The 50,273-nt window shown below is 37.6% G+C and carries 52 protein-coding genes, 1 pseudogene and 1 other annotated feature; of the genes and pseudogenes, 50 read left to right on the plus strand and 3 right to left on the minus strand.

What is annotated here, in order from left to right:
• The first annotated feature begins 70 nt into the window (after positions 1-70).
• The 40 genes and pseudogenes from BFA01S_RS07530 to BFA01S_RS07725 all read left to right on the plus strand — a co-directional run bounded on the left by BFA01S_RS07530 (position 71) and on the right by BFA01S_RS07725 (position 34,677).
• Positions 71-799: a DUF881 domain-containing protein gene (locus BFA01S_RS07530; RefSeq protein ID WP_066227981.1), complete on the plus strand. Its 729-nt coding sequence runs from the start codon at positions 71-73 to the stop codon at positions 797-799.
• A gap of 1 nt (position 800) precedes the next feature.
• Positions 801-1,163 carry a small basic family protein gene (locus BFA01S_RS07535; RefSeq protein WP_066227838.1) on the plus strand — a complete coding sequence of 121 codons (363 nt, stop codon included), beginning with the start codon at positions 801-803 and terminating at the stop codon, positions 1,161-1,163.
• A gap of 227 nt (positions 1,164-1,390) precedes the next feature.
• Positions 1,391-2,683, plus strand: coding sequence for a cell division protein FtsA (gene ftsA, locus BFA01S_RS07540; RefSeq protein WP_066227841.1), 1,293 nt, complete (start codon positions 1,391-1,393; stop codon positions 2,681-2,683).
• A 43-nt stretch (positions 2,684-2,726) separates the two neighbouring features.
• The gene (gene ftsZ, locus BFA01S_RS07545) at positions 2,727-3,881 is read left to right on the plus strand and encodes a cell division protein FtsZ (protein ID WP_066227843.1); all 1,155 of its coding nucleotides are present in this window, start codon (positions 2,727-2,729) and stop codon (positions 3,879-3,881) included.
• A 187-nt stretch (positions 3,882-4,068) separates the two neighbouring features.
• Positions 4,069-5,241, plus strand: a complete 1,173-nt coding sequence (locus BFA01S_RS07550; RefSeq protein ID WP_066227845.1) for an MFS transporter — start codon at positions 4,069-4,071, stop codon at positions 5,239-5,241.
• 582 nt (positions 5,242-5,823) lie between these two features.
• Complete coding sequence (gene spoIIGA, locus BFA01S_RS07555; RefSeq protein ID WP_066227848.1) at positions 5,824-6,750, plus strand: sigma-E processing peptidase SpoIIGA; 927 nt, start codon at positions 5,824-5,826, stop codon at positions 6,748-6,750.
• A gap of 51 nt (positions 6,751-6,801) precedes the next feature.
• Positions 6,802-7,521, plus strand: a complete 720-nt coding sequence (gene sigE, locus BFA01S_RS07560; RefSeq protein WP_066227851.1) for an RNA polymerase sporulation sigma factor SigE — start codon at positions 6,802-6,804, stop codon at positions 7,519-7,521.
• A gap of 99 nt (positions 7,522-7,620) precedes the next feature.
• Positions 7,621-8,442 (plus strand): RNA polymerase sporulation sigma factor SigG, encoded by an 822-nt coding sequence (sigG, locus tag BFA01S_RS07565; RefSeq protein ID WP_218011634.1) that lies wholly within the window; start codon positions 7,621-7,623, stop codon positions 8,440-8,442.
• Between the two features lie 490 nt (positions 8,443-8,932).
• The gene (locus BFA01S_RS07570) at positions 8,933-9,322 is read left to right on the plus strand and encodes a hypothetical protein (protein WP_066227857.1); all 390 of its coding nucleotides are present in this window, start codon (positions 8,933-8,935) and stop codon (positions 9,320-9,322) included.
• 95 nt (positions 9,323-9,417) lie between these two features.
• Complete coding sequence (locus tag BFA01S_RS07575) at positions 9,418-9,951, plus strand: YflT domain-containing protein (RefSeq protein ID WP_066227859.1); 534 nt, start codon at positions 9,418-9,420, stop codon at positions 9,949-9,951.
• 153 nt (positions 9,952-10,104) lie between these two features.
• On the plus strand, positions 10,105-10,365 hold the full coding sequence (locus BFA01S_RS07580) for a YlmC/YmxH family sporulation protein (RefSeq protein ID WP_066227862.1): 261 nt from the start codon (positions 10,105-10,107) through the stop codon (positions 10,363-10,365).
• Positions 10,366-10,457: 92 nt separating this feature from the next.
• Positions 10,458-11,279: a peptidoglycan editing factor PgeF gene (gene pgeF, locus BFA01S_RS07585; RefSeq protein ID WP_066227865.1), complete on the plus strand. Its 822-nt coding sequence runs from the start codon at positions 10,458-10,460 to the stop codon at positions 11,277-11,279.
• A complete protein-coding gene (locus tag BFA01S_RS07590) occupies positions 11,276-11,968 on the plus strand; it encodes a YggS family pyridoxal phosphate-dependent enzyme (RefSeq protein WP_066227867.1) in 693 nt (230 codons plus the stop codon). The genes pgeF and BFA01S_RS07590 overlap by 4 nt, the downstream gene beginning before the upstream one ends.
• A gap of 2 nt (positions 11,969-11,970) precedes the next feature.
• Positions 11,971-12,408, plus strand: coding sequence for a cell division protein SepF (locus BFA01S_RS07595; protein ID WP_066227870.1), 438 nt, complete (start codon positions 11,971-11,973; stop codon positions 12,406-12,408).
• Positions 12,409-12,413: 5 nt separating this feature from the next.
• Positions 12,414-12,677: a YggT family protein gene (locus BFA01S_RS07600; RefSeq protein WP_066227872.1), complete on the plus strand. Its 264-nt coding sequence runs from the start codon at positions 12,414-12,416 to the stop codon at positions 12,675-12,677.
• 58 nt (positions 12,678-12,735) lie between these two features.
• Positions 12,736-13,512: a YlmH family RNA-binding protein gene (locus BFA01S_RS07605; RefSeq protein ID WP_235842987.1), complete on the plus strand. Its 777-nt coding sequence runs from the start codon at positions 12,736-12,738 to the stop codon at positions 13,510-13,512.
• Positions 13,513-13,656: 144 nt separating this feature from the next.
• A complete protein-coding gene (locus tag BFA01S_RS07610; protein WP_066227877.1) occupies positions 13,657-14,163 on the plus strand; it encodes a DivIVA domain-containing protein in 507 nt (168 codons plus the stop codon).
• A gap of 52 nt (positions 14,164-14,215) precedes the next feature.
• Positions 14,216-14,438: a binding site (T-box leader), on the plus strand.
• A 183-nt stretch (positions 14,439-14,621) separates the two neighbouring features.
• Entirely contained in the window at positions 14,622-17,393 is a 2,772-nt protein-coding gene (gene ileS, locus BFA01S_RS07615) for an isoleucine--tRNA ligase (RefSeq protein WP_066227879.1), read from the plus strand.
• 124 nt (positions 17,394-17,517) lie between these two features.
• On the plus strand, positions 17,518-17,880 hold the full coding sequence (locus tag BFA01S_RS07620) for a TraR/DksA family transcriptional regulator (protein ID WP_066227882.1): 363 nt from the start codon (positions 17,518-17,520) through the stop codon (positions 17,878-17,880).
• A 49-nt stretch (positions 17,881-17,929) separates the two neighbouring features.
• Positions 17,930-18,439, plus strand: coding sequence for a signal peptidase II (gene lspA / locus BFA01S_RS07625; protein ID WP_268874829.1), 510 nt, complete (start codon positions 17,930-17,932; stop codon positions 18,437-18,439).
• Positions 18,439-19,353 (plus strand): RluA family pseudouridine synthase, encoded by a 915-nt coding sequence (locus BFA01S_RS07630; protein WP_066227885.1) that lies wholly within the window; start codon positions 18,439-18,441, stop codon positions 19,351-19,353. The genes lspA and BFA01S_RS07630 overlap by 1 nt, the downstream gene beginning before the upstream one ends.
• 184 nt (positions 19,354-19,537) lie before the next feature.
• Positions 19,538-20,074 carry a bifunctional pyr operon transcriptional regulator/uracil phosphoribosyltransferase PyrR gene (gene pyrR / locus BFA01S_RS07635; RefSeq protein ID WP_156483563.1) on the plus strand — a complete coding sequence of 179 codons (537 nt, stop codon included), beginning with the start codon at positions 19,538-19,540 and terminating at the stop codon, positions 20,072-20,074.
• Positions 20,075-20,304: 230 nt separating this feature from the next.
• A pseudogene (locus tag BFA01S_RS07640) lies at positions 20,305-20,616 on the plus strand (solute carrier family 23 protein); the annotation flags it as partial.
• Positions 20,617-20,663: 47 nt separating this feature from the next.
• Entirely contained in the window at positions 20,664-21,581 is a 918-nt protein-coding gene (locus BFA01S_RS07645; protein WP_066227894.1) for an aspartate carbamoyltransferase catalytic subunit, read from the plus strand.
• The gene (locus BFA01S_RS07650) at positions 21,565-22,851 is read left to right on the plus strand and encodes a dihydroorotase (protein WP_066227898.1); all 1,287 of its coding nucleotides are present in this window, start codon (positions 21,565-21,567) and stop codon (positions 22,849-22,851) included. The genes BFA01S_RS07645 and BFA01S_RS07650 overlap by 17 nt, the downstream gene beginning before the upstream one ends.
• A 20-nt stretch (positions 22,852-22,871) precedes the next feature.
• Entirely contained in the window at positions 22,872-23,591 is a 720-nt protein-coding gene (gene pyrF, locus BFA01S_RS07655) for an orotidine-5'-phosphate decarboxylase (RefSeq protein ID WP_066227901.1), read from the plus strand.
• Positions 23,591-24,226: an orotate phosphoribosyltransferase gene (pyrE, locus tag BFA01S_RS07660; RefSeq protein WP_066227904.1), complete on the plus strand. Its 636-nt coding sequence runs from the start codon at positions 23,591-23,593 to the stop codon at positions 24,224-24,226. Before pyrF ends, pyrE begins: the two co-directional genes overlap by 1 nt.
• Before the next feature lie 67 nt (positions 24,227-24,293).
• Positions 24,294-25,247, plus strand: coding sequence for a carbamate kinase (arcC, locus tag BFA01S_RS07665; protein ID WP_066227906.1), 954 nt, complete (start codon positions 24,294-24,296; stop codon positions 25,245-25,247).
• A gap of 88 nt (positions 25,248-25,335) precedes the next feature.
• Entirely contained in the window at positions 25,336-26,574 is a 1,239-nt protein-coding gene (locus BFA01S_RS07670; protein WP_066227908.1) for a M20 family metallo-hydrolase, read from the plus strand.
• A gap of 346 nt (positions 26,575-26,920) precedes the next feature.
• A complete protein-coding gene (locus BFA01S_RS07675) occupies positions 26,921-27,622 on the plus strand; it encodes a phosphoadenylyl-sulfate reductase (protein WP_066227913.1) in 702 nt (233 codons plus the stop codon).
• Between the two features lie 11 nt (positions 27,623-27,633).
• Positions 27,634-28,701 (plus strand): sulfate permease, encoded by a 1,068-nt coding sequence (gene cysP / locus BFA01S_RS07680; RefSeq protein ID WP_066227917.1) that lies wholly within the window; start codon positions 27,634-27,636, stop codon positions 28,699-28,701.
• A gap of 41 nt (positions 28,702-28,742) precedes the next feature.
• Entirely contained in the window at positions 28,743-29,885 is a 1,143-nt protein-coding gene (sat, locus tag BFA01S_RS07685) for a sulfate adenylyltransferase (protein WP_066227920.1), read from the plus strand.
• A 12-nt stretch (positions 29,886-29,897) separates the two neighbouring features.
• Complete coding sequence (gene cysC, locus BFA01S_RS07690) at positions 29,898-30,515, plus strand: adenylyl-sulfate kinase (protein ID WP_066227923.1); 618 nt, start codon at positions 29,898-29,900, stop codon at positions 30,513-30,515.
• 132 nt (positions 30,516-30,647) lie between these two features.
• On the plus strand, positions 30,648-31,421 hold the full coding sequence (gene cobA / locus BFA01S_RS07695) for a uroporphyrinogen-III C-methyltransferase (protein WP_066227926.1): 774 nt from the start codon (positions 30,648-30,650) through the stop codon (positions 31,419-31,421).
• Positions 31,421-32,209 (plus strand): sirohydrochlorin chelatase, encoded by a 789-nt coding sequence (locus BFA01S_RS07700; protein ID WP_066227929.1) that lies wholly within the window; start codon positions 31,421-31,423, stop codon positions 32,207-32,209. The genes cobA and BFA01S_RS07700 overlap by 1 nt, the downstream gene beginning before the upstream one ends.
• Complete coding sequence (locus BFA01S_RS07705; protein WP_235842988.1) at positions 32,178-32,690, plus strand: NAD(P)-dependent oxidoreductase; 513 nt, start codon at positions 32,178-32,180, stop codon at positions 32,688-32,690. The genes BFA01S_RS07700 and BFA01S_RS07705 overlap by 32 nt, the downstream gene beginning before the upstream one ends.
• A gap of 181 nt (positions 32,691-32,871) precedes the next feature.
• A complete protein-coding gene (locus tag BFA01S_RS07710; protein ID WP_066227934.1) occupies positions 32,872-33,243 on the plus strand; it encodes a group-specific protein in 372 nt (123 codons plus the stop codon).
• Between the two features lie 16 nt (positions 33,244-33,259).
• Complete coding sequence (locus BFA01S_RS07715) at positions 33,260-33,775, plus strand: RNA polymerase sigma factor (protein WP_066227987.1); 516 nt, start codon at positions 33,260-33,262, stop codon at positions 33,773-33,775.
• Positions 33,756-33,998, plus strand: a complete 243-nt coding sequence (locus BFA01S_RS07720) for a hypothetical protein (protein WP_066227936.1) — start codon at positions 33,756-33,758, stop codon at positions 33,996-33,998. Before BFA01S_RS07715 ends, BFA01S_RS07720 begins: the two co-directional genes overlap by 20 nt.
• A gap of 10 nt (positions 33,999-34,008) precedes the next feature.
• Positions 34,009-34,677, plus strand: coding sequence for an alpha/beta fold hydrolase (locus tag BFA01S_RS07725; protein WP_066227942.1), 669 nt, complete (start codon positions 34,009-34,011; stop codon positions 34,675-34,677).
• A 75-nt stretch (positions 34,678-34,752) separates the two neighbouring features.
• On the opposite strand, the gene BFA01S_RS07730 is transcribed toward BFA01S_RS07725, so the two are convergent.
• Positions 34,753-35,154 carry a VOC family protein gene (locus BFA01S_RS07730; protein WP_066227947.1) on the minus strand — a complete coding sequence of 134 codons (402 nt, stop codon included), beginning with the start codon at positions 35,152-35,154 and terminating at the stop codon, positions 34,753-34,755.
• 72 nt (positions 35,155-35,226) lie between these two features.
• Positions 35,227-36,315, minus strand: coding sequence for a histidinol-phosphate transaminase (hisC, locus tag BFA01S_RS07735; protein WP_066227949.1), 1,089 nt, complete (start codon positions 36,313-36,315; stop codon positions 35,227-35,229).
• A gap of 133 nt (positions 36,316-36,448) precedes the next feature.
• On the opposite strand from hisC, the gene pdxR reads away from it, so the two are divergent.
• The 3 genes from pdxR (at position 36,449) to BFA01S_RS07750 (ending at position 39,005) form a co-directional block, all read left to right on the plus strand.
• Complete coding sequence (pdxR, locus tag BFA01S_RS07740) at positions 36,449-37,885, plus strand: MocR-like pyridoxine biosynthesis transcription factor PdxR (protein WP_066227951.1); 1,437 nt, start codon at positions 36,449-36,451, stop codon at positions 37,883-37,885.
• A gap of 96 nt (positions 37,886-37,981) precedes the next feature.
• Positions 37,982-38,287, plus strand: a complete 306-nt coding sequence (locus tag BFA01S_RS07745) for a hypothetical protein (RefSeq protein ID WP_066227955.1) — start codon at positions 37,982-37,984, stop codon at positions 38,285-38,287.
• Between the two features lie 295 nt (positions 38,288-38,582).
• Positions 38,583-39,005: a YvaD family protein gene (locus BFA01S_RS07750; RefSeq protein ID WP_066227958.1), complete on the plus strand. Its 423-nt coding sequence runs from the start codon at positions 38,583-38,585 to the stop codon at positions 39,003-39,005.
• A gap of 57 nt (positions 39,006-39,062) precedes the next feature.
• On the opposite strand, the gene BFA01S_RS07755 is transcribed toward BFA01S_RS07750, so the two are convergent.
• A complete protein-coding gene (locus BFA01S_RS07755) occupies positions 39,063-40,781 on the minus strand; it encodes an Rqc2 family fibronectin-binding protein (protein ID WP_066227961.1) in 1,719 nt (572 codons plus the stop codon).
• Between the two features lie 288 nt (positions 40,782-41,069).
• Here BFA01S_RS07755 and BFA01S_RS07760 point away from each other — a divergent pair, with 288 nt between their 5' ends.
• From BFA01S_RS07760 to priA, 7 genes are all read left to right on the plus strand, one after another.
• The gene (locus BFA01S_RS07760) at positions 41,070-43,751 is read left to right on the plus strand and encodes a calcium-translocating P-type ATPase, SERCA-type (protein ID WP_066227964.1); all 2,682 of its coding nucleotides are present in this window, start codon (positions 41,070-41,072) and stop codon (positions 43,749-43,751) included.
• 121 nt (positions 43,752-43,872) lie between these two features.
• The gene (locus BFA01S_RS07765) at positions 43,873-44,736 is read left to right on the plus strand and encodes a YicC/YloC family endoribonuclease (RefSeq protein ID WP_235842989.1); all 864 of its coding nucleotides are present in this window, start codon (positions 43,873-43,875) and stop codon (positions 44,734-44,736) included.
• Positions 44,737-44,806: 70 nt separating this feature from the next.
• Entirely contained in the window at positions 44,807-45,073 is a 267-nt protein-coding gene (gene remA, locus BFA01S_RS07770) for an extracellular matrix/biofilm regulator RemA (protein WP_066227969.1), read from the plus strand.
• A 9-nt stretch (positions 45,074-45,082) separates the two neighbouring features.
• Positions 45,083-45,697 (plus strand): guanylate kinase, encoded by a 615-nt coding sequence (gene gmk / locus BFA01S_RS07775; protein ID WP_066227972.1) that lies wholly within the window; start codon positions 45,083-45,085, stop codon positions 45,695-45,697.
• A gap of 2 nt (positions 45,698-45,699) precedes the next feature.
• Complete coding sequence (gene rpoZ, locus BFA01S_RS07780; RefSeq protein WP_066227975.1) at positions 45,700-45,906, plus strand: DNA-directed RNA polymerase subunit omega; 207 nt, start codon at positions 45,700-45,702, stop codon at positions 45,904-45,906.
• Between the two features lie 300 nt (positions 45,907-46,206).
• A complete protein-coding gene (coaBC, locus tag BFA01S_RS07785) occupies positions 46,207-47,415 on the plus strand; it encodes a bifunctional phosphopantothenoylcysteine decarboxylase/phosphopantothenate--cysteine ligase CoaBC (RefSeq protein WP_066227990.1) in 1,209 nt (402 codons plus the stop codon).
• Positions 47,412-49,829, plus strand: a complete 2,418-nt coding sequence (gene priA / locus BFA01S_RS07790; protein WP_066227978.1) for a primosomal protein N' — start codon at positions 47,412-47,414, stop codon at positions 49,827-49,829. Before coaBC ends, priA begins: the two co-directional genes overlap by 4 nt.
• Positions 49,830-50,273: the final 444 nt, after the last annotated feature.

Below are 50,273 nucleotides of genomic sequence, written 5' to 3' on the forward strand. Positions count from 1 at the left end.
ACTGATGGAAGTTTCACTTTATTTTAAACAAAGCGGGGATGTTCTAACTCCATAGGAGTTGTTAATGAGTATGAATAAATCAAATTGGAAACAAGGAATGAGCTTTTCATTTATCACACTAATTTTCGGCTTAATGTTGGCGATTCAGTTTCGCACCATTCAGGAACCTATTGAAAGGGATACTCGTGATATGTGGCAATTGCGGGAGGATTTAAAGAGGGAGCAGCAGCTGCAGGTTGATTTATTATCTGAGATTAGAAAGTATGAAGAATTGATCGATACTTATAAAGAAAAAGAAAATCAAAATCCAGAAACGGCTTTAAACAATACCCTTCAAAATTTAAAGAGGGAAGCCGGGTTAACGGATATTACTGGTCCAGGTATTATTATTACGATCGATCAGCTGTTTGATGATGAATTACTAGGTACAGAGGTTGCCCATATTTCACCAGAGTTATTAAGAAGGCTTATTAATGAGCTTAACTCTTATGATGCTGACTACATTTCTATTAATAATCATCGCATTCTTCATACGACAGTTATTAGAGATATTAATGGGGAAACAAAGATCGACAATTTTAGTCTGAAAGACCTACCTGTTGAGGTAAAAATTATCTCTTATAATACCGATAAACTATATAGTAGGATAAATGCATCAGCTACAGATGAAGATTTTGCTATTGATAATTTAAGCCTCTCTATTTCCGAACCAATTAAAAATATTACAGTACCTGCTTATGAAAATCCGATTCGTGTGAAAAATATGAAGCCGTTGAATCCGAAAAAAGGAGAAAGTTAACATGTGGCTTCCATTACTTGGACTAGTATTAGGCATTGTGTTAGGATTATTTACCGAATTCCGTATCCCGACTGAATATTCGAACTATCTGTCGATAGCCATTCTTGCCGCTCTTGATACATTATTTGGTGGAATTAGAGCGCAGCTGCAAAATATTTATGATGAATTGGTATTCGTTTCCGGCTTTTTCTTTAACATTCTACTTGCAGCAAGTTTGGCTTTTCTAGGTGTACATCTTGGTGTAGACTTGTATTTAGTTGCAATGTTTGCGTTCGGTGTTCGACTTTTTCAAAATATTGCAGTTATTCGCAGAATCTTAATTTCAAAATGGAGTTTATCAAGGGAAAAACTGAAAAAAAATTGATTTATTAAAAGGGAATAGAAAGGATTTGACGAATAAAAACTATATATCGTATGAGTTCAAGCAAATGTACACATATAAATGTAAGCGGCACCTACTGCCTTGCATTTAGATGAAGTACTATAATCTCAGTAAACATATTGTCATAAATATGTAATCACAGTTTCGTTGTATTGTCGTTCTATAACGAATAGAATAGAAAATGATTGAAGATGAGGAGGTGCCATAGAATGAACAACAATGAAATATTCGTAAGTCTTGACATCGGTACATCCAGTGTTAAAGTAATTATTGGTGAAATGGCGAATGATTCTTTAAACATTATAGGTGTGGGTAATGTAAAGTCAGAAGGATTAAGAAAAGGTTCAATCGTTGATATAGATGAAACTGTTCATTCTATTAGAAAAGCAGTTGAGCAAGCTGAACGCATGGTCGGCATCCCGCTCAGACGTGTCGTTGTTGGGATCACTGGAAACCATGTTCATTTACAAGATTGCCACGGCGTTGTCGCTGTATCAAGCGAAAATCGTGAAATTTCAAATGAAGATGTAAGGCGAGTGATCGAAGCTGCACAAGTAATGTCTATACCTCCTGAAAGAGAAATAATAGATGTCATTCCGAAGCAATTTATTGTGGACGGTCTTGATGAAATCAATGATCCGAGAGGAATGCTAGGCGTTAGACTTGAAATGGAAGGTATTATTATTACTGGCTCAAAGACGATTTTACATAATTTATTACGTTGTGTTGAGCGTGCTGGCTTAGAAATAACAGATATATGTTTGCAGCCTTTAGCTGCTGGAGCGGTTGCATTATCAAAGGATGAAAGAAACCTTGGTGTTGCTTTAATTGATATTGGTGGCGGTTCAACGACAATTGCCGTTTTTGAACAAAATAATTTAGCGGCAACAACCGTTTTACCTATTGGGGGAGAACATATCACCAAAGACTTATCAATTGGGCTTCGCACTTCTACAGAGGAAGCTGAGCGGATTAAAATTAAGCATGGACATGCATACTATGATTTTGCATCTGGAGAAGAAGTATTTGAAGTATCAATCATTGGCTCAGACCAAAGACAGACATTTAGCCAGTTAGAAATATCCGATATTATCGAAGCAAGAATGGAAGAAATATTTGAATTAGTTCAACATGAGCTGCGAAGATTAGGTGTGCGGGACTTGCCCGGCGGGTTTGTCCTTACCGGAGGAACAGTTATTATGCCAGGTGTAAATGAATTGGCACAGGCTGTCCTTCAGAATAATGTTCGCATCGCAATTCCTGATTATATTGGAGTAAGAGAACCTCGATATATGACGGGTGTTGGTTTAATACAATTCGCACATAAAAATGCTAAAATACAAGGAAGAGAAATTAGTTCAAACGTTTCAATTGATGCGGTTGAAGTAGTTGCTACAAAAGAACCGCAACAAAAACGGATCAAGCAACAAAGTCAGCAAAGTCAGCAAAGTGAGAAAAAGGAAAGCAAGGTAAAACGATTTTTTGGCTACTTCTTTGAATAAAAGCATCAGTTAGAAGTCATTTGACGGATTAGGAGGATTTCGCATGTTGGAGTTTGATACAAATATAGATGGCACGGCAACCATCAAAGTAATTGGGGTTGGCGGTGGCGGGAATAATGCCGTAAACCGTATGATTGAGCACGGTGTTCAGGGAGTGCAATTCATTGCAGTGAACACAGATGCTCAAGCACTCGACTTGTCAAAAGCAGAAACAAAAATGCAAATTGGTTCAAAGCTTACTCGTGGATTAGGTGCTGGTGCTAATCCAGAGGTCGGTAAAAAAGCGGCTGAAGAGAGCAAAGAGCAAATTGAAGAAGCCTTAAGAGGAGCAGATATGGTATTCGTTACTGCTGGTATGGGCGGTGGTACAGGAACTGGTGCTGCACCTGTTATTGCACAAATTGCAAAAGATTTAGGTGCATTAACGGTCGGAATTGTAACACGTCCATTTACGTTTGAAGGACGTAAACGTGCGGGACAAGCTGCTGGCGGAATTACAGCAATGAAGGAATCTGTTGATACGCTGATTGTTATACCGAACGACCGTCTGCTTGAAATCGTTGATAAAAATACGCCGATGCTTGAAGCATTCCGTGAAGCGGATAATGTTTTAAGACAAGGTGTACAAGGTATTTCAGAGTTAATCGCAGTTCCAGGATTAATTAACTTAGACTTTGCAGACGTTAAAACAATTATGTCCAATAAAGGTTCTTCGTTAATGGGGATCGGTGTTGCAACTGGTGAAAACCGTGCTGCTGAAGCAGCAAAAAAGGCAATCTCAAGTCCATTGCTTGAAACAGCAATTGACGGTGCCCAAGGTGTCCTTATGAATATTACAGGCGGTTCAAATTTAAGTCTTTACGAAGTACAGGAAGCAGCGGATATCGTTGCATCAGCATCAGACCAAGATGTAAATATGATCTTCGGTTCTGTCATTAATGAAAATTTAAAAGATGAGATTGTTGTTACAGTTATCGCAACAGGATTTACAGAAATGGAACCGAGCCCGATGAAGCAGCAAACATCAAGACCATTTGGAAACAATCCTGTAAAGCAGCAGCCAAGCCAGCCGCAGCCGAAGCGTGAAATCAAACGTGAAGAGCCTTCGCATTATGATAACCGTGGAACACAGCATCAACAAGCAGAAGATACATTAGACATACCGACGTTTTTACGAAATCGTAATCGACGCGGTTAATAGAGTATAACGAGAAGATCAAAAGCATAGCTTTTGGTCTTTTTTTAAAGAAAACGAGGCAGTTGAGATAGCATTACCGGAGGAGAACATACCGAGTCTTCTGCGGGGAAATGATAAAATGAAAAATAAATGCTATGCTAGGAGATGATATAATAAATAGGATTTTAAAATAGGGTGGGGAAACATTTTGAAATTTGCATCATTTTTTATTGCAGTATTTTTCGTGTTAGCTTCTGTTTCTGCTGTACGGCCAATGACTTCATTGTTTGCGAAGGAATTGGATGCGTCGATGATTGAGATTGGAATTATTACGGTTTGTTATTCGGTTACACCTCTCTTTTTAGCGGTGTTTGCTGGACGTTATATAGATCAGTTTGGTGAAAAGCTTCCGATTATTGCCGGTTCAATCTGTATGTTCATTTCATTGGCTCTTCCTTTTTATTTTCCTTCCATTGCGACACTTTATATTTCTATGCTGCTGCTCGGAGGGGGTCAGCTCCTAGCGATATTGGCGATTCAAAATGGAGTGACAAAGTCTGCTTCCAATGAAACACGGGATAAAGCTGTCGGTACTCTTAGTTTATTTACTTCAACTGGATTACTGTTTGGACCTTTAATCGGTGGATATGTATCAGAGCATTTTGGATTCCAAACTTCTTATATACTGCTGGCTGTTATTCCGATTATCACCATAATTGTTTCCTTTTTTGTGGCAAAAACAGAAAAAGGAGCTTCGAAAGGGAAACAAGGAAAATCTGCAAATGTGAAGGAGTTATTACTTCTTCCAGGACTCGGTCGGTCTATTTTTGTAAGTATGCTCATTTTATCTTCACTTGACATTTATTCCGTTTATTTTCCTTTATATGGACAGTCAATTGGACTCAGTGTATCACAAATTGGCTGGGTGTTAGCGGTACAAGGAGCGGCAAGTGCACTTGTCCGGATTATTATGCCAAAACTAGTTGAAGCATATGGAAGGGTAACAATCTTATGGATATTTATGGGTATAGGTGCTTTAGCATATGGCTTTATTCCATTCCAAGATCAATTTAGTATCATTCTCATTGTATCCTTTATTATTGGAGCGGGACTTGGTATAACCTTGCCATTAACAATCATTCTGTCCTATAATGCTGCTCCGCCAGGTCGAAGCGGAGAAGTATTGGGGTTGCGATTAGCGTCTAATCGGCTCGCACAAACGATTGTCCCATTTCTATTAGCTTATGTTAGCAGTTTTGTAGGGCTAGGTATTATTTTCGTCATTAAATCAGTACTGCTCTTATCAGGTTCATTAACTGCACGAGGAATTTCAGATGATGTGCAAGAAGTTGAAGAGGATGAAAGAGAAAAGGCGATATAAAGTGAAACTTCCATAAGTGGGGGTTTTTTCTCATCCCCATTGATGGTTAGTTGAGGCCCAAAGTATGTGTTCTATTGTTCGGATCTTTACGGGCAGTGGATCTCCCACTTCACTTCTTTGAGTTTGTAGAATTTTGAAGTGGGAGTCTTACTGCCTGTTAAGGCTGGGATAAATATTTTGTAAGTAGAAGCTGAAATATTTTTTAAAACAATTTATAAATGAATATAGAAAACGTACAAACAATAATATTATTAAAGCATCCTTTTGGGTGCTTTTTTTAATCAGGTCATTGAAAAAGCTTCCTGAAAGGCACCTTTATGGGAATCCAGTAAAATCAAGGGTCTTGTGGGGGCTTTCAGCTTTTAAAATTTATTAGGAACTTGTCGGACAGCTCTTGTAAACAGAAAAATTTTTAGTTTTGTCTATATATTAGGTCCATACCCTCACCTCGACAAAATCTCCACAAAACTATCAAAACTTGTACTATTTGCTCGGCACTAAGTGACAACTTCCTTATAAAGGATGCTTTATACTTAATATTAACCAAGTTTTACACTAAATAACGATGGAAGGGAGTATGCCTTGTCTATTTATTTAGATGTTATTTGGTTTTTGAACTTTTCGTTTGATTTATTTCTACTGTTGCTGACAGCAATCATTTTAAAAAGAAAAATTAAAAAACTGAGGCTCTTATTAGGTGCTCTTATTGGTTCTGGCATCGTTATTCTTATGTTTACACCATTTTCATTCATAGCAGTTCATCCACTCGGAAAATTAGCTATTTCCGTACTCATGGTTCTCATTTCATTCGGATTTCAAAGATTCCGTTCCTTTTTTCAAAGTTTATTAACCTTTTATTTTGTTACATTTATGATTGGCGGTGGAATGCTCGGTACCCATTATTTCATGCAGGTGGAAATGGGGGTGTTAGATGGAGTAATGATGACAAGCTCAACAGGCTTCGGTGATCCAATCAGCTGGTTATTTGTTTTAATTGGTTTTCCACTCGCTTGGTATTTTTCCCGCAACAGGCTGGAAAGCTTGGAAACGAAGAAAATTAAGTTCGATCAACTGGTACAAGTATTAATTAAAGTTGATAGTAATGAACTGTTATTACGCGGCTTAATCGACAGTGGAAATCAGTTGTACGATCCAATTTCAAGAAGCCCTGTCATGATTATTGATGCTAGTAAGGCGAAGTCTTTCTTACCAGAAAAACTATTTGAACAAGCATTAAAAGATGATGTAATGGCGTCCGTTAGCCAGGATTCGGAAGAGGGTCATGAATGGGAACATAGGGTCCGTTTAATCCCATACCGGGTTGTTGGCCATGAAAATCAATTTCTGCTCGGATTTAAGCCAGATGAAATTTCTATTCAAACGAAGGAAGGAACGATCCATGTGAAAAAAGCAGTCATTGGTTTAAATCGAACGACATTATCAAGTGATGATGAGTACGACTGTATCATTCACCCGAAGATGATGCAGGGGATTCAAAATGTATCATAAAGTTATTAATATTCTACTCTTATACTTTTCATTTTAGAAGGAGGAGGAACAATGAAAAAGTTAAAATTGAGATTAACATATCTTTGGTATAAATTATTGATGAAGCTTGGGATAAAAACGGACGAGATTTATTACATAGGTGGAAGTGAAGCATTACCGCCTCCTCTTTCAAAGGATGAGGAAGAAGTACTGCTGAAAAAACTTCCGAATGGGGATCAAGCCGCCCGTTCCATCCTTATTGAAAGAAATTTACGTTTAGTCGTTTATATTGCTCGTAAATTTGAAAACACAGGTATCAATATTGAGGATTTAATAAGCATTGGGACGATAGGTTTAATTAAAGCTGTTAATACATTCAATCCGGAGAAAAAAATTAAGCTTGCGACATACGCCTCCCGTTGTATTGAAAATGAAATTTTAATGTATTTGCGGAGAAATAATAAGTTAAGGTCGGAAGTATCGTTCGATGAGCCTCTTAATATTGATTGGGATGGAAATGAATTATTGCTTTCAGATGTATTAGGAACAGAAGAAGATATCATTACGAAAGATCTTGAAGCGAATGTAGACAGAAAATTATTAATGAAAGCACTTCAACAATTGAATGACCGTGAAAAGCAAATTATGGAGCTTCGATTCGGTTTGCAGGGAGGAGAAGAGAAGACTCAAAAAGATGTTGCTGATATGCTGGGTATTTCCCAGTCCTATATTTCACGTCTTGAAAAGAGAATTATTAAAAGGCTTCAAAAGGAATTTAATAAAATGGTTTGAAATTTTTTTCATATTATTGAAAGCTTAATGTTATAAGTATTCAAGACCTTTTTCCCATTTTTTGAAAAAAGATTGTGCATATTTTTCCCACCTAAGGAGATACTTAACTTTGTACAGCAGCTCCTGTTAGGAGGGAAAGATGTGACAAGAAATAAAGTCGAAATTTGTGGGGTAGACACTTCTAAACTTCCCGTACTAAAAAATGAGGAAATGAGAGAACTGTTTAGACAATTACAAAGCGGAGACTTATCAGCACGAGAGAAGCTGGTTAATGGCAACTTGCGTTTAGTACTTAGTGTAATCCAGCGTTTTAACAACAGAGGAGAATTTGTTGATGATCTGTTTCAAGTCGGCTGTATTGGACTTATGAAATCAATTGATAATTTTGACCTCGGCCAAAATGTCAGATTTTCAACATATGCTGTACCAATGATTATCGGAGAAATCCGTCGTTATTTGCGTGATAACAATCCAATTCGTGTGTCCCGGTCACTGAGAGACATTGCGTACAAAGCACTTCAGGTGCGGGAGAAATTAATGAGTAAAACATCCAGAGAGCCAACAGCAGAAGAGATTTCAAAGGAACTGGATGTACCGCATGAAGAGATCGTTTTTGCGCTTGATGCGATCCAAGATCCTGTCTCCTTATTTGAGCCGATTTATAATGACGGCGGCGATCCGATTTATGTAATGGATCAGCTAAGTGACGAGAAAAACCGCGATATTAATTGGATTGAAGAACTAGCATTAAAAGAAGGAATGAGAAGGCTGAACGACCGGGAAAAACTTATACTTAGAAAACGTTTCTTTCAAGGAAAAACACAAATGGAAGTTGCTGAAGAAATCGGAATATCCCAAGCCCAAGTCTCTCGTTTAGAAAAAGCAGCAATTAAACAAATGAACAAAAACATTCAGAACTAAGAAAAGCGCAGGCGGCTTGCCCAGCCCCGACAAGCATAAGGCACTTTCGAATAGAAGGTTGCACTTTACCTTCAATTCGGAAGTGACTTATGACCTCGAGGGGCTAGTCGCCGGAGCTGGACAAGAAGAAAAGCGCAGGCGGCTTGCCCAGCCCCGACAAGCATAAGACAGTCCGGCATAGAAGGCGTTCTTTGCCTTCAATGATGGAATGACTTATGACTCGAGGAGCTAGCCGCTGTAGCTGGCCAAGACAAAAGCGGACTGTCCGCTAGAGCTCACTTATTTAAAAAATACACCACTAGTCATATAGTGGTGTATTTTTTATACATATATAACTAACACCAATTACTTACATTAAAATAGTACATTTGTTGGAAAATATTATTTACAAGTACGAAATGTAACAGTAAAATAAGGGCATTCAAGTATTCATTGAGTCATATCCGAATAATAATGAAAGAATGAAAATATAAAAAAAAGGAAGATCGGCATGAGTGAAGATCAATTAGGCAAACTATGTGACATTGTAAGTGCGCTGGGGGGCAATGTGAATTTTACTGCTGAAAAACTATGTTTTAATAGTGAAACATTAACGATACACGTCCCATTTAAATGGGGATTAGAAGATTTATATGGTTTGGCGCATGAAATAGGCCATTTAAAAGATCATCTGGAGAATGAGCTTAATTATGACTTGTGGAGAAATAATTCTGCTTACCGGCTAACTGTGGAAATGAGAGCGTGGACTTATTCCTATGATATTTTAATGGAGGCTGGAATTCATACATCTAATTGGAGTAATCATGTAAATCAGAAGCTATCTTCCTATTTAAACTTTCCCTATCAATCATTAGATGCTTTAGAAGGAGAAGCTGTATAAAAAATATATAATAAAAATATATATAAAGAATGTTTCATTCCTTCTGAGGTCGGGTAATTTCAGTATAGATTACTTGTCCAAAGGAGGAATTTTCAATGTATGAACATGAAAAACACTTAGTAGGGGTATATAATACTGAACAGGAAGTAATTCAGGCTGTTGAAGATCTGAAAAGGCAAGGTTATTCTACAGAAGATATTTCAGTAATAGGGAAAAATAAAGATGAAATAAAAGACATTAACGATGCTACTGGTACGAAGGCAGAGGAAGGTCTTGCAGCAGGATTGGCAACAGGTGGTATACTTGGCGGACTTGTCGGTTTATTGGCAGGTGTGGGAGCTTTAGCTATTCCTGGTATAGGGCCGCTTATCGCCGCAGGTCCAATTGCAGCAACATTGACTGGTGCAGCTGTCGGTGCTGGAGCAGGCGGATTAGCAGGAGCTTTAATTGGAATGGGTATTCCAGAAGAGGAAGCGAGCCGTTATGAAGGCTTTGTAAAGGAAGGGAAGATCCTTGTCGTTGTAGAGCGACGTGAAAATCATATAGGGGATGATGCTTTTCGAACAGCTGATCCGCTCGCTCCCGATAATTTAGGGAACAAACGTTTAGATAATAATAGAGATATTTAATAATAGAAATTCAAAAGGACAGCATTCCATCTCGGACTGTTGTCCTTTTTGTTTTAAAGCAGAGGAACTTGATACTCTTACTTTATAGATTCTTTTTTAGCATATTCTATCATAAATATAAGCATATAAGACGAACAGGGGGCTCTGCGATAAATGATGTATATTTCAGAATTTCAAACGAAGGATGTCGTCAGTGTATCAGATGGAAAGAAGCTTGGAAATATCGGTGATTTTGATATAAATGTAACAACTGGAAAAATTCAAGCGATTATTATTAATGGAAATGGGAGAGTACTAGGTTTTTTTGGGAAGGACGAGGAATTCGTCATTCCATGGCGAAATATAGTAAAAATAGGAGAGGATGTTATTCTAGTTCGTTTAAATCGTCATCAAAATGAAATATCTCCTGAATAAAAAAAGCCGGTTTATGCTAAACGAACTAGTGGATATATGTTAAAATAAGTGTAACTAATGAGTTTTATGTCGAAAAGAGGAATCAGTGAAAAATGATGGAACCATTTCAAATTGATAGAAAAGATGGGATTAAGTTTACAATCCCAGAGTGGAAAGGTATTCTAGCCGGCTTTACAACGAAAAATGGCGGAGTAAGCAAAACGGAATTTGCTTCACTGAATTTAGGGCTGCATGTTCATGATGAACGTGAAGCAGTCGTGGAAAATCGTGAACTTTTAGCAGAATCGTTATCTTTTCCATTATATAAATGGGTGTTCGCTGATCAAATTCATTCTAATCATATTGAGAAAATTACTGATGCTCATATTGGAAAAGGTACAGAGTATTATAGCGACAGTATAGCTAAAGCAGATGGTTTATACACTTCTGGAAAAGGAATAATGCTTGCATTATGCTATGCTGATTGTGTGCCGCTTTATTTTTATGCTCCTACTAAAGGACTAATTGGTGCTGCACATGCTGGGTGGAAAGGCTCTGTTAGTGATATTGGCGGGAAGATGGTACAAAAGTGGGAAGAAGATGAAGGTGTTAGTCCGAATGAAGTAAAAGTTGTTATCGGTCCTTCCATCGGTTCTTGCTGCTATGTCGTTGATGATTATGTGAAAAACTTCGTTGATCAAATTGTTTCTGAAATAAGTTCTAAACCATATGATGAAATTTCAACAGGTCAATATACATTAGATTTAAAACAGCTTAATAAATTACTTTTACTGCGAGCAGGAATAAAAGAGGAAAATATATTTATCTCACAGCTTTGCACAAGCTGTGAGAAAGATTATTTCTTCTCCCATCGCCGTGATAAAGGGAAAACTGGCAGGATGTTAAGTTATATTGGGTTCCAGGAGGAGATATAACAGTGAATGTAGGAGAAAATGCTGAAAAAATCCGTACAGAAATTGAAGAAATATGCGGAAAAATAAATCGAGATCCAAATGAAATAAAAATAGTCGCTGTAACGAAGTATGTAAGTATCGATCGTGCAAAAGCAGCGATAGATGCAGGAATCACCCATTTAGGTGAAAATCGTGAAGAAGGTTTAAGTGAAAAATTTGCCGCAATTGAAAATGATGTAACATGGCATTTTATCGGTTCTTTGCAAACGAGAAAAGTGAAAAATATTATTGATAAAGTAGAATATATTCATTCGCTTGACCGCTTGTCACTTGCGGAAGAAATTAATAAAAGGGCAGACAAAACGATGAAATGCTTTGTTCAGGTGAATGTGTCCGGTGAAGAGTCAAAGCAAGGTTTGACACCTGATGAGGTTATTGGATTTATTGAACAATTACAGAAATTTGAATATATTCAAATCGAAGGTCTTATGACGATGGCGCCTTATACGAGTGATGAGGCAATTATAAGAAACTGTTTCCGTGACTTAAAGCAGCTGCAATTAAATGTACAAGCCTTACAGCTAAGCTATGCACCATGTAAGGAGTTGTCGATGGGAATGTCAAATGATTATAAAATCGCGATTGAAGAAGGTGCGACATTTATTAGAATCGGCTCTTCACTCGTCGGAAATGAAGTTAGGGGTGAATAAGGATGAGTATAAAAAACAGATTTAAAAGTTTTTTTGCACTTGAGGATGAAGAATATGAATATGAAGTGGAAGAGAAATATAAAGACGAAGAATCTGAAGAACCACAGGCAGTGCAAAAACAGCAGCCTAAGCAAAATGTTGTTAGTTTGCAAAGCGTGCAAAAATCATCTAAAGTTATATTGTGTGAACCAAGAGCATATGCGGAGGCACAGGGAATTGCTGATCAGTTGAAAAATCGCCGTGCGGTCGTTGTTAATCTGCAAAGTATTCAAAAAGATCAAGCGAAGCGGATTGTTGATTTTTTGAGTGGAACTGTTTATGCAATTGGCGGAGATATTAAGCGCATCGGTTTAAACATATTTTTATGTACACCTGATAATGTCGATGTATCTGGCACAATTTCAGAGATGATAAATGAAGAAGAACGTGGGAGGTGGTAGAATAGATGGGACTAGTATTTAGTATAATAGGTCAATTATTAGTCATTTATTCGTACGCATTAATTATCTACATATTGCTTTCATGGTTTCCAAATGCTCGGGAGTCAGGGTTTGGACAGCTTTTAGGAAGAATTTGTGAACCTTATTTGGAACCATTTAGAAAAATTATTCCGCCGCTTGGAATGATTGATATTTCTCCAATCGTTGCAATCTTAGCACTGCGTTTTGCACAGGGCGGATTGGCGGCATTATATGGCATGTTAACTTGAGGAGCATTCGTCTCCTCTTTTTTTGTTAAATTCTTTCATGGAGTTTGGAGTTGTTATTGTGGAAAATATTTATCAACATTTTCGTATAGATGAGAGGCAGTTGATTGATAAAGTAGTGGAGTGGAAGGAAACTGTTCTTAATCAATACAGCCCTAAATTAACTGATTTTTTAGACCCGCGTGAGCAGGAAATTGCAAAAGCGGTTATTGGTGAAAAGGGAGAAGTGAAAATTGCTTTATTTGGAGGTACCGCTAATACAGAGCGAAAGCGTGCCCTTATTTTTCCTGACTACTATGAAGAGGAAGAGAATGACTTTCAGATGAAACTCTTTGAAATTGAATACCCGAGTAAATTTGTTACAATCGAACATCGTCAAGTACTCGGATCTCTTATGTCTCTAGGTCTTGACCGTTCTAAATTCGGTGATATTCGGTTTGCTAGCGAGCAAATTCATTTAGTCGTTGCGACAGAAATTGCTGATTATTTACGAATGAATTTTCAAGAGGTCGGCCGTGCGAAAATTTCGTTAAAAGAGCTAAGTTTCGATCAGATGATTGCACATGAAGAAGATGTACAGGAAATGTCAACGACTGTCTCCTCACTCAGATTAGATGTCGTCGTCGCTGCGATTAATAATTTATCAAGAGCGAAAGTCCAGACACTTATTAAACATGGGCTTGTAAAGATTAATTGGAAAACAGTTGATGATCCTTCATTTGAAGTGCAGGAAGGGGATACGCTCTCTGTTCGCGGTTATGGACGAAGTAAATTTCTTTCGATAGAGGGGAAGACAAAAAAAGACAAGCTTCGTGTAGTTATAAACAAGCAGAAGTAATATGAATAGATATCCGACTTTTTTCAAAAAATAATAGGAGAAATTAGAAGGATTTTCTCCTGTTCTGTCGAAAAATGGTTTATAATGAAAGAAGCGTATGTGCTTACTATACATAAATTCAATTTGTAACTGGAGGTGGCATTTGTGCCGTTAACGCCGTTAGATATTCATAATAAGGAATTTAACAAAGGATTCCGCGGTTATGATGAGGATGAGGTAAATGAGTTTCTTGACCAAGTCATTAAAGATTATGAAATGATTATTCGTGAAAAAAAGGAACTTGAAGCTCATGTAGCTGAATTGACAGAGAAGCTAGGTCACTTTACGAATATTGAAGACACATTAAATAAATCGATTATCGTCGCTCAAGAAGCCGCAGGAGATGTAAAACGCAATGCGGAAAAGGAAGCGAAATTAATTATTAAAGAAGCGGAAAAAAATGCGGATCGTATCATTAATGAATCTTTATCGAAGTCACGGAAAATTACGATTGAAATTGAGGAACTTAAAAAACAGTCAAAAGTATTCCGTACAAGATTCCAGATGCTTATTGAAGCACAGCTTGATTTGCTTAAAAACGATGACTGGGATCATTTAATGGAGTATGAAGTTGATCCGATCTTTGCTGAAGATGAAGAAGTGAAAGCATAGACTTGACTTTTAGCTTGTTTTTCGTATATAATTCGATCGAAATAAGTATATATTACATGCGAAGATAGGGAGAGTAATTCTGTAAACGTTTATTTTAGCGAGTCGGGAATGGTGGAAGCCTGATATAAGCATATAGAATGAAAATCACCCTGGAGTTTTATTGCTGAATATTCCAATAGTAAGCAATAGCGAATCATTCACGTTACGAATGCTAAAGTGGACAATATTTATTGTCTAGTAGGGTGGTACCGCGAGCAAACCTTCTCGTCCCTTTTGGGATGTGAAGGTTTTTTTATTTTTATTATTATTTTTTTGTGGGCTAGCTGCAGCGACTAGCTCCTCGAGGTCATAAGCCACCCTGGAATTTAAGGCAAAGAGCGCCTTTTATTCCAGAGTGTCTTATGCTTGTCGGAGCTAAACGAGTCGCTTCCGCTTTTCTACGATTGGAGGAATGGAAATTGGATTATAAAGATACATTGCTTATGCCGAAGACAGATTTCCAAATGCGTGGAAATTTACCGAATCGTGAGCCGGTGATGCAAGAAAAATGGGAAGAAATGAATATTTATGGAAAAGTGCAAGAAAGAACAAATGGTCGTCCGCTGTTCATTTTACATGATGGACCACCATATGCGAACGGCGATATCCATATGGGTCATGCGCTAAATAAAATTTTAAAAGATTTTATCGTTCGTTATAAATCAATGTCCGGTTTCTGTGCACCTTATGTCCCAGGCTGGGATACTCACGGACTGCCGATTGAAACAGCGCTGACAAAAAATAAAAAAGTAAATAGAAAAGAAATGAGTATTGCCGAGTTCCGTAAGCTTTGTGAGGAATATGCATGGAAGCAAATTGATGGACAAAGAGAGCAGTTTAAACGTCTCGGTGTTCGTGGCGATTGGGATAATCCTTATGTAACATTAACACCGAATTATGAAGCACAACAAATTAAAGTGTTCGGTGAGATGGCGAAAAAAGGTTATATTTATAAAGGTCTAAAACCGGTTTACTGGTCACCATCAAGTGAATCAGCACTAGCGGAAGCAGAAATTGAATATGATGATAAGCGCTCTGCATCTATTTATGTTGCTTTCCCGGTAAAAGACGGAAAAGGTGTATTAAATCAAGATGAGAAAATCGTAATCTGGACGACAACACCATGGACAATTCCTGCTAACTTAGGAATCAGTGTACATCCGGAATTAGAATACAGTGTCGTTTCAGCAAATGGTGAGAAGTATGTGGTTGCTTCTGCTTTAGTGGAAGAAGTCGCAAAAACAGTGGAATGGGAACAATATGAAGTCGTAAGAACGGTAAAAGGTGCTGAGCTTGAACATATCGTTGCAAGCCATCCGATTTATGGCCGTGATTCCCTCGTTATGCTTGGAGAGCATGTAACGACAGATGCTGGTACAGGCTGTGTCCATACAGCACCAGGTCACGGGGAAGATGACTTTATTATCGGACAAAAATACGGTTTAGACGTTTTATGTCCAGTTGATGCGAAAGGATATATGACGAGTGAAGCAGAAGGTTTCGAAGGTTTATTTTATGATGAAGCAAATAAACCTATTGTAGAAAAGCTGACAGAAGCTGGCGCATTATTAAAGCTTTCTTTCATTACTCACTCTTATCCACATGACTGGAGAACGAAAAAACCGACAATTTTCCGTGCAACAGCACAATGGTTTGCATCTATTAAAGATATTCGACAAGAGCTTCTTGCAGCAATTCAAGAAACAAAATGGACTCCTGCATGGGGCGAAACACGTCTTTATAATATGGTTCGCGACCGTGGAGACTGGTGTATTTCCCGTCAAAGAGCATGGGGAGTTCCGATCCCGGTATTTTATGCAGAAAACGGAGAACCGATCATTACAGATGAAACAATTAATCATGTGTCAGAATTATTCCGTGAACATGGTTCTAATGTATGGTTCGAACGCGAGGCGAAAGATCTATTACCGGAAGGTTTCACACATGAAGGAAGCCCAAACGGCGAGTTTACGAAAGAAACAGATATTATGGATGTTTGGTTCGATTCAGGATCTTCTCATCAGGCAGTTCTTGTAGAACGTGATGACCTTCAGCGTCCAGCTGATCTTTATTTAGAAGGATCTGACCAATATCGAGGCTGGTTTAACTCATCACTATCAACAGCTGTTGCCGTAACAGGAAAAGCGCCGTATAAAGGTGTGCTTAGCCATGGTTTTGCACTTGATGGCGATGGTCGTAAAATGAGTAAATCACTCGGAAATGTTGTTGTTCCTGAGAAAGTGATGAAACAGCTTGGCGGAGATATTCTTCGCTTGTGGGTAGCATCTGTTGACTATCAAGCAGATGTCCGTGTATCTGACGCAATTTTAAAACAAGTTGCGGAAGTATACCGTAAAATCCGTAATACATTCCGATTCTTACTTGGTAACTTAGCAGACTTCAATCCGAAAACAGACACAGTTTCTGTGAATGAACTACGTGAAGTGGACCGTTACATGCTCGTTAAATTAAATAAACTAACGAAAGAAGTTAAAAATGCTTATGAAAATTATGAATTTGCGGCAATTTACCATCATGTCCACAATTTCTGTACGATTGAATTAAGCTCCTTCTATCTTGATTTTGCTAAAGATGTTCTTTACATTGAAGCGGAAAATAATAAAGAGCGCCGTGCGATTCAAACAGTGCTTTATGAGACACTTTTATCACTTGTTAAGCTTGTAGCGCCAATTTTACCGCATACGACTGATGAAGTGTGGGCACATATTGATTCTGTTAAAGAAGAAAGTGTTCAGCTTGTCGATATGCCGGAAGCAAAAGAATTTGCGGATGCAGACGCAATTGAAGAGAAATGGAATTCATTTATGGAGCTTCGTGATGAAGTATTAAAAGCGCTTGAAACAGCCCGTAATGAAAAAGTAATTGGAAAATCACTTGCGGCACATATTGCTCTTTATCCGAATGACGAAGTAAAACAATTACTGCAATCTGTAAAAGAAGATTTAAAACAACTATTCATCGTTTCAGGTTTTGAAATTGCCGGTGACTTTAACGAAGCGCCAGAAAATGCTCAAAGCTTTGAAAAAGTTAAAATTGTTGTAACACAGGCAAAAGGCGAAACATGTGAACGATGCTGGGTTGTCACACCGAATGTTGGTGAAGACAAAGATCATCCGACACTTTGTCCGCGTTGTGCGACAATTGTGAAAGATCATTATACAAAAGCGTAAAATAGAAGGTCTGTCCGAATGGGCAGGCCTTTTTAAGTATCCTTAAAAGGAAAAATCTTATTAGTGTCATCTCCTAACGAAGCGGACAATCTATAGTTACAACCTTAGTGAAGGAGTGTCCATCTTGACTAATCATATTGATGCGATTCGTTATGAACTACAGCTAGTAAGAGATGAATTACGTTCACGGCTTTTTGATTATTCCCTTTTTGAATCCAGCTGCAATGAAGAAGTGAAGAACAGTACATTGATGTATCATATAAAAGAAGAGCTTCAAGATGTTGAGCGGGCATTATTTAAAATTAAAAATGGAACATATGGAGTTTGTGAAGAGACCAAGGAAGTTATTCCCTTTGAAAAATTAAGGATTATTCCGACAGCAAGAACGGTATATGATTTCTTTTTTCAAGAATTATACGAGAAAAAATCATTGCCCCAGGTGTATAATACAGAAGCGAAATATGCACAAAATCATTATTTTGGCTGAGAGAGCGCTTTCAGCTATTTTTTCTTTTTAAAAACTTGTTAAATATGCTATCTTTTTAGTAAGTTTAAAAAAGAAAGTTGGGAAGTTAGTGTACATATATTATTATTTAATTGCGATTCTTATCATTGGAATTGATCAGTGGACAAAATGGCTAATCGTAGCAAATATGAAGCTTGGTGAAAGTATTACTGTTTTTGAAAATTTATTATACATAACATCACATAGGAATCGCGGAGCAGCTTGGGGCATTTTAGAAGGACAGATGTGGTTTTTCTATATCATAACAGCTGCTGTCGTTATCGGGCTTGTTTATTATATGCAGAAATATGTGAAAAATAATGTATTAATGGGCATTTCTTTAAGCTTGATGTTAGGCGGAGCAATTGGGAATTTTATTGACCGTGTATTTCGTGGAGAAGTAGTTGATTTTATTCACACATACATTTTTTCTTATAATTTCCCGATTTTTAATGTTGCTGACTCATCTTTATGTGTAGGTGTAGGTTTATTATTTATTCAAATGATTTTAGACGGGAAGAAAGAAAAGGAGAAGGCATAATGGACATCATGGAAATACGAATTGACGAAGGTAATAAAAATGAACGAATTGATAAAATTTTATCAGCTCATGAAAAAGAATGGTCACGTACACAAGTACAGGACTGGATTAAAGACGGGTTTGTGAAAGTAAATGATAAAAATGTAAAGCCGAATTATAAATGCCAGGAAGGAGACGTTATTACTGTTGATATCCCGGAACCTGAGCCGCTGGATGTTATTCCTGAAGAAATGAATCTTGATATATATTATGAAGATGCAGATGTATTAGTCGTTAATAAGCCAAAAGGAATGGTCGTTCATCCGGCGCCGGGACATATGTCCGGTACACTCGTTAACGGACTTATGGCACATTGCAAAGATTTGTCTGGAATTAACGGTGTATTAAGGCCTGGAATTGTTCATCGTATTGATAAAGATACATCTGGTTTACTAATGGTTGCAAAAAATGATCTTGCACATGAATCACTTGTAAATCAGCTTGTTCATAAAACAGTGACAAGACGTTATAAAGCACTCGTTCATGGTGTCATTCCGCATGACCACGGAACGATCAATGCACCGATCGGACGTGATACACGTGATCGTCAAAGTATGACAGTGACAAATGAAAGCAGTAAAGAGGCTGTTACACATTTTAATGTATTAGAGCGTTTCCATGATTTTACTCTCGTTGAGTGTCAGCTTGAAACAGGGCGGACACATCAAATCCGCGTTCATATGAAGTATATCGGTTACCCGCTTGCAGGCGACCCGAAATATGGACCGAAGAAGACGTTAGACTTTAACGGACAAGTACTGCATGCAGGTATTCTTGGATTTAAACATCCGCGTACAGAAGAATATTTAGAATTTGAAGCACCTCTGCCTGAAGATTACGTAGAGTTATTAGCAACATTAGAAAAAAATCATTGACAACAGAGTGCAGTTTTGTAATACTTAAACATAATTAATAGCCTTTAATACAGTCCCGTGAGGCTGAGAAGGAAACGGATAGGATACACTAGGGATAGTTATGTCCACTTTTACCTCTCAAGCTGATTTACGGTTTGAGAGGTTTTTTCGTTTCTGTAAAATTTCTGGAAATGGGGAGGGTAAGATGATGAAAAAAGCAGTTGTCTTGGATGAACAGGCAATTAGAAGGGCCCTGACTCGAATAGCACATGAAATTATTGAGCGAAATAAAGGTATTGAAGATTGTGTTTTAATTGGAATTAAGACAAGAGGAATTTACTTGGCAAACAGGTTAAAAGAACGGATTGAACAGATCGAAGGAAACAGTATCGTAATCGGTGAAGTCGATATTACCCTTTATCGGGATGATTTAACGAAAAAAGACGTTGACCCGCTCGTAAAAGGATCGGATATCCCAGTTGATGTAACGAATAAAAAAGTAATTCTCGTCGATGATGTTTTATACACTGGAAGAACTGTTCGTGCGGCAATGGATGCACTTGTCGATATCGGCCGTCCTGCGCAAATCCAGCTTGCTGTTTTAGTTGACAGGGGACATCGTGAACTGCCAATACGAGCTGATTATGTTGGAAAGAATATACCGACCTCAAGTACGGAAAAAATCGTTGTAGAAGTGGATGAAGTGGATAAAAACGACAGTGTAACAATTTACGAAAAATAAATTCCCTTTTTAAAAGAAGTCCTGTGAGGCTGACAAGAGGGGTAGATACTCGTGTGCCTTTTGAGCTTGCGGGGAAAACCTCTTTGTGCCTTTTGCGAAGAGGTTTTTTAATGGAAACATGACAACCTTCACAAACTAAGGGTAAAGCTCTTTTAGGGAGGTAGATTAAATGTTGAAAAAAGATGGAATTGTATTAGATGTACATGAGAAACCAAATATCATTACATGGCTCACACCTGGCTTCCAGCATTTATTCGCCATGTTTGGCTCTACGATTTGCTTCATTCTTGCTTTTTGGAATTATCGCCTCAAGCGGCTTGAGAATTTTAATTGATAATAAAATTGATCTTGGTGATAAAAGAAATTTAGTCATTGCATCGGTTATTTTAATCATTGGTGTTGGTAGTGCAATTATTAAAGTGGAGAGATTTGAACTGCATGGAATGACACTCGCAGCAATTATCGGTGCTGTATTGAACATCGTCTTGCCGAAGGAAAACGATGAGAAATCAGATAAAAGACAAAAGGATACAGTTGCATAAATGAAAGTTTGGATTTTAAAAAAATTACGTGTAAGGAGTAGATTGATATGCCGAATTTATTAATGATGAATCAATTATTAAATGAAGATATTCTTGCGATACTTGAAGATGCGGCGATGTATGCAAAGGGTGAAGGATGGAAAGCGGAAGAAAAACTGTTCATTGCCAACTTGTTCTTTGAACCAAGTACAAGAACAAGATTCAGCTTTGAGGTAGCGGAGAAAAAATTAGATCTTCAAGTATTAAATTTTTCGGCTGATCAATCGAGTGTTTTAAAAGGAGAAACACTTTATGACACGGTGAAAACATTAGAGGCGATCGGGGCCAATGCTGTTGTTATCCGTCATCCGCAAGATCATTATTTCGAGGAACTGCTCGGAAAAATAAATATTCCAATCATTAATGCAGGTGACGGCTGCGGTCATCACCCGACACAGTCACTGCTAGATTTACTAACAATTAAACAAGAGTTCGGGAGCTTTGATGGTTTAACTGTATCAATCCATGGTGACATTCGCCACAGCCGTGTTGCACGGTCAAATGCAGAGGTACTTTCAAGACTAGGTGCGAGAGTTCTTTTCTCAGGACCGAAAGAGTATAAGGATGAAACAAATCCTTATGGTGAATATGTTGATGTAGATGAAGCAATTGTAAACTCTGATGTCGTTATGCTTCTCAGAATCCAGCATGAACGTCATATGGAAAAAAATACGAATGTTATTAATGAATATTTGGAACAATATGGTTTGACAAAAGAAAGAGAAAAGATGATGAAAGACCATGCAATTATTATGCATCCAGCACCTGTGAATCGCGGTGTTGAAATTGATACAGATCTTGTGGAATGCGAAAGATCAAGAATTTTTAAACAAATGGAAAATGGTGTCTATGTTCGAATGGCTGTTTTAAAACGAGCATTACAAAAGAAAACACAGGAGGAGAAAAGCAATGTCATTTATTCTTAAGAACGGTGTAATTGTAGATAATGAAGGAAACTTTCAAAAAGCGGATGTAAAAATCGAAAACGGAGTAATTGCTGAAATTTCTGAACAAATTGAGTCGGCTGGTATAAAAGAAATTGATGTAGAAGGAAAATTAATCTCCCCTGGATTCATCGATGTTCATGTTCACTTACGTGAGCCAGGCGGTGAACATAAAGAAACAATTGAAACAGGTACTTTAGCTGCTGCAAAAGGCGGATTTACGACGATTTGTGCGATGCCAAATACTCGTCCGGTTCCAGATACAAAAGAAACAATGGAAAGCCTGCAGGAGAAAATTAAAAAAGATGCTGTCGTAAATGTACTGCCGTATGCAGCGATTACAACGAGACAACTGGGAGAAGAACTGACAGATTTTGCGGCATTAAAAGAAGCTGGTGCATTTGCATTCACTGATGATGGTGTTGGTGTACAGTCTGCACAAATGATGCTTGATGCAATGAAATTAGCAGCTAAGCTAGGTGTTTCAATCGTTGCCCACTGTGAGGAGAATACATTAATTAATAAAGGTTCTGTTCATGAAGGGAAATTTTCTAAAGAGCATGGTTTAAACGGAATTCCTTCTGTATGTGAATCAGTCCATATTGCAAGAGATATACTGCTTGCAGAAGCAGCAGGATGCCATTATCATGTGTGCCATATTAGTACAGAAGGTTCTGTACGTGTTGTAAGGGATGCTAAAAGAGCGGGAATTAATGTGACAGCGGAAGTGTCACCGCATCACTTGCTTTTATGTGAAGACGATATTCCAGGACTTGACCCGAATTATAAAATGAATCCGCCTCTTCGCGGAAAAGAAGACCTTGATGCATTAATTGAAGGACTTCTTGACGGTACAATCGATTTTATTGCAACAGATCATGCACCGCATACAGAGGAAGAGAAAAATCAAGGAATGCAGCTCGCACCGTTCGGAATTGTTGGACTTGAAACGGCCTTCCCATTACTTTATACACATTTTGTTTTAAAAGAAAAAATAACATTAAAGCAATTAATCGACTTTTTAACAGTAAAACCTGCAGAGACATTCGGTTTAGCCGACCCATCTTTAAAAGTTGGTGCAAAAGCAGATGTAACAGTTGTTGATTTAAATGAAGAAAGTGAAATTGATCCTGAAAGCTTCCTTTCAAAAGGAAAAAATACTCCATTTGCAGGCTGGGCTTGTAAAGGCTGGCCAGTGATGACAATCGCAGGCGGAAATATCGTTTGGGGAAAAGATAACGTAACAGTATAATTTCGGAAGGAGTTTTTAAAATGAACGACAAAAGACCGCTTATGATTGCTCTTGATTTTCAAGAACAAAAACAAGTTGAACAATTTCTCACTTACTTTCCGAATGAAAAACTTTACGTAAAAGTCGGAATGGAGCTTTTTTATGCGGAAGGCTTAAATATTATTCATTATTTAAAAGAACAAGGTCATAATATTTTCTTAGATTTAAAACTTCATGATATTCCAAACACAGTAAAGCAAGGGATGAAAAGCTTGGCGAGACTTGGTGTTGATCTTGTGAATGTTCATGCTGCTGGCGGCAGAAAGATGATGGAAGGAGCGATTGAAGGTCTTGAGGCAGGTACAGAAGCAGGCAGCAAAAGACCTTTATGTATCGCTGTTACCCAATTAACAAGTACGTCTGAAGCAGTTATGCAAAACGAACTTTTAATTCCAGAGAAACTGGATGATGTCGTTATTAAATATGCTCGTCTTGCACATGAAAGCGGACTTGATGGTGTGGTCTGTTCGACACATGAAGTGGAAAGAATTGGACGTGAAGTTAGTCCGTCATTTATTACGGTTACACCAGGTATCCGTATGAAAGATGATGCGGCAAATGATCAGACACGCATCGCGACACCAGACTTAGCAAGACGTCTCGGTTCAACAGCAATCGTCGTTGGCAGAAGTATTACGGCGCAGGCTGATCCATATGAAGCATATATAAGAGTAAAGAGCTCATGGGAGGGTATACAATAATGAGAGAAAATATAGCAAAGCAGCTTTTAGAAATCAAAGCAATTTATTTACAGCCGAATAATCCTTTTACATGGTCAAGCGGTTTAAAATCACCGATTTATTGCGATAACAGACTTACTCTATCTTATCCACAAATTCGTTCTGAAATTGCAGAAGGCCTAGTAAAATTAATTAAAGAACATTTTCCTTCTGTTGAAGCTGTGGCAGGAACAGCAACAGCAGGTATCCCGCACGCTGCATGGGTAAGTGATCGTTTAGAGCTTCCAATGTGCTATGTCCGCTCTAAAGCAAAAGGACACGGAAAAGGAAACCAAATTGAAGGTAAAGCAGAAGCTGGGCAGAAAGTTGTTGTTATTGAAGATCTGATTTCAACGGGCGGCAGTGTTATTACAGCCGTTGAAGCACTTCGTGAGGCAGGTTGTGAAGTACTGGGTACCGTTTCTATTTTTACATACGGGCTTGCTGTCGGCGTCGAAAAATTAGAAAATGCAAAAATTGAGTCTCATTCATTAACAGATTATGAGAGCTTAATCGAAGTTGCTGTAAAAGAAGGATATGTAACAGAAAAAGATGTGAATAAGCTCAAAGAATGGCGTAAAGACCCTACAAACGAAGACTGGATTGAAATGAAATAAGAATGCTATCTAATAGCGTTCTTTTTTTCACATAAGGAATAATGGAGAACAATTAGGAGGTGGAACAATGGGTGAAGTAGTGATCGTTGCGATCGGTGGCAACTCATTGGTAAGAGAAAATGGACGTGACGGAGTAGATGACCAATATGAGGCTGTTTGTGAAACAGTCGTACATATTGCAGATATGGTGGAAGAAGGATACAATGTAGTCGTAACACATGGAAATGGCCCGCAAGTAGGCTTTGGATTAAGAAGATCCGAAATTGCGGAAAAATATAAAGATATGCCGCCCGTACCTTTAGTAAACTGTGTAGCAGATACACAAGGTGGTATCGGCTATCAAATCCAGCAGGCATTAATGAACGAATTTGCAAAACGTGCTATTAATAAAAAGGTCGCAACTGTTATTACACAAGTGGAAGTAAGCAAGGAAGATCCGAATTTTAAACATCCGACAAAGCCGATTGGCTCATTTTTCACGAAAGAACAAGCCGATAAAATGATAGAAGAACATCCGGAATGGACGATGATTGAAGATTCAGGCCGTGGCTACCGCCGTGTTGTTCCTTCGCCAAAGCCGATTGATATTGTTGAAAAAGATGTCATTAAAACATTAATTGATAATAATTATGTCGTTATTGCTGTCGGTGGAGGAGGAATTCCAGTCGTAAAAACAGAACATAGTACATATGAAGGAATTGACGCTGTCATCGATAAAGATTTTGCAACAAGTCTTTTAGCAGAACAAATAAAGGCAGGAACGCTAGTTATTACGACAGGTGTTCCAAAGGTATCTATTAATTTCGGGGAACCGGATCAAAAAGAGCTTGATTTTATTTCTGTTGAAGAGTTAAGGAAGTATAAAGAAGAAAATCATTTTCCAGAAGGAAGCATGCTTCCAAAAGTGGAAGCGAGCTTAAACTTTTTAGAGGCGAGCGGCAAAAGAGTTATTATTACAAATCCAGAAAGCTTAAAAGATGCTGTTAATAAAAAATCCGGTACACATATTGTGAAACAGTAATATTGGAAGCTCAATAAACTTGAGCTTCCTTCGATTTTTGAAAATAAAATGGATAAACTTCTAAATTAACTAAGTGAGGAAAATTCCAATGGATTACAAAGAACGCTATAAAACTTTACTTGATAAAATGAATCAGTATAATTCAGGGGAAATCGGAATTACGAGGGTTGCCTATACAAATTTAGAACAGTCTTGTACACATGCGTTCATGCGCCTATGTAAAGCAGAAGGATTGGATATTCGCCTGGATCCGTGCGGAAACGTGATCGCACGCAGGGAAGGACGTATGAAAGGGCTGCCGCCTGTCGTTATGGGCTCCCATTTAGATACTGTTTATCAAGGTGGGAAATATGACGGGGTCGTTGGTGTAACAGCGGCGCTGGAAGTGATTAAAAGATTAAATGACAAGGAAATTATAACTGACCATCCAATTGAAATTATTTCATTCGCTTGTGAAGAATCATCCCGTTTTGGTGTATCAACAGTCGGAAGCAAAGCGATGGCAGGTCTTATAGATAAAGAAAAATACCGTGATTTAGAAGATCGTGACGGTATTACGATGGAAAAAGCATTTTCATTATGTGCGCTTGATTTTAACAGTATTGACCAAGCGAGTAGGGCGGATGAGGTGTTCCATTCATTTTTTGAGCTTCATATTGAACAAGGACCTGTCCTCATTAATAATGATAAAAAAATCGGAATCGTAACAGGAGTAGCCGCTCCTGCCAGATTTATTATAAAAGTAATCGGGAAGCCATCGCATTCAGGTACAACACCGATGGATATGCGAAAAGACGCTCTTTTAGGGGCAGCGGAAATTGCTCTTGAGCTTGAAAAGGCAGCAAAAGATGAAAGAGAACACGGGACTGTAGCAACAGTTGGTGTGCTAGATGTCTTTTCCGGAGCAATGAACGTTGTCCCAGGTGAAGTCGAATTAAAAGTTGATATTCGCTCCTCTTCATTAGAATCGAGACAGCGTGTATTGGACCGTCTTCACAATATAATAGAAGCTATTAAAGAAAATAGAAAGCTCGATTTTGACTGTAAACAAATTAGTGCGGAAGAACCGGTTTTATTATGCGAAGAACTAATGGAATTACTCAAAGATATTTGTGAACAGAAAGAATTCTCCTATCAGTTCATGCAGAGCGGTGCAGGCCATGACGCAATGAATATGACAAGACTTGGACCTGTTGGACTGATTTTTGTTCCATCTGTTGACGGACTTAGCCATCATCCAAATGAATTTACAGAGCTTGATGACATTATGATGGGAATTGATGTGCTGGAGGAAGCAGTTATTCGTGCTGCTACAATAACTGAATAATGAAGAAAATAGCCTGAAAATACAAGAAACTATGACATTCCTTGTATTTTTGGGCTTTATTTTTATCTCCATTTTGCAGTGAAATTAATACACTATTCTAAATACGATTAAAAAAATTAATCCTATCAAAAAACTTGGATTGACTTTTGATTGAATTGTGTTAAAATTTAAAAAGTAAATCATAAATCGATATGAATATAACTGAATTCTATGTTTCTTTTATTCTATGAAATATATGAAACATTAAAATTAATCAATACCAATTAAGTCGGTATTATTTAATTGGGATCTTGATAAGGAAATAAAAGCTATTTAACTAATATACAAGTAGAAAGAAGTGAAAAGATTGCTAACATATGAGAATTGGACTGAACCAAATCAGGATTTTGAAGTTGATGAAACGTATAAAGGGGCATTAAATGTTCTTAAATCAGTTTATGATGAGTACGGGGAACAAATTGTTTATGCCTGTAGTTTCGGGATTGAGGGAATCATTATGATCGACTTAATCTCGAAAGTAAAAGAAGATGCAAAAATCGTCTTTTTAGATACAGATCTTCATTTTAAAGAAACGTATGAGTTAATTGATAAAGTAAAAGAAAAATATCCTCTGTTGGATATCGAGCTTAAAAAGCCGAAATTAACATTGGAAGAGCAAGCGGCTGAACACGGGGATAAATTATGGGAAAGAGAACCGAATAAATGCTGTAATATAAGAAAGATCATTCCTTTAAACGAAGCACTTCAAGGGGCAACAGCATGGATTTCCGGTTTAAGAAGAGAACAGTCTGAATCTAGAAAACATACAAACTTTATTAATAAAGACGAGAAATTCAAGTCGATAAAAATTTGCCCGCTTATTCATTGGACGTGGAAAGATGTATGGAGATATGCACATAAACATAGCTTGCCATACAATGTGCTGCATGATAACGGGTATCCAAGTATCGGCTGTGAGCCTTGTACAAACCCTGCATTTAATGCAGATGATATGAGATCAGGAAGATGGACAGGGCAGATGAAAACAGAATGCGGCCTCCATCAATAGGGGGATAAGAAATGTTAGAAATCATTGCGATAGCAATTAGTTTATTTTTTGCGATGAATATCGGTGCGAGCGGTGCAGCCGCATCGATGGGTGTCGCATATGGGGCCGGAGCGATAAAAAAAGCAAGATATGCTCTTCTCATCTGTGCAGTTGGTGTTATACTAGGAGCTGTAATAGGTGGGGGAGAAGTAGTCAAAACAATTAGTTCAGGAATTATTCCGAATTCGATTGTTACCGTTAAAATTGTTGTTATTGTTCTTGCATCAGCGACAAGCTCCTTATTTTTAGCAAATATCCTTGGCATTCCTTTATCGACGAGTGAAGTAACCGTCGGGGCTGTGGTAGGTGTGGGAATTGCGTATAACACATTGTATGTAAAGTCACTTTTAACCATTGTTTCATTCTGGGTAGTTATCCCGTTTGTTGCATTTGGTATTGCAGTGATTTTCATTAAATTGTATCATAAATTTAAAGGCACGAAAAAAATTGGAAAAGAAGGAAAGATACTTACGATTATTCTTATCTGTGCGGGCTTTTTTGAAGCATTTTCAGCAGGAATGAATAATGTTGCAAATGCTGTCGGTCCTTTAGTAAGTGCAGGGCTTATCACTGTATCAAAAGGAACTTGGATTGGCGGGATATTCGTTGCAATCGGTGCACTCGTTTTAGGGAAAAGAGTACTTGAAACAAATGGGAAAAAGATAACGAAATTTACAAAAGTTGAAGGTATCCTTATTTCATCAACGGGGGCTATACTCGTTATTATCAGTTCTATTTTCGGAATTCCAGTACCACTTACACAAGTAACATCCTCATCCATACTCGGAATTGGAATTGCAAAAAGCGGTACGAATGTTTTTCAGAAGAAAGTTGTACAAAATATGTTAAAGATTTGGATTATTTCTCCGTTAGTTTCCCTTTCTATGTCATATGGACTTGTGAAACTATTCGTTGAGGATGATTTATATACCATTATTGTTCTGCTCAGTTTATTAATTGCAACAATCGGAGCAATTAGTTTAATGAAATCAAGCAGGCAAGATCAGCGCACAGTCCATGAAGATGGCGGCGGTATTTAATATTAAAACCAACTATCATTATAAGCTTAGGAGGAGTAAAAATGAGTTTACAACCACATGGCGGCAAATTAGTCCAAGCAGTTAATTTAGGTGCATCTGTTACACATATTACGAAAGAAATTGAGTTAGATAATATTGCTTTAAGTGATTTAGAATTAATAGCAATCGGGGGTTACAGCCCAATTGAAGGATTTTTAAATAAAGCAGACTATGAATCTGTCGTAAAAAATATGAGATTAAGTGATGGAACTGTTTGGAGTATTCCAATTACATTACCGGTAACAGAACAAGTAAAAGATACTTTAGCAATCGGTGACGAAGCAAAACTTGTTTTTGACGGGGAAGTATATGGAACAATTGAAATTTCTGATATTTTCAAGCCGAACAAAGAGGAAGAAGCGGTAAATGTATACCGTACAGATGACCAGGCACATCCAGGTGTGAAAAAAATGTTCGAACGCGGAGATTTCTATGTTGCAGGGAAAATTACATTAGTTAAACGTGCAGCACAGCCGTTCCCGGATTATTATTTTGACCCGAAAGAAACGCGTCAAACGTTCAGTGACTTAAACTGGAAAACAATCGTTGGTTTCCAAACGAGAAATCCTGTTCACCGTGCGCATGAATACATTCAAAAAACAGCGATGGAAACAGTTGATGGTTTACTGCTTAATCCATTAGTTGGTGAAACAAAATCAGATGATATCCCAGCTGATATTCGTATGGAGAGCTATGAAGTTTTACTTAAAAACTACTATCCTAGCGATCGTGTACGTTTAGCAGTATTCCCAGCTGCAATGCGCTATGCAGGTCCAAGAGAAGCAATTTTCCATGCACTTGTTCGTAAAAACTACGGATGTACGCATTTCATCGTTGGCCGTGACCATGCAGGTGTTGGTGATTATTACGGAACATATGATGCACAGCATATTTTCTCTAACTTCACATCTGAAGAGTTAGGTATTACACCAATGTTTTTCGAACACAGCTTCTACTGCAATAAATGTGAGGCGATGGCAAGTTCAAAAACATGTCCGCACGGTGCAGAGGACCGCGTTATTTTATCTGGTACAAAAGTTCGCGGAATGCTTCGCAGCGGAGAAATTCCACCGAGCACATTCAGCCGTAAAGAAGTAATTGAAGTATTAATTGCAGGACTAAAACAAACTGCTGTAACACAGTAATGGAGGATAATAATGGCTACGAATATTGTATGGCATGAGGCATCTGTCTCAAAAGAAGATCGCAGAGAAAAAAATGACCACGGCAGCTTTTGCTTATGGTTCACAGGTCTTTCGGGCTCTGGGAAATCAACTTTAGCAAATGCGCTCGCTAAATATCTTTTTGAAGCAAATGTTCAGACATATGTATTAGACGGTGATAATGTGCGCCATGGACTTAATAAAGACCTTGGGTTTACAGATGAAGACCGTAAAGAAAATATTCGCCGTATCGGTGAAGTGTCAAAATTATTCGTTGATGGCGGTCAAATCGTTGTCACGGCATTCATTTCACCATTCCGTGAAGATCGCCAGCAAGTGCGTGATATTTTAAATGAAAATGAATTTTTCGAAATTTATGTGAACTGTTCATTAGATGAATGTGAGAAACGTGATCCAAAAGGTTTATATAAAAAAGCGCGCAACAATGAAATCAAACATTTTACAGGAATTGATTCACCATATGAAGCACCTGTAAATCCTGAATTAGTTGTTAATACGGAATCACAGTCGATTCAAGAGTCAGTAAAAACAATTGTACAATTTTTGGAAGAAAAAGGATTAATCAAAAGCGGAATTTCAAACGGTATTTAAACAATTACTATTGAGTGATGTCGAATTATCGGTTATTCTGTAATATATATTATAACGGCCTGACCTCTCTAATTTATTGCTAGAGAGGTTTGGTATTACATTCACAGGGAATGATAAAGGAGGGAAGTTGAAATGGCGAAGGTTTATTTAGTCGGTGCAGGCCCCGGTGATGAAGAATTATTAACGATTAAAGCGCTTAAATGTATTAAAGAAGCAGATGTTATTTTATATGACAGACTTGTAAATAAAGAGATTTTAAAACATGCAAAAGAAGATGCAGATCTTATTTACTGTGGGAAACTCCCAAACTATCATACGATGAAACAAGAAACGATTAATCATTTTCTTGTGAAATATGCAAAAAGCGGCAAAATTGTTACACGCTTAAAAGGTGGAGACCCCTTTGTTTTCGGCAGGGGCGGGGAAGAAGCAGAAGCCTTAGCTATGAATAACATCCCATTCGAAATCGTACCTGGAGTAACATCAGGTGTTGCAGCGGCTGCATATGCTGGAATTCCTGTTACACATCGTGACCTAAGTGCGAGCGTCGCTTTTATTACAGGTCATCGCAAAGATGATGCGGATGAAGAAATAAGATGGGAAGCACTTGCTAAAGGGATTGATACACTTGCAATTTATATGGGTGTCGGTAATCTTCCTTATATTCAAGCTCAGCTTCTTAAACACGGCAAAAGTGAACAGACACCTGTTGCTGTCATTCATTGGGGAACGACAAATATACAGAGAACAGTGACAGGCACATTGGAGAATATTTATGATGTCGTTAAGCAGCAGAATATTACGAATCCAAGTATGATTATTATTGGTGATGTCGTTAACCTAAAAGATAAATTAAGCTGGTATGAAGAAAGACTTCTACAAACCGCTGCGAGTGAGGCGTTTTAATGATGAAACAGGCAGTATTATATGTATGTCATGGCAGTCGTGTACCGGAAGCATGCAGAGAAGCGCTTGCCTTTATTGATAAAGTGAAACCATTAGTTAATGTTTCTATTCAGGAAACAGGCTTTTTAGAATTAGCTGAACCGACAATTGGTGATGGATTTAAAGCCTGTGTTGACAAAGGTGCGACACATATAGCTGTTGTTCCTTTACTGCTGCTTACTGCAGCACATGCGAAAAAGGATATTCCAGAAGAACTGGCACATGTCGCAAGCAATTATCCGGATATTAAGCTGACGTATGGGAAACCAATCGGTGTGGATGAAAGAATTGCCGACATTTTACTGGGAAAAATGAATGAAAAAGAAGCGCTAGCCTCTGATTCAATTGCTATATTGGTCGGGCGCGGCAGCAGTGATCCGGATGTGAAAAGAGATTTCACAGAGATTGCTCGTCAACTACAGGAAAAATCAAGCCTAAAACAAGTGAAAGCCTGTTTTTTGACAGCAGCAGAACCTAGCTTTGATGATGTTATTCATGATATTCATGCATCAAATGAACAGCAGATTTATTTGCTTCCTTATTTAATTTTCACAGGCTTATTGAAAAAAGGAATTGATAAAACGGTTCAAAGCTATGATTGGGGAAATCGTTCTCTCTATCACTGTGATTATCTTGGTGACCATCCTCTATTATTAAATATTTTCATGCAGCGTGTTCAGGAAACAGTTGAAAATAAAAATAATGAATATGTATTTCATGTGGACGAATATGCTTCCGTTGCATATTGATTTTTCAGCAAAAGAAGTTTTAATCGTCGGTGGTGGAAAAATTGCACTCCGTCGGCTTAAAACTTTTTTACATGCAGGAGCAAATATTACAGTTGTCAGTCCTGAAGCCTGTGAAGAAATTGCCAGGTTAGCTGAGCAAAATGAAATTTGCTGGAAGCAGGAAAAGGTGAGTGTGGAACATTTGCATTCGCCTTTTCTTATCGTTGCCGCAACCCATGATCATGATGTAAATGAATGGATCGGAAAAAATACTCGCCCTAATCAGCTTGTTAATATTGCAAGCAAGATGGAAAAGGGAAATGTATTAATACCGAAAATCGTGAAAAAAGGGAAACTTACGCTTTCCATCTCCACAAACGGGGCGAGTCCGACACTGGCGAAGGAGCTGGGGGAGAAGCTTAGTTCTCAGTTTGATGATGATTTTATTAAAGAGCTTGATATGCTGTATGAAGAGAGACAGAGGAGAATCCGCAGGCGATAGCTTGCGGATTCTTTTACATTGGATTTTTAAACACTTCTATCTCTTTTTTGTATTCAAATACTTTATATTTCCAAATTACATCGCTATATTATTAGTGCCCAAATAATTTTCAGAAAAAAATGAACCTTTTCACTTTTTCATTTGTATAGTTGATAGATGAAAGGAAGAGGAGGAAAAAATAATGGATACTGGCTGGATTGTTTCCCTTATTGTTGGAGGGGTATTAATGATTCTGATTTTAGCGATTGCAATACCGATGGATCGAAAATATATTGTCCGCGAAAATGGAAAAATCAATTATAGGAAAACAAAAATATTTTTGCGATGGAATGTGTTTGATACACTTTCTCTTAGTTTAGCAATATATTCTATCATTTGTGTGCAGGCACTTAATTTTCTTATAAGTAAAGGGGAAACGATTGAAAATGTTTTTGTTCAATTTTTTACAAATCAGGCGCAAGTGTGGACAATCGTAGCATTTATGTATGTTATTACGAGATTGTCAATGACTTTAAAATCAATTAAAGAACGCTGGGGCGATAATATTGAGTGAGCGTGAGGATGAGCTGATGCTCTCTTATCAAAATGGAGAAGAGGAAGCTTTAGACAGGATTTATATAATATTAAAACAGCCCCTTTACTCCTTCGTTTACCGCTATACGAGGGATGAACAATTAAGCATCGATATTGTGCAGGATACATTTATGCAATTGCAGCGTCATAAGAAATCTTATGATTCCAGTAAAGGAAAACTTAAATCATATCTTTTTCAAATCGCGTACCGATTAATGGTTACGAAAATAAACCGGCGTAAAAAATGGCAAAGTCTTCTGCCGTTTCTCACTCCGAAAGTAACGGAGGAGATGCACCATGCCGACCGGATGACGATTCGTGAAGCTGTTTCGAGTCTTCCTGATAAACAGCGTGCAGTTATTCTGCTTTCTTATTATCATGATATGACACAGGAAGAAATCGCGAAAATACTTGAAATACCTAAAGGGACGGTCAAATCAAGATTACATAAAGCGATGAAAAACTTAAAGGAACAGTTGGAGGGAAATGATAATGAATCAAGATCCATTTAAAGAGGAACAGCATTTGCAAAACAAGCTCGATGAATATCATATTCAGATTCCTGATTTCCCACGAAAACGAAGCCGTTTCGAACGGTTTATTCATATTCTCGCTTCACCTGCAAAAGATCCGTTTGAACAAACTATTGCAACAATTAATGGAGTAATGCTATTAAAAGTGGCACCAGCTGTTATAATGGTAGTAATTGGACTTTTACAAATATTATTACTATAGAAATGTCTGGATGTGGGATAAGCAAGTTGAATACTTCAAACATTATCACTGTTTAGTACCAACTTTACCGGGACATGGTTTGCAAACAGAGAAGGTACCTTTTTCTATTCACGACTGTGCGCTAGAAATTATACAGTTAATTGAAGAAAAAAGAACGGAAAAAGAAATTATTTTAATAGGCTTTTCTTTAGGTGCGCAGGTTGTAATTGAGATATTAAGTATTGCACCTAATCTAGTAAGCTATGCTGTCATTAATAGTGCGAATGTTATGAACACTCGTTTTATGGATACAATGGTCGCACCGTTAATAAAAATAACATCAGGACTTGTGAAAAATAAAACTTTTGCGAAAATGCAGGCGAAGCAATTATACATAAGTGAACAATATTTTGAAACATATTATAGAGAAAGTATCGAAATGGATACGGATAATCTTATTAATATTCTCAAGGAAAGCTTTTCTTATGAAATGCCATCAAGTTTTTCAAAAAGCAGTGCGAAAATATTAGTGACTGTAGGAGAAAAAGAGAAGCCGATAATGAAAAAATCAGCAGCTAAAATAGCAGAACAAAACTCAAATTGCAAGGAAATGATTATTCCGAGAATAGGACATGGCTTTCCTTTAGCGGATCCTGATTCATTCAATGAGACGGTTGAGGCGTGGATCAATGATAATTGAAAGGAAAGAAAATTTACAATGTGAGCTGGAAAGGATAACACTATCGCTTCAACTTTTGAAACGATAGTGTTTATTTTATTCATTTTTCGCTAAATTCAACTGCCAGGAGACACCGTATTTATCTTCTACCCAGCCAAATTTCTCGCTCGTAGGCAAAGGTGCGAGGGGCATGAGTACTTGTCCGTCCTGTGCGAGTTTTCCAAAAACTGTTTCAATTTCTTCTCTTGAGTCACAAGTAACGAACAGAGACATTGCAGGAGTGAAAGGAATGTCGTTGCCATTACTGTTATCAATGCACATGAATGTTTGTCCTTTTAATGAAAATACGGCATGTAATATAGATCCTGTTTGTTTATCTTTATTTTCTTCGTGATAGGTAATATGAATGATTTCTGATTGATTAAATATGGATGTGTAATAATTCATTGCTTCCTCCGCAGTTCTAGGAAACATTAAGAAGGTTGTGATTTTTTGCATATGAGTCCTCTCCTTTTTAATCAATTTCGAACATTTGTTCTATTTTTATACTAAAGTAACAGTTTTATATTGTCAACTATTATTAAAAGTAGCACTCTCCATAAGTTTTTTTAAATAATCATATAAAATCTTCATTTCCTCCTCTGTCCCAATGGAAATACGCAGTTTATCGTAGAGGAGTTTATCTTCGAAATAACGCACATAAATATTTCTTTCGAGCAGCTGATTATATAATTTTCTTGCTCTGTCCTTTCCTAAATGAGCAGGAGGAGAACATAAAACGAAATTTGTCTGTGATTGTATAACATTAAATCCAAGCTTTCTAATATTTTTAATAAAATCATCTCTAGTGCGTTTGACAGCATCTGTCGTAGTTTTTAAATGTTTTTCATCCAGTAAAGCAGCTAAAGCCAGTTGTTGACTAATGAAATTAACATTGTATAAATTTTTCCCTTTTTCCAATGCTGAAATTAAAGCTTCATCAGCAAAGCAATAGCCGACCCGAACGCCGCATAGAGAATAAGCTTTAGAAAATGTCCTCACGACTACTAAATTTTTATACTTTTTAATCAGAGGAACGATGGATGAATCAGCTTCGGCAAAATCTATATATGCCTCATCAACAATAACGAGTCCTGAGAAATGTTTCGCTATCCGTTCAACTTCTTGAGGAGGTAATAATAGACCGGTTGGCGCGTTTGGATTTACGAGGACAATCGCCTTTGCCTCAGCTGTAATTAATGCATCAGTATCAATTGTAAAGTTATAACGGACAGGGATTTTTAAACATTCTACCTGATGAACAGCAGCCATACTGTAGTATAATGCGAACGATGGATCAGGGATAGCGATCCGGTGACCTCTATCAAGAAATACAGTAAATAATAGAGAAATAATTTCGCTTGAACCGTTTCCGCAAAATGTTTGTTCTTTTTTCACATCATACTTTCTTGCTAATGCTCTTCGCAGTTCATCACATTGTGAATTAGGATAGCGTCGCAATGATTCCTCTTTTATCGTACGAAAAACATTGAGAACATTTGGTGATGGCGCATATGGATGTTCATTTAAGTTTAATTTAATGACATCATTTCCTGTTGGTGGCTGAATACCTGATACATAAGGTTTTATCTGTTTAATATGTGGCAATATCATTGTCATTCATTATCTCTCCTTTTTAAAAGAATGGGAAAAAGATGTTATGATGAGAATAATCTGAATTTGTCATTTGAAAAATAGCCAGTTTTGATTTTTTATGAGTGACAGATTATTTCTCGCGAGGGGGAGATGTGAAATGATTGTAATAACACCGAAGCTTGATATGGAATCTAAAGAAGCTTTATATATACAATTATATAAATATATTCGAAATGAAATTATGGAAGGAAGAATGGAAAAGAACAGCAAGCTCCCGTCTATTAGAACATTATGTGATCATTTAAATATTAGCAGGACACCAGTAGTGCTTGCATACGAACAATTACTTGCAGAGGGGTATATTCAAAGTAAAGATCGGAGCGGTTTTTTTATTATGGATATAGCAGAAAGTTCTTTTTTCTCTTCCAATACGTTAATAGAGGAAAAAAATAATATATTATCTTCTCCATCTCGGCTTTATCATGCTTCTAAGTACGAGGAAGTACTGTATGATTTTGGATATGGAAGTGTTGATTTAGAAAATTTCCCGTTTATAAAGTGGAAGAAAATGATGAACCGCTGCTTACTCCCGGAAAGCAGTGAACTTCTCTTATACGGAGATTTACAAGGAGACGAAGAGCTGAGAGAAGAAATCGCAGTATATTTGCATCAAATTCGAGGTGTAAGGTGTTCTCCCCAGCAAATCGTAATCGGTGCTGGCACATATCATTCTTTAGACTTGCTTTTCCAGCTGCTTAGAGAGGATGTTTCTTTGCTAGCATTAGAAAAATCAGTTAATGACGGGGTCCAGACACTGATTGAACAATATCGTTTTGGGATCCATTCTTTAGAATTAGAACATGACGGTGTTCGAATGGAAGATGTATATAAAAGTAAAGCGCAGGCAGTATATGTAACACCTTCACATCAATTCCCATTTGGAATGACAATGTCGGTGAATAAGCGGATTAAACTTCTGAACTGGGCGAATGAAGAGCAAGCATATATTATCGAGAATGATTATGATGGGGAATTCCGCTATAACAGCAGGCCGATTCCATCACTGCAAAGCTTTGATCAAAATGAGAGAGTAATTTATATCGGCACATTTTCTAAAGCACTCACACCCTCTTTTCGTATTAGCTATCTCGTATTGCCGACTCGATTATTAGAAAGATTTAGGGAGAAAAAACATAGTTATGATCAGCTGGCATCTCCGATTTTTCAAAAAACATTGCAAATGTTTATGAAATCCGGTGATTTTGAAAGGCATATGCGTAAAATGAGGAATTTATATAAGAAAAAGCATGATATCCTTCTGCAAGCTATTCATGAATATTTAGGGGATAATGTGACTATCATCGGTGCAGGTTCAGGCTTACATATTTTACTGGAAGTACGGAATGGGATGACAGAGGACGAATTAATTGAGTCAGCAAAGCAAAGGAGTGTAAAAATTTATCCGACATCTGTTTACGCTTTAGAGGGAGAGCGAAGTGCGATGCCAGCTATTTTACTCGGCTTCGGCGGATTGTCTGAAGAACGAATTGTCTTAGGGATTGAACAGCTTAAAATTGCGTGGGGTATGGAATAAGAGAATTTATCTAAACAGAAATAATCTTGGTGAAAACGGATACAAAAACTATGATATAATGGCATATATAAACATCTTATCAAGGGGGATATTTTTTTGGGGAAAATAAATAAATGGGTAGTTGCAGTATTTTATACAATTATTCTAACAGTTATTTCCTATTTTTCATTAAAAACATTAATGGAGCTTGGAATGGAAGGAAGATTAATTCTTGATTTTAAATTCAATGGGGTATTAATGGCATTTTTTGCTGGTATTTTATTACTAGCTGTCGTTGTAAGAAAATATATAACAGACTCTACTGCTGATGAGAAAGAGAGAGGAAAGCTGGGGAATCTATTTATCTATTCTTCTGTTTGTTCGGTTCTTCTTTTATTCGGTATGCTTGTAATTAATAATTAGTTTATATTGTTTGTTTAAATATGGAACGTATTTTCTTTACATATGAGAAAATACGTTTTTATATTGTCATTAAAAATGATTGATGTGTCTGTGCATATGCTATTTGGACAATTATAAATTTTAGTTAGTACATTCATCAGTGTTTTTACTTTAACGAAAGCTTTAATGTTCTTAAAATTGGTTCTATCATCCTCATTATCGCTGATGGAACGACATTGGAATTTCCAACAGGTGAAAGGAAAAAACAGATAGACACATTGTAGAGAGTGAAAGAAAGTAAAGACTTAAGGAGTTTATGATGAAATATTTAAAACCATTTTTCTTAGTAACAGATATAGGGTTTATTATTTATTGGATTGTCACCTATTTTAATTTCATACCAAAAAGCTGGGCCTTCAAAGATTATGACAATGCCATTATTATGGCTTGGAACTGGTCCTTTTTTCCTTTAGATATTTTCATTTCAATAACTGGACTTTATAGTTTATATCTACATAGAAAAGGGCGGGATACATGGAGATCATTTGCTTTGATTTCCTTAGTGCTGACATTTTGTTCGGGACTGCAAGCGATCGCTTTTTGGGCTTTTAACAAAGATTTTGATATTAGCTGGTGGGCGATGAATTTGTATTTAATGATTTATCCATTATTTTTTATGCGGCTGTTTTTTTCTAAAAAAGAAACAGATTTTTCAGGATCAGTAAACGAGTATAAGTGACCCGTTTTTATTTAAAAAAGAGTGTTAAATCGAAAATGATCTAACACTCCAGCTTATTTATTTTCTTCTTGCAAACACAAAATCTTCATCAGGTGTCACATAAACCGTTTGCTGATTATCATAAATAACGAAGCCGGGTTTTGCACCGCTCGGTTTTTTAACATGTCTAATTAATGTAAAGTCAACAGGGACAGAGCTTGAAGTTTTTGCTTTACTAAAGTATGCGGCAATTCTTGCTGCTTCTAAAATAGTCTCTTCTGTAGGCTCCTTACTGCGGATGACGACATGCGAGCCTGGGATATCTTTCGTATGGAGCCAAATTTCATCTCTTCCTGCAAGTCGGTTCGTTAAATATTCATTTTGTTTATTATTTTTGCCGACTAAAATTTCTGTACCGTCTGTTGCGGTATAATGTTCAATTGTCGGCGTCTGTGATTTCTTCTTTTTTAATCCCTTATTTGTATGGCGCTGTTTTAAATAGCCGCCCTCTACTAATTCTTCGCGCATTTCTTCAATATCTTTCGGTGAAGCTGATTCAATTTGCTGAAGGAGTCCGTCAAAATAATTAATCTCTCCTGAAGCAAGCTCGATCTGTTCTTTGACGACAGCAACAGAGTTTTTCGCTTTTTGATATTTTTGAAAATAGGTTTGGGCATTTTCAGAAGGGGTTTTCTGTTCATTTAAACGAATCGTTACAGTGCCACCGTTTTCATCGTAATAGTTTAAAACAGTCGCTTCCTTCTGACCTTTTTTCAGAGCATGAAGATTTGCCGTCAGCAGTTCACCGTATAACTGGTATTCATTCGCTTTTTCTGCATCTCCTAAAGTTGCTTCAAGCTTTTTAATTTTATTAATATTTTTCTTCTTTTCATTCGCAATAAATCGCTCCAGATCATGTCCTTGCTGTTTTACGCGGTCACGTTCAGCTTTTCCATAATAAAAGCGGTCGAGCAGTTCCGATAAAGAAGAGAAAGTTTTCCTGTCTGCCGCTTGAAGATGTGTCAGCTCTATCATATAAAACATTTCTTTCTTTCCGGCAACAGTTATTTGAGGAGACGTTTTAAAAGATTTTACTTCCTCTATTAACTGAAGGAATGCATTTGGAACGGTCGTCCGATTGGCAAGACCTGCACGGAAAATAGCCTCTTTAGCGAACAGAGGAGAAACCCCGGCAAATTGTTCGACGAGCTGTGTATCTAATTTTCCACCATTAAAATCAAGTTTTTTCAGCATTGTTTCTTCATCAATTAAAAAAGGATTAAGTTTCTCCTGGTTTGGCGGAAGGACGTATGAATGACCAGGCATGACTGTCCGGTGACGGTTTACAGCAGGTGATAGATGTTTCACACTGTCTAAAATAAGTCCGTCTCTATCCTGATCAAGCAAAATAATATTACTGTGGCGTCCCATAATTTCAACAACGATCCGCTTTTCTGTTATATCGCCAAGTTCATTTCGTGATTTTATATCAATAAGAATAATTCTTTCCATTTCCAGCTGTGTAATATTCTCAATAAATCCGCCCTCTAAATGCTTTCTTAAAAGCATGCAGAACATCGGAGGCTCACTTGGATTTTCATAAGCTTCATCGGTTAAATGAATACGGGCATAGCTCGGATGTGCCGATAAAAAAAGTTTATGGTTTTTCCCGTTTGCGCGTACTTGAAGAATTAAGTCATATTTATATGGCTGATGAATTTTCGTTATTTTACCGCTAATCAAAGAGTCTTTTAATTCATTGGTAATCGAATATGTAAAAAGTCCATCAAAAGACATTATTTAAACCCCATCTCTAAAAGCATTATTATATTTTCTATGTTTTCTGTTCCTCTTAAAATAGAAAAATTGTATATCCAGCTTCAACGCATAGTCTCTCTATGGTCCAGTTCCTTATGAATGGAAGGAAAAGAACACTTTCTATTCATGAGCGCCTTATTTGGCTAAGGCTTAGCAAGGCGTTTTTCGCTTTTAATTATTATAGCATGTTTTAGGACGAGGCTGAATAAGTTGTCTGTATAGGAAGTCAGGACAATTATTCTCGTTTAAGGAGTGAGAACAGATCCGATGAAATGGCATGAGATGAGACTTGAAGATGTAATGAAATCAACCAATAGTGACAGAGAGGCTGGACTATCGAGCAAAGAAGCAGAAAAAAGAATACAAAAACACGGTTATAATGAGCTGCAGGAGGCTGAAAAACCGTCTGCTTTTCTCGTTTTTTTAGCGCAGTTTAAAGATTTCATGGTGCTTGTTTTATTAGCGGCGACACTCGTTTCGGGGCTTCTCGGCGAATATATCGATGCAATTGCGATTATTGCAATTGTCATTATAAATGGAGTGTTAGGTTTTTTTCAGGAGCGGAAAGCGGAAAAATCACTTGATGCTTTAAAGGAATTATCCGCCCCGCAAGTGATTGCTCTCCGTGATGGTGAGTGGATGAAAATACCATCTAAACAATTAGTACCAGGGGATATTGTTAAATTTTCAAGCGGAGACAGGATCGGTGCTGATCTGAGAATTATAAGCGCAAAAAGCTTGGAAATTGAAGAATCAGCCTTAACAGGGGAATCGGTACCAGCGGAAAAAGAAACGAAACCGATCGCAGGTGATAATGTCGGTCTTGGTGATTTAACGAATATGGCTTTCATGGGAACTCTCGTTACGAGAGGGTCCGGTGTTGGAATCGTTATCGGCACTGGGATGAAAACAGCAATGGGACAAATTGCAGATTTACTGCAAAATGCCGAAACGATGGAAACACCGCTTCAAAGAAGATTGGAACAGCTCGGGAAAATTTTAATTGTTGTTGCTCTCCTTTTAACTGTTCTCGTCGTTGTCGTCGGAGTGTTAAATGGTCATGAGCTTTATGAAATGTTTTTAGCGGGTGTGTCCTTAGCTGTTGCGGCAATTCCTGAAGGGCTTCCGGCAATTGTAACTGTTGCTCTTTCACTCGGCGTGCAGCGAATGATTAAGCAAAAATCAATTGTAAGAAAATTGCCTGCTGTTGAAACACTTGGCTGCGCGTCTGTTATTTGTTCTGATAAAACAGGTACGCTAACACAGAATAAGATGACAGTGACACATATTTGGTCAGGAGAAAAAACATGGCAAGTAAGTGGAACTGGTTATGATCCGCATGGAGAGTTTTTTGATGAGGAAAGAAAAGTTGATGCAAGGAATAATAAAACACTTCAGCAGATTTTAACGTTTGGCCTACTTTGTAACAGTGCTAATCTTGTGGAAAAAGACGGAAATTTTCATCTGGACGGTGATCCAACAGAGGGAGCGCTATTAACTGCCGCTATGAAAGCCGGCTTTAGAAAAGAAGCTCTATTAAAAAGTTTTACAATTGTTGAAGAGTTTCCATTTGATTCCACTCGGAAAATGATGAGTGTTGTCGTTCAGGATAAAGCAGGCAAGCGTTTTGTCGTTGTAAAAGGAGCTCCGGATGTATTACTAACAGTTTCAACTGAAGTTCTTTGGAAGGAAAGGAAAGAGGGTTTTTCCCAGCAGTATAAAGACAAAGCAAAAAAAGCAATTGAAACACTTGCAGAACAGGCGCTTCGCACGATTGCTGTTGCTTTTAAACCGCTTAAAGATAATGAAAATATTCGTTCAAGTTTTGAAGCGGAAAGAGATTTAATTTTTGTCGGTCTGCAAGGGATGATTGACCCGCCGCGTCCTGAAGTGGCACTTGCTGTGAAGGAATGTAAAGATGCGGGTATTAAAACTGTTATGATAACTGGAGACCATGTTATTACAGCAGAAGCGATCGCAAAGCAATTGAAGATATTGCCCTCGAATGGAGGAAGAGTAATCGATGGGCCAACATTACAGGAATTATCTGTTGAAGAGCTCGAAGAAATTGTCGATGATGTGTATGTTTTTGCCCGTGTTTCACCGGAGCATAAATTAAAAATTGTAAAAGCACTTCAAAAAAGAGGACATATTGTCGCAATGACAGGGGATGGAGTAAACGATGCTCCGGCAATTAAAGCGGCAGATATCGGAATCTCTATGGGAATAACAGGAACAGATGTTGCAAAAGAAGCATCATCACTTGTGTTAGTCGATGATAACTTTGCGACGATTAAGTCAGCGATTAAAGAAGGGCGTAATATTTATGAAAATATTCGTAAATTCATTCGCTACTTACTTGCATCAAACGTCGGTGAAATTCTTGTCATGCTTTTCGCAATGCTTCTCGGACTTCCTTTACCGCTCGTGCCGATTCAAATTCTATGGGTGAACTTAGTAACAGACGGACTGCCTGCAATGGCCCTAGGACTTGATCAGCCGGAAGGGGATTTAATGAAACGAAAACCTCGCCATCCGAAAGAAGGAGTATTTGCCCGGGGGCTCGGCTGGAAAGTAGTTTCACGGGGATTTTTAATCGGTATCGCAACACTTGCTGCATTTATGATCGTCTATTACCGCGATCCTAATAATTTGATTTATGCACAGACAATTGCATTTGCAACACTTGTTTTAGCACAGCTTATCCATGTATTTGACTGCCGGAGTGAAAAATCAATTTTTGAACGTAATCCATTTGAAAATATGTACTTAATTTTCGCGGTTATTTCATCATTCTTACTCATGCTTATCGTTATTTATTTCGAACCGGTTCAGCCTATTTTCCATACGGTGGCAATTGAACCACGTGATTGGCTGCTCGTTGTCGGATTCTCTGCTATTCCAACTTTTTTACTAGCAGGCTCACTTTTAACGAGAAAATCAAAGTAAGGTATGTTATAATGCAAAGAGGGGATGACCCGCTAAAGTCATCCCCTTTCATTATGCAAATAGAGCTTCTAAAAACCTTGTAAAGGTTGGAAAGTGAAGTGATCAACATATGGTAGCCAGTATGACAGGATTTGGACGTGCAGTCGGTGAAGTAGAGGGTCTGACAGTAACAGTTGAAATGAAATCTGTTAACCACCGCTTCTCGGAAATCAGCGTGCGTATGTCAAGGCAGTTTTTAACTATTGAAGATAAAATTAAAAAGGTAATTTCTAAAAGTCTGCACAGGGGACGGATTGAGGTTTTTATTTCAGTTGAAGGTGATTCTTTAACTGATCGTACCGTTCGTGTTGATTGGTCCTTACTTGATCAATATATGAAAGCATTAACAGATGTAAAAGAGAAATATTCGCTTAGTGATACGATTAAAATGGATCATTTATTAAAAAATGAAGATGTTATCCATGTTGAAGAATCAGCTAATCATTCTGAACATGTAGAAGAAAAAATTATTCAAGTTGTTCAAAATGCTACTGAGCAATTAGTAATAATGCGAAATGCAGAAGGAGAGCAGCTTGGAAAAGATTTAAATATAAAGCTGAAGCAGCTGCTGGAGCATACTGAACAGCTGGAACAATATGCCCCTTCCGTCGTTAAGCATTACCATGATAAAGTACATAAGCGCCTCCAAGAATTCGTATCTGGGACAATTGATGAAAATCGTCTTATTCAAGAAGCTGCTATTTTTGCCGATAAAGTCGATATAAGCGAGGAATTGATAAGAATCAGAAGTCATATTAGACAATTCTCTGAGGCATTATTGCAAAAAGGCGCAGTTGGAAGGAAGCTTGACTTCCTCGTTCAAGAATTAAACCGGGAAGCGAATACGATCGGTTCAAAAGCAAATGACAGCGAGATTGCAAAAATAGTCGTTGAATTAAAAAGTATTATTGAAAAATTAAAAGAACAAGTGCAAAATATTGAATAACAGACTTGTTTTTGATTATAATTAAACTTTTAGGGCAAGAATAGTGTTGTCTTTCTTAGGGGGAGCGAATATGAGCATTAGATTAATAAATATAGGATTTGGCAATATCGTGTCAGCAAACCGAATTATTTCAATCGTAAGTCCGGAATCTGCTCCAATAAAACGGATTATCCAAGATGCAAGAGACCGCGGAATGTTAATCGATGCGACATATGGCAGAAGAACGAGAGCTGTTGTCATAATGGATAGTGATCATATTATTTTATCTGCTGTCCAGCCGGAAACCGTCGCACACCGACTTGCTTCTAATAAGGATGAGTTAACAGAGGAAGGGTAGGAAAGATATATGCGTGAACGTGGTTTATTAATCGTTTTATCAGGACCTTCAGGAGTAGGGAAAGGTACGGTTAGGAAAGAGCTTTTTTCACAAAATGATACGAAATTTGAATATTCGATTTCAATGACAACGAGATTACCGCGCGCGGGCGAAGTCGATGGTGTCGATTACTTTTTCAAAACGAGAGAAGAGTTTGAACAGCTGATCAGTGAGGATAAATTATTAGAGTGGGCGGAGTTTGTCGGTAACTACTATGGCACACCTGTTGATTATGTTGAAAAAACATTGAGTGAAGGAAAAGACGTTTTCCTTGAAATCGAAGTGCAAGGGGCAATGCAAGTTCGCAAAAAATTCCCTGACGGTTTATTTATTTTCCTTGCACCGCCTAGTTTAAGTGAACTGAAAAACAGAATTGTAACAAGAGGCACAGAAACAGATGATATTATTGAAGGTCGTATGAAAGTTGCGAAAGAAGAAATCATTATGATGAGTGCATATGATTATGTTGTAGAAAATGATAGTGTAACACTCGCTTGTGAACGAATTAATGCAATTGTTCTAGCTGAACATTGCCGCCGTGAGCGTGTAAGCAAACGTTATATGAAAATGCTGGAGGTTGAGTAAAAATGTTATACCCATCAATAGACGTACTAATGAATAAGCTTGATTCAAAATACACACTTGTTACAGTTGCTGCAAGACGCGCGCGCGAAATGCAGGAACAAAATGACCAGCAAATTGAAAAGCCGGTATCTCATAAATTTGTCGGTAAAGCACTTGAAGAACTGAACGCAGGTTTGCTTGATTATGAGACGAATGAAAATAAAGAATAACTAAATAAATTATGGCCGACCTTCAGTTATCGAAGGTCTTTTTTTATGTATAGGAGCTTTTTAATTTGGTGGTGAACAAATGTTCTTATTTTTATTTTAGAACATTTGTTTTTATTTAGCAAGCAGTAATGGCATAATTATTAAATATTTATAATTTCCTCAACAAGTAACGCTGAATAAATGGAATGACTTATATTGAAGGTGCATCATCTCTCTGCTATTAAAGTCTATGTTTTATTTCTTTTATGAAAACTTACTGTTAAAATAGGATAAGAATCTATGCGAACGGGTGGGAAGGAAATGTTAAAAGGAAAAAAGATCTTACTATGTGTAAGCGGGGGGATTGCTGTATACAAAGCGGCTGCGTTAACGAGTAAACTGACTCAGAGCGGAGCAGCCGTTAAAGTAATTATGACAAATTCGGCGCGTGAGTTTGTTACCCCGCTTACATTTCAGGCACTTTCAAGAAATGATGTTTTTTTTGATACATTTGATGAAAAAGATTCAAGCGTAATTGCGCATATCGATTTAGCAGATTGGGCGGATATTGCCATTGTTGCACCAGCAACGGCGAATGCAATCGGAAAACTCGCAAACGGACTTGCGGATGATATGATGACGACAACGCTTCTTGCAACGAAAGCACCAGTATGGATTGCTCCTGCGATGAATGTGAATATGTATGACAACCGTGCAGTGCAAAAAAATATTGAAACATTACATCATTACGGTTATCAATTCATTGAGCCGAGTGAAGGATATTTAGCTTGTGGATATGTCGGTAAAGGCAGGCTGGAAGAGCCGGAAAAAATAGTTTCTTTATTAAAGAGATATTTCTTAAAAACGGATGACTTGTTAAAAAATATGAACATCCTTATTACAGCAGGTCCGACGAGAGAAAAAGTGGATCCAGTTCGTTATTTCTCCAACTATTCGAGCGGGAAAATGGGATATGCAATTGCAGAGGAAGCTGCAAAGCTTGGAGCGAATGTTACTCTTGTTACTGGACCAACAGCGATCAGCCATCCGGATTTTGTAGAAATAATTGAAGTAGAGTCGGCAGAAGAAATGCTTCAAGCAGTACTAAGGAAATATGATCAAGCGGATGTTGTTATTAAGTCTGCTGCTGTTGCTGATTATCGCCCAAAGTATCCGCTTGATAAAAAAATGAAGAAAGAAACAGAACAGCTTGAAGTTAAAATGGAAAAAACGACCGATATTTTAAAAACATTAGGAGAACTGAAAAATGACCAGCTCCTTGTCGGTTTTGCAGCAGAAACAAATGAAGTCGAGAATTATGCATTAGGAAAATTAAAAAAGAAGAACTTAGATATGATTGTTGCAAATAATGTTCTTACAGAAGGTGCAGGATTTGGAACAGATACAAATATTGTGACGATATATGATAAATACAATGAAAAAATAGAACTGCCGCTCATGACAAAAAATGAGGTTGCCAGCAAGCTGCTGTTACATGTAAACAAGCTGTTAAGGGAGAAAAGAAAATGAAGTTTGCAAGTGTGATCGTGGACGTAGCGGCGATGCAGACAGACAGGGAGTTCGATTATAAAATTCCTGAAAAATGGCAAGATGCTGTAAAGCCGGGAATGCGTGTTATCGTTCCATTTGGCCCTCGTAAAGTACAGGGTTTTATAACAAAGGTGAAAAATGATTCTGCATTTGAACGATTAAAAAATATTTCTGAACTGCTTGATTTAACACCTTGCTTAACCCCTGAACTTTTACAACTAGGCGATTGGCTGACGGAAAAAACATTATGCTTTAAAATTTCCGCTTTTCAAGCTATGCTCCCAGCCGCAATGAAAGCGAAATATGAAAAAATTATTTCGTTAATAGGAAGAGAAAAGCTTAGTGAAATAGATATTCTTTTACAGCCATTTTTTGAAAAAAGAAATGAGCTTAATTGGAAGGACATTGAGAATGAAATCCCAATCTCTGTTATTCAAAAAGAAGCGGCAAAACAAAATCTTGAAATTATTTATGAAGTGAAGCAAAAGACGAAGAAAAAAATGTTGAAATATATTTCTGTTAACGTAAATAAAGACGAGCTTCGTGATTATTATAACAGCCTTACTGTACAGGCAAAAAAACAAAAGGAAATTGTTCATTTTTTTCTGCAGTCTGAGCAAAAATCTATTCCTATGCAGGAGCTGGTATCTGTATTAAACTGTTCAGCTGCATCTGTAAAAACACTCGTTAAAAAAGATATTTTAATAGAAGAAGAAAGAGAAGTGTATCGCGATCCATATGAAGATCGTTCGTTCCAAAAAACGATACCGCTTCAGCTGAATGAGGAGCAAGAAAAAGCAATTGTACCGATTCTTGAAGCAGTAAACGATAAAAAACACGAAGTTTTCCTTATGTATGGTGTGACGGGAAGCGGGAAAACAGAAGTATATCTTCAGTCGATTGAGAAAGTGCTGAATGAAGGAAAAGAGGCAATCGTTCTCGTTCCGGAAATCTCCTTAACACCACAAATGGTAAACCGTTTTAAAGGGAGATTCGGTTCGCTTGTTGCTGTTTTACACAGTGGTCTTTCCACTGGTGAAAAATATGACGAATGGCGGAAAATTGAACGGAAGGAAGTAAAAGTAGTCGTTGGCGCGAGGTCAGCAATTTTTGCTCCGTTTGAAAACCTTGGCATGATTATTATTGATGAAGAACATGAATCAAGCTATAAACAAGAAGAAAATCCGCGCTATCACGCACGTGATGTAGCTGTTTACCGTGGTAATTATCATCAGTGTCCAGTTATTTTGGGAAGTGCTACACCGACGCTTGAATCATTCGCGCGTGCCAGTAAAAATGTGTATAAGCTTCTTACTTTGGCAGACCGTGTTAATGCGCGTTCAATGCCGGCTGTTGAAATTGTCGATATGCGTGAGGAATTAAGAACTGGAAACAGGACGATGTTTTCGACGAATTTAATTGAAAAGCTCCAGGACAGGTTAGTAAAAGGGGAGCAATCCGTTCTTTTTCTAAATCGCAGAGGCTATTCTTCCTTTGTTATGTGCCGTGATTGCGGTTATGTTATCCAGTGTGCGCATTGTGATATTTCTCTTACGTATCATCGCTTTAGCCAAAGTTTGAAATGTCATTATTGCGGTCATGAGGAGCATATGCCGACAAAATGTCCAGAGTGTGAGAGTGAACATATTCGTTTTTTCGGTACAGGAACACAAAAGGTGGAAGAGGAAATTTTGAAAGTTCTTCCTGAAGCACGGATTATTCGGATGGATGTAGATACAACATCAAGAAAAGGGGCACATGAGAAGCTGTTAACAGAGTTTGGAGAAGGACGTGCCGACATTTTATTAGGAACACAGATGATTGCAAAAGGGCTTGATTTCCCTAATGTTACATTAGTTGGCGTGCTAACAGCGGATACGATGCTTAATCTTCCTGATTTCAGGGCATCAGAAAAGACATTTCAGCTTTTAACACAAGTGAGCGGCAGAGCGGGGAGACATGAGCTTCCAGGAGAGGTCGTTATCCAGACATATACACCGGAGCATTACAGTGTTCAGCTCGCGAGTCAGTATGATTATAATCTGTTTTACGAGAAAGAAATGCTAATCCGCAAACAGCATTCATACCCGCCGTTCTATTATTTATCCCTCGTTACTATTTCACATCCAGAAGTTACGAAAGCTGCTTCTGTAACAGAACAAATCGTTTCGTTTTTAAGGAGAGAATTAAGTCCGCAAACGATTATTTTAGGACCGGTCGCTTCACCAATTCCGAGGATTAAAGATAGATATCGTTACCAGTGCATGATAAAATACAAGCGGGAAAAAAATCTGCATGCTGTATTAAAAAAGGTAATCGAACATTATGCACAGCAGATAGCAAAAGATGACTTAATAATTGCGATGGATTTAAACCCGAATACATTAATGTAGGTTAGGTTTAAGATATGTTAAAATAATTGAGTTTTAATTGTAGTATTTATGTCTAGCTTCAGTGCCTGAACTCATGGGCCTGCTTGTCGGGTCTGAACAGACGCTTCCGCTTTTGATAAAGGAAAAAATAATTAAGTTTTCAAATAAAGTGTATGTCTAGCTTCAGTGCCTAGACCCTCGAGACATAAGCCATTCATGAATTGAAGACAAAGAGCGTCTTCTATTCATGTCTGTCTTATGCTTGTCAGGGCTAAACAGACGCTTCCGCTTTGGATAGAAGAAAAAAGAATAGTTTTCAAATAAAGTGTATGTCTAGCTTCAGTGCCTAGCCCCTCGAGTCATAAGTCCCATCATAATTGAAGGCAAAGAGCGCCTTCTATTATGCCGTGCCTTATGCTTGTCGGGTCTGAGCGAGGCACTTCCGCTTTGGATAGAAGAAAAAAG

The organism is Metabacillus fastidiosus NBRC 101226, from assembly GCF_001591625.1.
GTDB classification, from domain to species: Bacteria; Bacillota; Bacilli; order Bacillales; family Bacillaceae; genus Metabacillus; species Metabacillus fastidiosus.

Coding starts and splice junctions, on each gene's coding strand:
- remA (WP_066227969.1), top strand. CDS start 44,807: ATGAGCATTAGATTAATAAATATAGGATTTGGCAATATCGTGTCAGCA.
- BFA01S_RS07725 (WP_066227942.1), top strand. CDS start 34,009: ATGTGGGATAAGCAAGTTGAATACTTCAAACATTATCACTGTTTAGTA.
- BFA01S_RS07630 (WP_066227885.1), top strand. CDS start 18,439: ATGGACATCATGGAAATACGAATTGACGAAGGTAATAAAAATGAACGA.
- cysC (WP_066227923.1), top strand. CDS start 29,898: ATGGCTACGAATATTGTATGGCATGAGGCATCTGTCTCAAAAGAAGAT.
- BFA01S_RS07710 (WP_066227934.1), top strand. CDS start 32,872: ATGGATACTGGCTGGATTGTTTCCCTTATTGTTGGAGGGGTATTAATG.
- BFA01S_RS07720 (WP_066227936.1), top strand. CDS start 33,756: ATGAATCAAGATCCATTTAAAGAGGAACAGCATTTGCAAAACAAGCTC.
- BFA01S_RS07670 (WP_066227908.1), top strand. CDS start 25,336: ATGGATTACAAAGAACGCTATAAAACTTTACTTGATAAAATGAATCAG.
- BFA01S_RS07645 (WP_066227894.1), top strand. CDS start 20,664: ATGCCGAATTTATTAATGATGAATCAATTATTAAATGAAGATATTCTT.
- BFA01S_RS07595 (WP_066227870.1), top strand. CDS start 11,971: ATGAGTATAAAAAACAGATTTAAAAGTTTTTTTGCACTTGAGGATGAA.
- BFA01S_RS07750 (WP_066227958.1), top strand. CDS start 38,583: ATGATGAAATATTTAAAACCATTTTTCTTAGTAACAGATATAGGGTTT.
- sigE (WP_066227851.1), top strand. CDS start 6,802: ATGAAAAAGTTAAAATTGAGATTAACATATCTTTGGTATAAATTATTG.
- pgeF (WP_066227865.1), top strand. CDS start 10,458: ATGATGGAACCATTTCAAATTGATAGAAAAGATGGGATTAAGTTTACA.
- pdxR (WP_066227951.1), top strand. CDS start 36,449: ATGATTGTAATAACACCGAAGCTTGATATGGAATCTAAAGAAGCTTTA.
- BFA01S_RS07600 (WP_066227872.1), top strand. CDS start 12,414: ATGGGACTAGTATTTAGTATAATAGGTCAATTATTAGTCATTTATTCG.
- BFA01S_RS07575 (WP_066227859.1), top strand. CDS start 9,418: ATGTATGAACATGAAAAACACTTAGTAGGGGTATATAATACTGAACAG.
- gmk (WP_066227972.1), top strand. CDS start 45,083: ATGCGTGAACGTGGTTTATTAATCGTTTTATCAGGACCTTCAGGAGTA.
- BFA01S_RS07530 (WP_066227981.1), top strand. CDS start 71: ATGAATAAATCAAATTGGAAACAAGGAATGAGCTTTTCATTTATCACA.
- rpoZ (WP_066227975.1), top strand. CDS start 45,700: ATGTTATACCCATCAATAGACGTACTAATGAATAAGCTTGATTCAAAA.
- cysP (WP_066227917.1), top strand. CDS start 27,634: ATGTTAGAAATCATTGCGATAGCAATTAGTTTATTTTTTGCGATGAAT.
- pyrF (WP_066227901.1), top strand. CDS start 22,872: ATGAACGACAAAAGACCGCTTATGATTGCTCTTGATTTTCAAGAACAA.
- coaBC (WP_066227990.1), top strand. CDS start 46,207: ATGTTAAAAGGAAAAAAGATCTTACTATGTGTAAGCGGGGGGATTGCT.
- priA (WP_066227978.1), top strand. CDS start 47,412: ATGAAGTTTGCAAGTGTGATCGTGGACGTAGCGGCGATGCAGACAGAC.
- BFA01S_RS07730 (WP_066227947.1), bottom strand. CDS start 35,154: ATGCAAAAAATCACAACCTTCTTAATGTTTCCTAGAACTGCGGAGGAA.
- BFA01S_RS07700 (WP_066227929.1), top strand. CDS start 31,421: ATGATGAAACAGGCAGTATTATATGTATGTCATGGCAGTCGTGTACCG.
- ftsA (WP_066227841.1), top strand. CDS start 1,391: ATGAACAACAATGAAATATTCGTAAGTCTTGACATCGGTACATCCAGT.
- BFA01S_RS07535 (WP_066227838.1), top strand. CDS start 801: ATGTGGCTTCCATTACTTGGACTAGTATTAGGCATTGTGTTAGGATTA.
- BFA01S_RS07755 (WP_066227961.1), bottom strand. CDS start 40,781: ATGTCTTTTGATGGACTTTTTACATATTCGATTACCAATGAATTAAAA.
- BFA01S_RS07715 (WP_066227987.1), top strand. CDS start 33,260: ATGCTCTCTTATCAAAATGGAGAAGAGGAAGCTTTAGACAGGATTTAT.
- cobA (WP_066227926.1), top strand. CDS start 30,648: ATGGCGAAGGTTTATTTAGTCGGTGCAGGCCCCGGTGATGAAGAATTA.
- BFA01S_RS07580 (WP_066227862.1), top strand. CDS start 10,105: ATGATGTATATTTCAGAATTTCAAACGAAGGATGTCGTCAGTGTATCA.
- BFA01S_RS07760 (WP_066227964.1), top strand. CDS start 41,070: ATGAAATGGCATGAGATGAGACTTGAAGATGTAATGAAATCAACCAAT.
- BFA01S_RS07570 (WP_066227857.1), top strand. CDS start 8,933: ATGAGTGAAGATCAATTAGGCAAACTATGTGACATTGTAAGTGCGCTG.
- pyrE (WP_066227904.1), top strand. CDS start 23,591: ATGAGAGAAAATATAGCAAAGCAGCTTTTAGAAATCAAAGCAATTTAT.
- pyrR (WP_156483563.1), top strand. CDS start 19,538: ATGATGAAAAAAGCAGTTGTCTTGGATGAACAGGCAATTAGAAGGGCC.
- ftsZ (WP_066227843.1), top strand. CDS start 2,727: ATGTTGGAGTTTGATACAAATATAGATGGCACGGCAACCATCAAAGTA.
- arcC (WP_066227906.1), top strand. CDS start 24,294: ATGGGTGAAGTAGTGATCGTTGCGATCGGTGGCAACTCATTGGTAAGA.
- BFA01S_RS07765 (WP_235842989.1), top strand. CDS start 43,873: ATGACAGGATTTGGACGTGCAGTCGGTGAAGTAGAGGGTCTGACAGTA.
- hisC (WP_066227949.1), bottom strand. CDS start 36,315: ATGACAATGATATTGCCACATATTAAACAGATAAAACCTTATGTATCA.
- BFA01S_RS07705 (WP_235842988.1), top strand. CDS start 32,178: ATGTGGACGAATATGCTTCCGTTGCATATTGATTTTTCAGCAAAAGAA.
- sat (WP_066227920.1), top strand. CDS start 28,743: ATGAGTTTACAACCACATGGCGGCAAATTAGTCCAAGCAGTTAATTTA.
- BFA01S_RS07650 (WP_066227898.1), top strand. CDS start 21,565: ATGTCATTTATTCTTAAGAACGGTGTAATTGTAGATAATGAAGGAAAC.